49 protein-coding genes (1 of these 49 running past the window's edge) are annotated in these 57,671 nt (G+C 59.6%); 15 read left to right on the forward strand and 34 right to left on the reverse strand.

What is annotated here, in order from left to right; all coding sequences use genetic code 11:
• Nucleotides 1-100 precede the first annotated feature (100 nt).
• Together KGB25_RS06410 and sugE are read left to right on the forward strand one after the other, a co-directional pair.
• Nucleotides 101-1,066: a bile acid:sodium symporter family protein gene (locus tag KGB25_RS06410; protein ID WP_008035661.1), complete on the forward strand. Its 966-nt coding sequence runs from the start codon at nt 101-103 to the stop codon at nt 1,064-1,066.
• Nucleotides 1,067-1,185: 119 nt separating this feature from the next.
• A complete protein-coding gene (sugE, locus tag KGB25_RS06415) occupies nt 1,186-1,500 on the forward strand; it encodes a quaternary ammonium compound efflux SMR transporter SugE (RefSeq protein WP_008035664.1) in 315 nt (104 codons plus the stop codon).
• Between the two features lie 78 nt (nt 1,501-1,578).
• On the opposite strand, the gene KGB25_RS06420 is transcribed toward sugE, so the two are convergent.
• Together KGB25_RS06420 and KGB25_RS06425 are read right to left on the reverse strand one after the other, a co-directional pair.
• Nucleotides 1,579-2,340, reverse strand: a complete 762-nt coding sequence (locus KGB25_RS06420; RefSeq protein ID WP_008040915.1) for a TenA family transcriptional regulator — start codon at nt 2,338-2,340, stop codon at nt 1,579-1,581.
• Between the two features lie 78 nt (nt 2,341-2,418).
• A complete protein-coding gene (locus KGB25_RS06425; protein ID WP_008040916.1) occupies nt 2,419-4,878 on the reverse strand; it encodes an EAL domain-containing protein in 2,460 nt (819 codons plus the stop codon).
• 290 nt (nt 4,879-5,168) lie between these two features.
• On the opposite strand from KGB25_RS06425, the gene KGB25_RS06430 reads away from it, so the two are divergent.
• Nucleotides 5,169-9,830: a deaminase domain-containing protein gene (locus KGB25_RS06430; protein ID WP_223434630.1), complete on the forward strand. Its 4,662-nt coding sequence runs from the start codon at nt 5,169-5,171 to the stop codon at nt 9,828-9,830.
• Between the two features lie 14 nt (nt 9,831-9,844).
• Here KGB25_RS06430 and KGB25_RS06435 read toward each other — a convergent pair whose 3' ends face one another.
• From KGB25_RS06435 to KGB25_RS06455, 5 genes are all read right to left on the reverse strand, one after another.
• Nucleotides 9,845-11,662, reverse strand: coding sequence for an ABC transporter ATP-binding protein (locus KGB25_RS06435; protein ID WP_008040921.1), 1,818 nt, complete (start codon nt 11,660-11,662; stop codon nt 9,845-9,847).
• Complete coding sequence (locus KGB25_RS06440) at nt 11,655-12,293, reverse strand: DsbA family protein (RefSeq protein WP_008035678.1); 639 nt, start codon at nt 12,291-12,293, stop codon at nt 11,655-11,657. The genes KGB25_RS06435 and KGB25_RS06440 overlap by 8 nt, the downstream gene beginning before the upstream one ends.
• A gap of 3 nt (nt 12,294-12,296) precedes the next feature.
• Nucleotides 12,297-13,238, reverse strand: a complete 942-nt coding sequence (locus KGB25_RS06445; protein WP_008035679.1) for a rhodanese-related sulfurtransferase — start codon at nt 13,236-13,238, stop codon at nt 12,297-12,299.
• Nucleotides 13,239-13,422: 184 nt separating this feature from the next.
• Nucleotides 13,423-13,719: a BolA family protein gene (locus tag KGB25_RS06450; protein ID WP_008035680.1), complete on the reverse strand. Its 297-nt coding sequence runs from the start codon at nt 13,717-13,719 to the stop codon at nt 13,423-13,425.
• A 12-nt stretch (nt 13,720-13,731) separates the two neighbouring features.
• Nucleotides 13,732-14,262: a DUF2059 domain-containing protein gene (locus KGB25_RS06455; RefSeq protein ID WP_008035681.1), complete on the reverse strand. Its 531-nt coding sequence runs from the start codon at nt 14,260-14,262 to the stop codon at nt 13,732-13,734.
• A 192-nt stretch (nt 14,263-14,454) separates the two neighbouring features.
• Between KGB25_RS06455 and KGB25_RS06460 the strand changes: the two genes are divergently transcribed.
• Nucleotides 14,455-15,849 (forward strand): class II fumarate hydratase, encoded by a 1,395-nt coding sequence (locus KGB25_RS06460; RefSeq protein ID WP_032829261.1) that lies wholly within the window; start codon nt 14,455-14,457, stop codon nt 15,847-15,849.
• 144 nt (nt 15,850-15,993) lie between these two features.
• On the opposite strand, the gene KGB25_RS06465 is transcribed toward KGB25_RS06460, so the two are convergent.
• On the reverse strand, nt 15,994-16,953 hold the full coding sequence (locus KGB25_RS06465; protein WP_008035685.1) for a DMT family transporter: 960 nt from the start codon (nt 16,951-16,953) through the stop codon (nt 15,994-15,996).
• Nucleotides 16,954-17,163: 210 nt separating this feature from the next.
• Here KGB25_RS06465 and KGB25_RS06470 point away from each other — a divergent pair, with 210 nt between their 5' ends.
• Nucleotides 17,164-17,358 carry a DUF6316 family protein gene (locus KGB25_RS06470; RefSeq protein WP_192227883.1) on the forward strand — a complete coding sequence of 65 codons (195 nt, stop codon included), beginning with the start codon at nt 17,164-17,166 and terminating at the stop codon, nt 17,356-17,358.
• Nucleotides 17,359-17,496: 138 nt separating this feature from the next.
• Here KGB25_RS06470 and KGB25_RS06475 read toward each other — a convergent pair whose 3' ends face one another.
• The gene (locus KGB25_RS06475) at nt 17,497-18,681 is read right to left on the reverse strand and encodes a thiolase family protein (protein WP_192419308.1); all 1,185 of its coding nucleotides are present in this window, start codon (nt 18,679-18,681) and stop codon (nt 17,497-17,499) included.
• A gap of 101 nt (nt 18,682-18,782) precedes the next feature.
• Nucleotides 18,783-20,306: a polyphosphate:AMP phosphotransferase gene (gene pap / locus KGB25_RS06480; protein WP_008035689.1), complete on the reverse strand. Its 1,524-nt coding sequence runs from the start codon at nt 20,304-20,306 to the stop codon at nt 18,783-18,785.
• 160 nt (nt 20,307-20,466) lie between these two features.
• Here pap and mnmC point away from each other — a divergent pair, with 160 nt between their 5' ends.
• The 5 genes from mnmC to KGB25_RS06505 all read left to right on the forward strand — a co-directional run bounded on the left by mnmC (nt 20,467) and on the right by KGB25_RS06505 (nt 27,960).
• The gene (gene mnmC, locus KGB25_RS06485; protein ID WP_223434631.1) at nt 20,467-22,446 is read left to right on the forward strand and encodes a bifunctional tRNA (5-methylaminomethyl-2-thiouridine)(34)-methyltransferase MnmD/FAD-dependent 5-carboxymethylaminomethyl-2-thiouridine(34) oxidoreductase MnmC; all 1,980 of its coding nucleotides are present in this window, start codon (nt 20,467-20,469) and stop codon (nt 22,444-22,446) included.
• Nucleotides 22,447-22,622: 176 nt separating this feature from the next.
• Entirely contained in the window at nt 22,623-24,395 is a 1,773-nt protein-coding gene (locus KGB25_RS06490) for an N-acetylglutaminylglutamine amidotransferase (RefSeq protein ID WP_223434632.1), read from the forward strand.
• Between the two features lie 3 nt (nt 24,396-24,398).
• Nucleotides 24,399-26,147, forward strand: coding sequence for an N-acetylglutaminylglutamine synthetase (gene ngg, locus KGB25_RS06495; protein WP_223434633.1), 1,749 nt, complete (start codon nt 24,399-24,401; stop codon nt 26,145-26,147).
• Between the two features lie 185 nt (nt 26,148-26,332).
• The gene (locus tag KGB25_RS06500) at nt 26,333-27,523 is read left to right on the forward strand and encodes an osmoprotectant NAGGN system M42 family peptidase (RefSeq protein WP_192227889.1); all 1,191 of its coding nucleotides are present in this window, start codon (nt 26,333-26,335) and stop codon (nt 27,521-27,523) included.
• A 209-nt stretch (nt 27,524-27,732) separates the two neighbouring features.
• Nucleotides 27,733-27,960 (forward strand): YheU family protein, encoded by a 228-nt coding sequence (locus KGB25_RS06505; protein ID WP_003199186.1) that lies wholly within the window; start codon nt 27,733-27,735, stop codon nt 27,958-27,960.
• A gap of 5 nt (nt 27,961-27,965) precedes the next feature.
• On the opposite strand, the gene csrA is transcribed toward KGB25_RS06505, so the two are convergent.
• The 3 genes from csrA to KGB25_RS06520 form a co-directional block, all read right to left on the reverse strand.
• Nucleotides 27,966-28,151 carry a carbon storage regulator CsrA gene (gene csrA / locus KGB25_RS06510; protein ID WP_207285734.1) on the reverse strand — a complete coding sequence of 62 codons (186 nt, stop codon included), beginning with the start codon at nt 28,149-28,151 and terminating at the stop codon, nt 27,966-27,968.
• A gap of 142 nt (nt 28,152-28,293) precedes the next feature.
• Nucleotides 28,294-28,626, reverse strand: coding sequence for a YnfA family protein (locus KGB25_RS06515; protein ID WP_008034549.1), 333 nt, complete (start codon nt 28,624-28,626; stop codon nt 28,294-28,296).
• 64 nt (nt 28,627-28,690) lie between these two features.
• Nucleotides 28,691-29,506 carry an SDR family oxidoreductase gene (locus tag KGB25_RS06520; protein ID WP_008034550.1) on the reverse strand — a complete coding sequence of 272 codons (816 nt, stop codon included), beginning with the start codon at nt 29,504-29,506 and terminating at the stop codon, nt 28,691-28,693.
• A gap of 278 nt (nt 29,507-29,784) precedes the next feature.
• Between KGB25_RS06520 and KGB25_RS06525 the strand changes: the two genes are divergently transcribed.
• Complete coding sequence (locus KGB25_RS06525) at nt 29,785-29,943, forward strand: DUF3309 family protein (RefSeq protein WP_174602692.1); 159 nt, start codon at nt 29,785-29,787, stop codon at nt 29,941-29,943.
• A 59-nt stretch (nt 29,944-30,002) separates the two neighbouring features.
• On the opposite strand, the gene KGB25_RS06530 is transcribed toward KGB25_RS06525, so the two are convergent.
• From KGB25_RS06530 to KGB25_RS06575, 10 genes are all read right to left on the reverse strand, one after another.
• Nucleotides 30,003-32,096 carry an LTA synthase family protein gene (locus KGB25_RS06530; RefSeq protein ID WP_223434634.1) on the reverse strand — a complete coding sequence of 698 codons (2,094 nt, stop codon included), beginning with the start codon at nt 32,094-32,096 and terminating at the stop codon, nt 30,003-30,005.
• A gap of 1,887 nt (nt 32,097-33,983) precedes the next feature.
• A complete protein-coding gene (locus tag KGB25_RS06535) occupies nt 33,984-34,589 on the reverse strand; it encodes an START domain-containing protein (RefSeq protein ID WP_223434635.1) in 606 nt (201 codons plus the stop codon).
• A gap of 40 nt (nt 34,590-34,629) precedes the next feature.
• Nucleotides 34,630-34,884 carry a YkgJ family cysteine cluster protein gene (locus KGB25_RS06540; RefSeq protein WP_008032889.1) on the reverse strand — a complete coding sequence of 85 codons (255 nt, stop codon included), beginning with the start codon at nt 34,882-34,884 and terminating at the stop codon, nt 34,630-34,632.
• Nucleotides 34,885-35,049: 165 nt separating this feature from the next.
• Nucleotides 35,050-35,523, reverse strand: a complete 474-nt coding sequence (locus tag KGB25_RS06545; protein ID WP_207286297.1) for a translation initiation factor 2 — start codon at nt 35,521-35,523, stop codon at nt 35,050-35,052.
• A 95-nt stretch (nt 35,524-35,618) separates the two neighbouring features.
• Nucleotides 35,619-37,058, reverse strand: a complete 1,440-nt coding sequence (locus KGB25_RS06550) for a PLP-dependent aminotransferase family protein (protein ID WP_207286296.1) — start codon at nt 37,056-37,058, stop codon at nt 35,619-35,621.
• Nucleotides 37,059-37,372: 314 nt separating this feature from the next.
• On the reverse strand, nt 37,373-38,185 hold the full coding sequence (locus KGB25_RS06555; RefSeq protein ID WP_008040863.1) for an OmpA family protein: 813 nt from the start codon (nt 38,183-38,185) through the stop codon (nt 37,373-37,375).
• Entirely contained in the window at nt 38,182-38,538 is a 357-nt protein-coding gene (locus tag KGB25_RS06560; protein WP_008040864.1) for a DUF4398 domain-containing protein, read from the reverse strand. Before KGB25_RS06560 ends, KGB25_RS06555 begins: the two co-directional genes overlap by 4 nt.
• 9 nt (nt 38,539-38,547) lie before the next feature.
• Nucleotides 38,548-39,384: a substrate-binding periplasmic protein gene (locus KGB25_RS06565; RefSeq protein WP_008040865.1), complete on the reverse strand. Its 837-nt coding sequence runs from the start codon at nt 39,382-39,384 to the stop codon at nt 38,548-38,550.
• 185 nt (nt 39,385-39,569) lie between these two features.
• Nucleotides 39,570-40,499 carry an electron transfer flavoprotein subunit alpha/FixB family protein gene (locus KGB25_RS06570; RefSeq protein ID WP_008040866.1) on the reverse strand — a complete coding sequence of 310 codons (930 nt, stop codon included), beginning with the start codon at nt 40,497-40,499 and terminating at the stop codon, nt 39,570-39,572.
• Nucleotides 40,500-41,249, reverse strand: coding sequence for an electron transfer flavoprotein subunit beta/FixA family protein (locus KGB25_RS06575; protein ID WP_007942046.1), 750 nt, complete (start codon nt 41,247-41,249; stop codon nt 40,500-40,502).
• A gap of 547 nt (nt 41,250-41,796) precedes the next feature.
• On the opposite strand from KGB25_RS06575, the gene KGB25_RS06580 reads away from it, so the two are divergent.
• Nucleotides 41,797-43,461 carry an electron transfer flavoprotein-ubiquinone oxidoreductase gene (locus KGB25_RS06580; RefSeq protein ID WP_032829072.1) on the forward strand — a complete coding sequence of 555 codons (1,665 nt, stop codon included), beginning with the start codon at nt 41,797-41,799 and terminating at the stop codon, nt 43,459-43,461.
• A gap of 180 nt (nt 43,462-43,641) precedes the next feature.
• Here the strand turns inward: KGB25_RS06580 and KGB25_RS06585 are convergent, their stop codons facing one another.
• Complete coding sequence (locus tag KGB25_RS06585; RefSeq protein WP_207286294.1) at nt 43,642-44,532, reverse strand: AraC family transcriptional regulator; 891 nt, start codon at nt 44,530-44,532, stop codon at nt 43,642-43,644.
• A gap of 190 nt (nt 44,533-44,722) precedes the next feature.
• Here KGB25_RS06585 and KGB25_RS06590 point away from each other — a divergent pair, with 190 nt between their 5' ends.
• Nucleotides 44,723-45,775 (forward strand): NAD(P)-dependent alcohol dehydrogenase, encoded by a 1,053-nt coding sequence (locus KGB25_RS06590; RefSeq protein WP_008032874.1) that lies wholly within the window; start codon nt 44,723-44,725, stop codon nt 45,773-45,775.
• An 11-nt stretch (nt 45,776-45,786) separates the two neighbouring features.
• On the opposite strand, the gene KGB25_RS06595 is transcribed toward KGB25_RS06590, so the two are convergent.
• The 6 genes from KGB25_RS06595 to KGB25_RS06620 form a co-directional block, all read right to left on the reverse strand.
• Nucleotides 45,787-46,590 (reverse strand): IclR family transcriptional regulator, encoded by an 804-nt coding sequence (locus KGB25_RS06595; RefSeq protein ID WP_008032872.1) that lies wholly within the window; start codon nt 46,588-46,590, stop codon nt 45,787-45,789.
• A 60-nt stretch (nt 46,591-46,650) separates the two neighbouring features.
• Nucleotides 46,651-47,961, reverse strand: coding sequence for an MFS transporter (locus KGB25_RS06600; protein ID WP_008032871.1), 1,311 nt, complete (start codon nt 47,959-47,961; stop codon nt 46,651-46,653).
• A gap of 173 nt (nt 47,962-48,134) precedes the next feature.
• Nucleotides 48,135-49,283 (reverse strand): galactonate dehydratase, encoded by a 1,149-nt coding sequence (gene dgoD, locus KGB25_RS06605; protein ID WP_007903915.1) that lies wholly within the window; start codon nt 49,281-49,283, stop codon nt 48,135-48,137.
• Between the two features lie 47 nt (nt 49,284-49,330).
• The gene (locus KGB25_RS06610; RefSeq protein WP_008032870.1) at nt 49,331-49,951 is read right to left on the reverse strand and encodes a 2-dehydro-3-deoxy-6-phosphogalactonate aldolase; all 621 of its coding nucleotides are present in this window, start codon (nt 49,949-49,951) and stop codon (nt 49,331-49,333) included.
• Nucleotides 49,952-49,970: 19 nt separating this feature from the next.
• On the reverse strand, nt 49,971-50,963 hold the full coding sequence (locus tag KGB25_RS06615; RefSeq protein WP_223434636.1) for a 2-dehydro-3-deoxygalactonokinase: 993 nt from the start codon (nt 50,961-50,963) through the stop codon (nt 49,971-49,973).
• Between the two features lie 173 nt (nt 50,964-51,136).
• Nucleotides 51,137-51,619 carry a GNAT family N-acetyltransferase gene (locus KGB25_RS06620; RefSeq protein WP_008034765.1) on the reverse strand — a complete coding sequence of 161 codons (483 nt, stop codon included), beginning with the start codon at nt 51,617-51,619 and terminating at the stop codon, nt 51,137-51,139.
• A 133-nt stretch (nt 51,620-51,752) separates the two neighbouring features.
• Between KGB25_RS06620 and KGB25_RS06625 the strand changes: the two genes are divergently transcribed.
• Nucleotides 51,753-52,406, forward strand: a complete 654-nt coding sequence (locus KGB25_RS06625) for an HD domain-containing protein (protein WP_008040870.1) — start codon at nt 51,753-51,755, stop codon at nt 52,404-52,406.
• A gap of 112 nt (nt 52,407-52,518) precedes the next feature.
• The gene (locus KGB25_RS06630; protein ID WP_223434637.1) at nt 52,519-53,721 is read left to right on the forward strand and encodes an MFS transporter; all 1,203 of its coding nucleotides are present in this window, start codon (nt 52,519-52,521) and stop codon (nt 53,719-53,721) included.
• 201 nt (nt 53,722-53,922) lie between these two features.
• On the opposite strand, the gene KGB25_RS06635 is transcribed toward KGB25_RS06630, so the two are convergent.
• From KGB25_RS06635 to KGB25_RS06650, 4 genes are all read right to left on the reverse strand, one after another.
• Nucleotides 53,923-54,852: a PfkB family carbohydrate kinase gene (locus tag KGB25_RS06635; protein ID WP_223434638.1), complete on the reverse strand. Its 930-nt coding sequence runs from the start codon at nt 54,850-54,852 to the stop codon at nt 53,923-53,925.
• Complete coding sequence (locus tag KGB25_RS06640; RefSeq protein WP_223434639.1) at nt 54,845-56,311, reverse strand: purine-cytosine permease family protein; 1,467 nt, start codon at nt 56,309-56,311, stop codon at nt 54,845-54,847. Before KGB25_RS06640 ends, KGB25_RS06635 begins: the two co-directional genes overlap by 8 nt.
• Before the next feature lie 211 nt (nt 56,312-56,522).
• Entirely contained in the window at nt 56,523-57,521 is a 999-nt protein-coding gene (locus tag KGB25_RS06645) for an ADP-ribosylglycohydrolase family protein (protein ID WP_223434640.1), read from the reverse strand.
• A protein-coding gene (locus tag KGB25_RS06650) for a GntR family transcriptional regulator (protein WP_032828923.1) crosses the window boundary here: on the reverse strand, nt 57,518-57,671 show its final stretch. Its footprint extends 560 nt past the window's final position; the window shows 154 of its 714 coding nt (coding positions 561-714); the start codon falls outside the window, past its right edge; the stop codon is at nt 57,518-57,520. The genes KGB25_RS06645 and KGB25_RS06650 overlap by 4 nt, the downstream gene beginning before the upstream one ends.

The raw sequence follows: 57,671 nt of genomic DNA on the forward strand, positions 1-57,671 counted from the left end.
GCTTTTCCATAAAAAACATGTGTTGGTTGAAACACCGCTTTCGCGAGCAAGCCCGCTCCCACATTTGTTTTGCAGTGTTACTTAAAATAAGGATCAGGCCATGCGTGCACTGGCTGCATTGAGTCGCTTTGTCGGCAACACCTTCGCTTACTGGGTTCTGATTTTCGCCGTCGTGGCTTTCCTGCAACCGGCATGGTTCCTCGGCCTGAAAGGCGCGATCGTGCCGCTCCTGGGCCTGGTGATGTTCGGTATGGGCCTGACTCTCAAGCTCGAAGACTTCGCCGAAGTCGCTCGCCATCCGTGGCGCGTGGCGCTGGGCGTGGTTGCACATTTCGTGATCATGCCCGGTGTGGCGTGGTTGCTCTGCCAGGTGTTTCATCTGCCGCCGGAAATCGCCGTCGGAGTCATCCTGGTCGGTTGCTGCCCAAGCGGCACCTCATCAAACGTCATGACCTGGCTGGCCCGTGGCGACCTGGCGCTGTCGGTGGCCATCGCCGCCGTCACCACCCTCCTCGCTCCACTGCTGACGCCCGCGCTGATCTGGCTGCTCGCATCGGCCTGGTTGCCGGTGTCCTTCATGGAATTGTTCTGGTCGATCCTGCAAGTGGTGCTGCTGCCGATCGTGCTCGGCGTGGTCGCTCAGCGCGTGCTCGGGGATCGGGTTCGCCACGCAGTGGACGTATTGCCGCTGGTTTCCGTTGTCAGCATCGTGATCATCGTCACGGCTGTCGTCGCGGCCAGCCAGGCGAAGATCGCCGAATCCGGCCTGCTGATCATGGCCGTGGTGATGCTGCACAACAGCTTCGGCTATCTGCTGGGGTACTTCACCGGACGGCTGTTCAAGTTGCCACTGGCCCAGCGTAAATCCCTGGCGTTGGAGGTTGGCATGCAGAACTCCGGTTTGGGCGCCGCGCTGGCCAGTGCGCATTTCTCGCCGCTGGCGGCGGTGCCGAGCGCGTTGTTCAGTGTGTGGCACAACATTTCCGGGGCGCTGCTCTCGACGTATTTCCGCCGGATGAGCGAGAAAGAAGATCGGGAAACCGCGGCTCGGCAAGTGACCGAGTAAGCGGAAAACTTGATCCCCGGGTTAATGATGGGCACCATACTGCGCAACGCGAGGACGACCTCGCGGCTCGATCGAGTCATTAATCTGGGGACGACCCCGTCAATCGATGGAGGTCTCTCATGTCCTGGATCATTCTGTTTTTCGCCGGCCTGTTCGAAGTGGGCTGGGCTGTCGGCCTGAAATACACCGACGGTTTCAGCCGTCCTCTCCCTACTGCGTTGACGATTGCCGCGATGGCCATCAGCCTTGGCCTGCTTGGGCTGGCGATGAAGGAATTGCCCCTGGGCACTGCCTATGCGATCTGGACCGGCGTGGGTGCCGTCGGCACGGTCATCGCCGGGATCATCCTGTTCGGTGAATCGATGGCGCTGTTCAGGCTGGCCAGCGTAACCTTGATCATTGCCGGGCTGATCGGACTGAAAGTCAGCGCCTGACGGCTTGCGGCCAATACGACAAAGCCCGCCCCTCTATCGATAGAGGGCGCGGGCTTTTTCAATGGTGAGTCCGACCGATCAGCTTTCGGCCAACGCCATGCGCCCACGCGCGACCGGAGCCTTTTCCACATGCTCAAGCTGGATGCACCGTTCCAGGAACAGGTACATGTAGTCGTAGCTTTTGCACACGGCCTCGCGCAATTGGGCCTGCAATGACTTGCTCGGGTTCAGCCCCGCCAGCGTGCAGATGATTTCCAGCGCTTCCCACGGATGGGCGTCATCGTACTGGGCATGCATCTTCAGCCACTTCATGGCTCGCTTGCGATCCTCTTCGGGGAACGATGCCGCGTAGACGCCATTGGAACAGACCAGCGCCGACCACTCGCCGGTCGCGCCTTCAATGGCGTAGTTGGTGGCGGCAATGGCAACGATCAGCGAGTCCGCCGAACTGGTGTGCCAGCACCAATGACTCAAGGCGTGAAGTTCAGGGGCCACCTTTTGCGCCTGCAGTTCTTCCAGGCTGACACCGTGAGCACGGCTCCAGTGCACCCAGTAATCAGCATGGTTCAATTCCACACGAATGTTGCGCATCAACCATCGTCGCGCCATGTCCTCGCCGGGATGGCGGGCAAAGCGGGTCTTGGTGAGGTTCTGTGCCATATATAACGCGAATTGCTCAACCACGGGCCAACCACCAATAAGGTAGTTGCGCATGGTCTTTGCGCTGAGTTTGTTATCTCGCATGCGCCTGTACAATTCGTGTTCGACAACCCGGCGTTTACTCTCGCTGCAGTCCTGGATCAGTTGCTGAGCCCAGGCGGGATAACTTGCAGCTTCCATGAGGGGTCCGGTTCTGTTGAATGTATCGATCACTGTCGGGTTCCTTTTGATTGTGATTGTAAGGATCAGCAAGAGATTTCAACGGAACGTGCCAGGCGCCTTGAACAACAACGGCTGAGGCCTGGCAGGACGACTTTGTAAACTATCGCAGGTAAACAAATGCGGGCGCTCAATCACATACCCTTGAGCGTAATCCACCCCGATTTCCAGCAATGCCTGTTCAATCTGGGGTGTTTCAACAAACTCGGCAATCGTACGCTTACCCATTACATGGCCGATGTGATTGATCACTTCGACCATGGCGCGGTTAATCGGGTCGTCCAGCATATCCTTTACGAAACTCCCGTCGATCTTCAGGAAGTCTACAGGCAAATGTTTCAAGTAGGCGAATGAGGACATACCGGCGCAAAAGTCATCCAACGAAAAGTGGCAACCTAAGCCTTTGAGTTCATTAATAAATCTAATTGCACTTCCAAGATTGGAAATAGCACTGGTTTCAGTAATTTCAAAACAAATCATTTCAGGCGGTATGGAATAAGTAATGAACTGTTGACGCAGGAAGTCCAGGAACGCCTCATCTCCTATAGTTGTGCCTGACAGATTAATCGCACACATCGCCAACGGCCCTTTGTGTTTCTCCGATATACATTGGGCAATGATCTTGAAAACATTCTGTACAACCCAACGATCAAGCGAAGTCATCAGTCCATAACGTTCCGCCGCCGGAATAAAACTGTCGGGCAATATCATGCGTCCGGCTTCGTCATGCAGGCGCAACAGGATTTCGATATGCCCGCCGCCTGTTTCGACATGACCCAGGGCTGCGATTTCCTGGGCATACAGACAAAAGCGGTCCTCTTCCAGCGCCATGTGCAAGCGCTGCACCCAAGCCATTTCGCCAAAGCGCAGGGACAGTTCCGAGTCATCGGCGTGATAGACCTGAACCCGGTTGCGGCCCTTCTCCTTGGCCATGTAACAGGCCATATCGGCGGCGCGCAGCGACGTTTCGAGGGTGGTCGGGTGCTGATTGATGTGTACCAGGCCGATGCTCACGGTGGTCACGAACGGCCGGCCTTTCCAGACGAAGTGCAGGTTCTGCACGGTCTGGCGCAGGCCCTCGGCGATTTTCTCCGCGGCTTCCGGTGCGCAACTCTCCAGCAGGATGCCGAATTCGTCGCCGCCCAGGCGGGCCAGGGTATCGCCTTCGCGCAAGCCCGATTGCAGCAACGCGCAGATGTGCCGCAACAACTCGTCCCCCGCCGCGTGGCCGCACGTGTCGTTGACCAGCTTGAACTGGTCCAGATCGAGAAACATCAAGGCATGACGCCCCGGATGTCGCGTCAGGTTGTGCAGCACCTGTTCCAGGCGATATTCGAATTCGCGGCGATTGGCCAGCCCGGTCAGGGCGTCATGGGTCGCCTGCCAGGACAAATTGGCAATGTATTGCCGCTCCTGGGTCATGTCGTGCAACACCAGCACGGTGCCGCTGACCTTGCCGGCATTGCGGATCGGCGCACCGACCAGTGTGACCGAAACCGTGCTGCCATCCAGCCGTTGAATCAATTTGGAATGCTCGCTGCCACCACTGAGCTGACCGCTCAGGATGTGCTCGATCAACGTAAAGCCGTCGGCCTGGGCATTCTCGTCCAGCAGATTGAACAGCGCGGCCAGGGGCAAGCCTGTCGCCTGCTCGGCCTTCCAGTGCGTCAACGCCTCGGCGGCCGGGTTCATGTAGGCAATCGCGCCGTCGACATTGGTGGTGATCACAGCATCGCCAATCGATTGCAGGGTGATCTGCGCGCGCTCCTTCTCCAACTGCAAGGCGTCGGCGAACGCATGGCGCTGCTTGAGCAATTTGTGCGTGCGCATCAGGGCCAGGACAATCAAGCCCAGGGCGGTGGCGAGGTTCGTCAACAGCAGCAGGCGCAGAATCACCCGCGAGCCTTCACCCAGGGCATCGCTGAAGGCCTTCGCCGCCGGCGTCACTTCATCGTTGATCGCAAATATCTGATCTTTCCAGCGCTGGATATCGCCATTGGTGGCCTGACGGGAGGTGATGCGCTGATGCATTTCCCGAGCAACATTATCAAGGCGCAGCAGATACGCATCCCCTACCGTCCAGAGGTCGATGGCTTTCTCAAGGTAAGAGAAGTGGCGGAAATTGAGGTACAGCCAGATCAGGCTGGAGACGTCATCCGGATGGTTGCCCCCCTTGAGGATCGCCTGGCGTGCCGCTTCGATGTTCGGTGGTTGATTGTCCAGCGCCAAACGTAACTCGTGGCCCCCCTGAGGCACGGCGATGGCGTTCTGGTATTTGAGGAATATCGTCTCATCGCGACTGTCCGCGTAGAGATTCAGGTAATAGATGGCGTCTTTCTGGCCCTTGGACCAGAGGCTTTCGCCGGCAACATAGCCGCGCACCGCCGACAAAACATACAGGCTGAAACCGCCCAACAGCGCCTGAAATAGCACGACAGCGATAAATGGCCAGACAATGCCCAGCAACCGTGGCGTTCCGAGAGTCCGCGTTTGATTCATGAGGTCCCTTGTTTTAGCACTGCCAGATCATCATCCAACGTGATCGCTACAGCTAGACTAGGGTGCGTTCTCGATCCCGGCAAGCGAGAAGCCCTTTCTATGGGCAAGTGCCGGTAAATAACGGTTTTCAGTGAGAGGCGGACACACCTCGCGACACAGTTCCTGGAGAAAAGCCGCCATCACCTAACTATGTACCGCTCTCTCCTGTTTGTTTTCGCTTGAAATCGGCCAACGACGCCATCGCACCAGAGCGATGCGCAGATCAACCGATAATCAAGAGAAGCAATTACATGCAATCGAACACTTCAAACCCACCGTCACCCTCCGAGGCTGAGTTACATGCAGGCCAACTGGAGGATTACGAACTTCTGCTCGCGGCCTTGCGCGAAACACCGGTAAACATTCTATGGCCCGTCTTGCCACTAAAACCTTATTCACCACTCACCAAGGTGAGCGCAGATGGATTAAAAGCGTTGTGGCAAGTGCTGCGCGATCGGGATTACATCGATATGTGCACAAAACTTGAAATAAAGCACGGCGATCTGTCCGTTGCGTTCAAGGAGGGCAAGTATGTCTATCAGGCCTGGAAGAACACAGGACATAAAGTCACGCTGGAATTGACCGAACACGCCAAATGGCAGCCGCTGAAACTGCGGATTGAGCGGGCAGCAGCATTACTGGGCGGAGTGTTGAATTCAAACCGCACCATTGGCTTAGAAAGAATGTGCGTCTTTTACGGTATTGCATTGACGTCGAGAGACCCGCAAATAGTTCAGGTCACGATAAAGGTCGTTCAGGACAGGATCGCCAGCCATCGTTTGAGACTGGAGGACGAGTTTGAAGCCCTTGATCTGAAGTCCCCTCCCACAGAAAAGGACCTGGAAACGTTCGCGACTATCCAACAAGCATTTCCTGGCACTCCAGTCGATACGCAGTTACTCCATAGCGGCCAGGTCCGCGGCGAAATAGTCGATGCGGTTAATCAATTTCTGCCGGAGAGCGTTACTTCACCGCTGGCGTACCTTGCCAAGGACGTTCTTTCTACTGCAACGATTGAACAAGTGCGCGCGACGCCGAGTGTATACCTCGAAAAAATCCTGCAGAGCGCGGAGGCTCAAAAACTAGGAAACACCTTACTGACGACAATGGATTGGTACGGAGGAAAAACCGGTGAAGAGACTTCGCCTTACATCCGCACCAGACTGATAGCCAATGCGCTGCAGTATTGGCTTTGTGCACAGACCCTGGATTCCAGCGATTTGATCGCCGGGTACAACTGGCGAAGTCGTTCGAACTGGGGAAAGAGCTACCAGGCAATCCGCGAGGCATTTGAATCCCATTTACTCACGTCAAAACTGGCATCGTCGGAAAAAGAGGCAGTGGTCATTTCGCGATTGTTTTTGTCCCGGTTCCCATTTGAGTTTCGTGTCCGGGACATTCCGGCAGATCTTGCTTACCGGAGCACGGCTGTCTGGGTCAACTTCCTCAACGGAGTCAATTTCGTCAAATCCGTCTCCCCCGAATTGCTGGACAGACTGAGCTTCCAGCAGTTGGTCAACTTGCCCATGCACAGGGCCGAAGTGGCAACCACGGAAGAATTGAACCTCCTCAGTCTCACCAGGCTGCTTCCGACCCTGGATTGGGCTGTCACCCAGGGTTTCGTTTCGCAAAAAGACCTCAAGGATTACACGCAAGCCGACATCGAACGAGCCTGCTCCGAACTGGAAAAACACTCGAACGAGGTCAATCAAGCGGTTATCCGAATCAATGAAGAGCCACCCAAACGGCTGGCCATCGCCAAGGCTGAAATACAAACGCTGTTCGGAAGCGAAGCCTTCAATACCGATGGACGCAAACTGGCCAGGCATGACGAGTTGGCTTCGATCGGCTTTCGCGACCCGCCGCCACTCAGGGGTAAGGAATACAAGTACTACTCGTTCACCGATGTCTTGGCGTCCGGCATGTTCGACGATCAGAAAAAATGGTTTGTGACTGAGGCTGACGGCGAGACCTTGAGCAAACAATGGATCAGGATGGACAAGGATCGGTATGTCAAAACCGAAGCGCCATGGCCTGTTCCCGGCATCAACTGGGAAGGCCGCCTTCGGCCAGTCCTGTCACCGTTTACCAAAATCCCCGATGTCCCTGCGCTGTTTGACGCTGCGTTCAAGCGGCATTTGGAATCGATCACGACGGCCTACCAGACATTGATCAGAACGCTGTTAACCTCACTCCCCTATGCCGACCGCCTGGCGCTGGAGGTGGGTGAAGTCAAGATTTACAGCCTGCGCAAAGAAACCCGCAAAGTCGCCGCCAAAGACGAAACGCCCGAAATTACGTTGCCGCTCAGAGCGCGCAACGGCGTAATCCTGCAAGCGACTCAAACAAACGAGCCCATCGGGGACGAAGCCGCCGTTTCCGTCAGCACTTTTTACGAACTTCTCCCGAAAGCAGGGGTAATACGTCGCCTCGAAAATTTTGATGCGACGTTGTTGATTCCCCGGATCGGCGCGATGGCAACCACCTCCAATGGGGCCTATGTCGATGTCATCCGCGACAGGCATTTACCCTTCGACTGGGACGCGCATTCGAATGGCACCCTGCCCAAGGCAACGGCCTTCTGCGAGGCAATCATCGATCAGCTGCCGCCAGCGTTCAGCGCAAGTTCCGAGATCACAGAGCATCATCAACGCGCCCCATTGACCCTGTCGTCCAGCCGCTCACTGGCGATCAGCCGACACATTGCGACCGAACTCCTGTTTGTTGACCCGCAAGCGTTGCGCACCTTTGCGAAGGGTCAGACCAGGTTTGAACTCGAAGAAGCTCAACGTAGAAAGATATTCAAGATCGCCAAGTTGTTTGTACCGTTCTGGGGCCCTGTCGAAGACGTGATGTCAGGCGATAAGAATCGCATCGCCCTGGGAATAGTCGGCCTGTTTTTCGATGTAATTTCGTTCGTGATCCCCATTGGCAAATTCGCCACGGGTTCGATCAGACTGATCAGTAACGCGGGCCAACTGGCCACACGCGCAACGCTCCCTTCATTTTCAACGCTGACAAAAACACTGCTGGTATCGACACTGCGAGCGTTGAATCCGCTTGAGATTATTCCCGCGCTGCTCAAAGGCTTGGGCAAATCGGTGCGATACATTTATAAAACCGTCACGTTCGAATTTAACGAACTCGTGGGGAAAATCCGCTACTACGAGTACGTGCGCAGCTTGCCTCAGTTGAGTGATGCCGGACGCTGGAAGCCTGCAACGCTGGGAGATCAGCTAGCCAGCATCAAAGGCATAGATGATGTGCCAATTCACAACATCGGCACCTCTGGCAAGACCGACTTGCGCCTGATCGATCCATTGTCCTCCAAGCCCTATGGCCCGTCGTTGACCACCCGCGCCAGTGACTTCTCTCCCGGGCAATCGCACTACAGCACCCTGGAAAGCCGCAACCAGCAATCGGTTGTGGAGCTAGCCAAGACACGCCACGTACGAGAAGTGCTTGAAGTGGACGGCCGAACCACGCTGTTCATCGATGACGTGCCGTACCGGCTGGAGGGTGACACGCTACGCCGTGCAGACTTGATTGACGCGAGTGATTCGCTGAAGTCGATACCTTGCCGACCGAGACGCGCCCCGGGAGCAGATGTGTGCACGACTCGCTATGTGAAGCGAGACCCGGCCCCGACACCCGCGGTTGGCACCTTCGATGAAACCAAGGGATGGGCCACCTGGTTTGGCGACAGCATTTACACACCAGGCACTGCGGGCGCCCCCCTGACGAAGGTTTCGTTGGCCACTCACACAACACTCGACGCGACGATGGAATTCCGCAAAGGCATTTACGGGCGTGTCAAAGTCAACGTGACCGAAAAAGGTGTGACCGATACCTTCCACTCCGGAGCCGTCATCGTGGACTCCGTAGACGGTTCGAAACGGTATGTTTTCACACGTCTTGATGCGGGGGATTTTTACGTTGCCGAACTGGCAAAAGGGCAAAGCCTGCGTAACGCACTGACTTTCAAGCAAGCGTCAACCTTGCCCGCCGAACTGCGGCGCGAGTTGATGGTGGTGTACACCGGCTCGTTGAATGCCAACAACATGGCGAGGATTTACGGTGTGACTCTCGTTGAGCGCGCCATGAGGGCGATGGACAACATCGCCATACCTATCGGCGGCCATGCCAATCCGCCCGATACACTCAGGCTGATCAAGGTCGATACCAGCCCCGGCGAGGCCGTGCTGTTCGATCACTCGACCCGAATGATCGTCAGGCACTCCACCGATGGTGCAACGACCTGGTCAGCGTCCAGGAATGCTCCGGAAAGTGTCCGTGAAACGACAGCGCAAGTATTCAATACACTGTTTCAGAGAACCGTTATCACCCTGGAATCGTCGGTTCGGGGTGGGCCCAAGGCGTTGAAAATCGATGGCGTCATGTTGGAACTACAGCAACGCATCAGCGCCATTCATAACAGTGAATTGGGCAAACTGCGCAATGTTGCATTCGCTGAAATCAAGACAAGACAGGGCATTCGGGAGGTTTATGTCAGCGTTTCCGGCAGGCAGGGTGACACCGCTTACCTGCCATTGTTTGAGAGAAACAGAGGCTCGAAAGAGGTGATCGACGAAGGTACGAGTTACTTCAACATCGATCACGGTGCCAACTTCCCACAGACATCGCTGAACGTCTCCGCTTCTGGCAAGTTGCGAGCGATTCCGCACACGATCGACAACATCGAGACGTATACGCCCGCACTCACCCAACGCCCTACTTCACTGGACACCGAGAGCAAACTCATCAGCGTCATACGCCAGAAATATCCGAACTCTCAGGAGCTTGAGTCCATCACGATAGCCACGACCATGGCGCCTTGCGATTCGTGTTCAATCGTCATGAAGCAATTCGGTTATGACGGCAGTCCGGAGGCCTTGAACGTGATCTGGAAGTAGCCGCGCAACACTGATCAGTGCTGCTGCAAATGCCCGTACAGCTTGGCGTACAAACCACCCTCGGCAATCAGTTGCTGATGGTCGCCATCCTCGGCAATTTGCCCGCCGTCGAATACCAGAACCCGGTCGGCCTGTTTTACGGCGGACAATCGGTGCGCAATGATCAGCGTGGTGCGGTGGCTCAGGAACCGCGCCAGTGCCTGGTGCAGGTTGTATTCGGTGGCGGCATCCAGCGCTGAAGTGGCCTCGTCGAGGATCACCACTTTCGGTTCGGCCAACACCATCCGTGCAATCGCCAGGCGTTGGCGCTGACCGCCGGACAAGCGCACGCCGGAGCGTCCGACGATGCTGTCCAGGCCGTTGGGCAATTCCCGAACCGTGTTGTGCAGCTGCGCAATTTCCAGCGCCTGCCAGCAGGCTTCGTCACTGCGCTCACGGCCCATGGTCAGGTTGGCGCGGATGGTGTCGTTGAACAGCGCCGGGTGTTGCAGGACCACCGCAACGTTTTCACGCACCGTTTCCAGGCCGATGTCCTGCTGGGTCGAACCGCCGAAGCGAATGGTTCCGGCCAGGGGCGTGTAAAGGCCCAGCAGCAATTGCACCAACGTACTTTTGCCGCCGCCGCTGGCGCCGACAATCGCGACTTTTTCACCGGGAGCGATGGACAGGTTCATCTGGTTCAACACCAGTTCGTCACCGTAACCGAAACTCAATCCCTGGACTTCGATACCCACGGTTTCGCGACCGTTGAACGGATCGACCCCGCCCGGGTACTCAGGCTCATCGGCCCTTGCCAACAACTCATTGATTCGGGACAGCGCACCACCGGCGGCGTAGTAGGCGTATTGCAGATTCAGCAGCTGTTCCACCGGACCGATCATGAACCACAAGTAACTGAACACCGCGAGCATCTGGCCGATGGACAGGTCGGAAAACAACACGGTGAGCATCGCCGCGGCGCGGAAAATATCGATACCGAACTGGAACAGCAAACCGCTGGCCCGGTTCGAGGCATCGGTTTTCCACTGGGAGTTCACCGCGTAATCGCGCACTTCCCGCGCACGTTGGCCGAGGCGCCCGAGGAAAAAACCCTGACGGTTGCCGGCGCGCACTTCCTGAATGGCATCGAGGGTTTCGGTCAACGCTTGAGTGAATCGCGAGGTGCTGTCGTTCTCGAGTTTCTTCAGGTGCTTGACCCGCTTGCCCAGCAGCACCGTGGCATAGATAACCAGCGGGTTGAACAGCATGATCAGCAGCGCCAGCTTCCAGTGCATCCAGATCAGGATGCTCGCGGTGCCGATCAGGGTCAGCATGGCCACGAGGAAACGGCTGAGGGTTTCGCCGACGAATTTGTCCACCGTGTCCAGGTCAGTAACCAGGTGCGTGGTCACCGTGCCGCTGCCCAGGCTTTCGTATTCACCCAGCGAGATGCGCTTGAGGCGCTCGATCAGCCGCAGGCGGATGCGGTACACGATGTCTTTGGCCAGTGCCGCGAACAACTTGGCCTGCACCACGTTGAACAACAAGGCACCGCAGCGCAGCAACAAGGTCACCAGCAGCATCAGGCCGATGTACCCCGCCGCTTTCTGCCAGCCTTCGGGCAGTGCGTGGTTCATGACTTTCAGCGCGGCGTCGCCATGGCCCAGCAGCACTTCGTCCACCAGCAAGGGCAAGAGCAAGGGAATCGGCACGCTGCACAACGTCGCCAGCACGGCCACGCCGTTGGCGATCCACAGGGATTTCTTGTGATGCAGGGCCAGGCGGCGGATTTCCGCCCAGCTCAGACGGTCGACACGTGCAGCGGTTGGGGCGTCGTCAGGCAGATCATGCACAGGCAGCGCGCTCCAGCCAGCGGCCGAGCAGCGGTGACAATACGCTGAGAGGCTGATAGCCATTGGTCAACAACGCCAATTGACCATCACGTTCTGCCAGCAAGGTGGGGAAACCGGCGATGCCGAGGTCCTGCACCCAAGTGAAATCGGCCGCAGTCGCGGCATGTTGATCGGCGCGATCGAACGCGGCTGCGAACTCGATGCGCGGCAAACCGGCTTGCTCCGCCAGTTCCACCAGCACACTGGCGTGGGTGACATCGCGCCCTTCTGCGTAAAACGCATGCTGGATCAGACCAAGCAGTTTCCACGCGCAATCCGGCGCCAGGCTGCGCGCCGTCACCAACGCCCGACAGGCCGGCTCGGTGTCGTACACAAAGCCGTCGGGCAATGCACCTTCGATTTTGAACGGTTGACCGGTGGCCTCGGTGACCGCCTGCCAATGTTCAAGAATGTAGCGCCGGGTGGTCGGCTCCAGCGCCGAACCACTGCCGGTGCGCAAGCCGCCCACAATCAAATGCACGTCCACACCCGCCGCCTGCGCCTGCTCGACCAACGCATTGGCCACCGGCGCAAAGCCCCAGCACCAGGAACACATCGGGTCCATCACATAGAGCAGGCGGCGTGCAGACATGGTTCAAGCCTCGGAAGGGGTTTGCTTGTAGTTGTAGCCGATCGGGTGCGGCATGTTGCGAGCCTTGGCCAGTTCGATCTGCTTCTGCCGATCGATGGCACTGCGACGGGTCTTCTCGCTCAGCTTATCCCAGCAATGCGGGCAGCTGATGCCCGCCACATAGTGCTCGGACGCGCGGTCTTCAACACTAACCGGTGTACGACAGGCGTGACATTGATCGTAGTCACCTTCACTGAGGTCATGACGAACGGTCACGCGGTTATCGAACACGAAGCAGTCGCCCTGCCACTTGGTTTCTTCCTGCGGCACCTCTTCGAGGTACTTCAGGATGCCGCCCTTGAGGTGGTAGACCTCATCGAAACCCTGGCTGAGCATGTAGCTCGAAGCCTTTTCACAACGGATGCCGCCGGTGCAGAACATCGCGACTTTCTTGTGCACGGCCGGGTCGAAGTTGGCTTTGATGTAGTCGGGGAATTCGCGAAAACTGGTGGTTTTCGGATCGATGGCGCCTTCGAAGGTGCCGATCGAGACTTCGTAATCGTTGCGGGTGTCGATCAACAGTACTTCCGGATCGCTGATCAGCGCGTTCCAGTTCTCTGGATCAACGTAGGTGCCGACCTTTTTGTTCGGGTCCACGCCTTCGACGCCGAGGGTGACGATTTCTTTCTTGAGTTTGACTTTGGTGCGATAGAACGGCTGATCATCGCAGTACGACTCTTTGTGGTCGATGTCGTCCATGCGCGGGTCGTTCTTGAGCCAGGCCATCAGCCCGTCGATGCCTTCACGGCTGCCGGACACGGTGCCGTTGATGCCTTCTTCGGCGATCAGCAGCGTGCCTTTGATGCCGTTGTCGACCATGGCCTGCAGCAGCGGCTCGCGCAGGTCGACGTAGTTTTCCAGGGTGACGAACTTATACAGTGCCGCCACGACAATCTGTTGTGTCATGGGTGATTCTCCAGGTGGCTACCCTCGTAAGGGGTGAACCGGATGCGAAAAAAAACGCGCCGGGTAAGCGGCGCGTTGCGGATTCTAGCAAAAATAAACGCTCCTCTGTAGGAGCCGGCTTGCCGGCGATGGCAATCTCGAGGACGCCATCGCCGGCGAGCCGGCTCCTACAAGGGGCGGGACATCAATGCGAGCCGCCAGCACAGGTCGGCGAGGCCGGAGCCGTGTCGATCTGTGCCCATTCCTCAGGCGTGTAGGTATGCAGCGCCAACGCATGGAACTCGCCCATCAGCTCGCCGAGCGTGCCGTAGACTTTCTGGTGACGCTTGACGCGGTTGAGCCCTTCGAACTGCTGGCTGACCACCACGGCCTTGTAATGGGTCTGCAACCCACGACTGTGCATATGGCTTTCATCCAGCACTTGCAGGTGCTCGGGCTGTAACAGGCCCAGCGTCGATTCGATGCGTTGTTGCATGGTCATACCGAACTCCGCTTAAGGCTTTTTCTTGGCAGCAGGTGCAGCGGCGTTAGCCTTAGGGTCCAGCTCGTTGGTCATGTCAGCCAACAGCTTGTTGACCACTGGCACGGCGCTTTCGAGCTTGGCCTGGGTCATCTGGGCCGATTGCTGGGTCAGCTGCGGCATTTTTTCCAGGACTTTCTTGCCCAGTGGCGACTGGTAGAACGCGACCAGGTCTTTCAGCTCGGATTCGCTGAAGTTGGAGGTGTACAGCTTGACCATGTCCGGCTTCAGCTTGTTCCAGCCAATGGCTTGGTCCAGAGCGGCGTTGGCTTTGGCCTGGTAGGTTTCCAGCAAGGCTTTTTTCGATTCAGGGGCTTTGGTCTGTTCAAAGCGCTGAGCGAACATTTGCTGCACTTGCATGTACACCGGAGTGCCCAATTTGTCAGCGTGCGCCAGGGTCAGGAAAGCTTCGGCACTGGCGTTGTGGCTGGCGGTATCGGCAAAAACAGGGCCGCTGGCGCAAACCAGTGCAACCGCGGTACAGATGGCACGAAGACGAGTCATCGAGTTTCCTTTTCTAGCAGGCGAGGTAAAACCCCAAGGGCGTCCATTCTGCGCCTAAAAAAGTGTGTCGCTCAACCCCAAGCCTTGTCGTGCCTGAATTAGAGGGGTTGAATGGTCAAAATACTGACCGATGGAACCACGGCCGGCGATCACGGCCTAAACTGCGCTATCAGACTGACAGGAGTGTGCATGATGAGCCGTATCGAAACCGACAGCCTTGGCCAGGTGGAAGTGCCGGATGAGGCCTACTGGGGCGCTCAGACGCAACGCTCGCTGATTAACTTCGCCATCGGCAACGAGCGCATGCCGCTGGCGGTGCTGCATGGGCTGGCGCTGATCAAGAAAGCCGCGGCGCGGGTCAATGACCGCAACGGCGATCTGCCCGCCGACATCGCCCGGCTGATCGAACAGGCCGCCGACGAAGTGCTCGACGGCAAACACGACGACCAGTTCCCGCTGGTGGTCTGGCAGACCGGCAGCGGCACCCAGAGCAACATGAACGTCAACGAAGTGATCGCCGGGCGCGCCAACGAACTGGCCGGCAACCCGCGTGGCGGCAAGGTGCCGGTGCACCCCAACGATCACGTCAACCGCTCGCAGAGCTCCAACGACTGCTTCCCCACCGCGATGCACATCGCCGCCGCGCAGGCGGTGCAAAACCATTTGCTGCCGGCGATCAGCGAACTGTCGGGCGGTCTGGCCGAGCTGTCCGCGCGACACATGAAGCTGGTGAAGACCGGCCGCACCCACATGATGGATGCGACGCCGATCACCTTCGGCCAGGAACTCTCGGCTTACATCGCGCAACTGGATTACGCCGAACGGGCGATCCGCAGCGCCCTGCCCGATGTGTGTGAACTGGCCCAGGGCGGCACCGCCGTCGGCACCGGGCTGAATTCGCCGCACGGTTTTGGCGAAGCGATTGCCTCCGAGCTGGCTGCGCTCTCGGGCCTGCCGTTTGTCACCGCACCGAACAAATTCGCCGCATTGGCAGGGCATGAACCGCTGACCACGCTGTCCGGCGCACTGAAAACCCTCGCCGTGACCCTGATGAAAATCGCCAACGACCTGCGCTTGCTGGGTTCCGGGCCACGTGCCGGTTTCGCCGAAGTGAAATTGCCGGCCAACGAACCCGGCAGTTCGATCATGCCCGGCAAGGTCAACCCGACTCAGTGCGAAGCCCTGTCGATGCTCGCATGCCAGGTGTTGGGCAACGACGTGGCCATCGGCTTCGCCGCGAGTCAGGGGCATCTGCAACTGAACGTGTTCAAACCGGTGATCATCCACAACCTGCTGCAATCGATCCGATTGCTGGGCGATGGCTGCAGCAACTTCCAGCAGCATTGCATTGCCGGCCTGGAGCCGGATGCAGAGAAAATGGCCGAGCATCTGGAGCGTGGGCTGATGCTGGTGACGGCGCTGAACCCGCATATCGGTTACGACAAGTCGGCGGAAATTGCCAAGAAGGCCTATGCCGAAGGGCTGACGTTGCGGGAGGCGGCGTTGCAGTTGGGGTATCTGACCGATGAACAGTTTGATGCGTGGGTGCGGCCGGAGAATATGCTGGAGGCTGGGGCCAAGGGCTGAGTATGCGGTGACTGTTAGTCAGTCTTCGCGGGCAAGTCGGATCGCCGCCCGCTCGCTCCTACAAGGTTTGTGTCGATCACTATATCTGTGAACGACACAAAACCTGTAGGAGCGAGGCTTGCCCGCGAAGAACGATAACGCGGTCTAACTGGCCGCCATCCGAACCTTCCGCGCCTTGAGCCCCGCAATCAACGAAGGCCCCAACGCCACCAGCGCCGACCCCAGCACCACCAGCACCGCCCCGCCATACCCCAGGCCATTGATCGTTTCGGCATGCACATACTCCGGCCACAACCAGGCCGCCATGGCCACCGCCGCGAACGTCACCAACGGCGTGATCGCCAGCGTCGCACTCACCCGCGAGGCTTCCCAGTGCGCCAGCGCTTCGGCAAATGCGCCATACGCAATCAGGGTGTTCATGCAGCAGGCCAGCAACAGCCAGCCTTGCAGCGGATTCAGTTGCAGCGCTTCCAGCGGGTGCACCCACGGGGTCAGCAACAACCCGCAGAACAGGTAAATCACCATCATCACCTGCAACGAATTCCACACCGTCAGCAACTGCTTCTGCCCAAGCGCATAGAACGTCCAGACCGTGGACGCCAACAACACCAGCAGCACACCCGCCGTGTAGTCGCTCAGCGAGGTGAACAACTCAACCAGACGCTGGTTGAAAAACAGTCCGAAACCGATCAGCAACACCAGCAGGCCAATCCCCTGCCCCACGCTGAAGCGTTCCTTGAACACAAACAGGCTGGCGATCAGCAACATGATCGGGCCCATCTGCACCACCAATTGCGCCGTGCCAGGGCTGAGCAGATTCAAGCCCATCAAGTACAGGATGTAGTTGCCCACCAGACCGAGCACCGCCATCACCACCAGCCAGCCACCGCGCGGGCCGAGCACTTTGCGGCTCGGCAGGCGTCGGGTCGCTGCCAGATAAATGAACAGGCAGCCGCCGGACACCATCAGGCGAAACCAGGTCACCGTGACCGGGTCCATCACCAGCAGCACTTGCTTGAGTTTGATCGGCAGGATTCCCCACAAAAATGCAGTCAACAAGGCCAGGAACAAACCATAAACCCAGCGCCCCGATGAAATGTGCATGCGTACCTCAAAGCCAGATGGCAAGAGCCGTCATTCTAGGCTCAGCGGTGCCTGGTACACAGGGACAGTTGGCTGCCGGACGCAAATGAAACTGTGCGGGTCGCAGCAATAAATTGGCGATGTGCCGCTGATCGGCTGGCCAGGCGTTGCAAGTGGTTCATGCATAAGCTCATTGGATCCGCCAACAGCAGCCCCCTTCAGGAGACCGCGATGTACGGCATGCGCGCCCAGGACAACGCCCCCGCCGTGCACTTTCGCAGTGACCGGATGTGTCGGGTGAATGGAGAGTTGTATTTCAGTACCCGGGAAAACACCCTGGAGGGGCCGTTTGAAAACCCGGAGGCGGCTGCGCGGGAGATTGAGGCTTACATCGCGCGGATGCAGCTTTTGAGCGCCCGTCGATAGACCGAAGCGCTGCCTTCGCGGGCAAGCCCGCTCCCACAAGGTTTTGTGGCGATCACATAATTTGTGAATACCCCAGAACATTGTGGGAGCGGGCTTGCTCGCGAAGGCGATGTAACATTCGCCACAAACGTTATGCGCTTAACGCACCGCTTCAAACAACCCGGTCGCGCCCATCCCGCCACCCACGCACATGGTGACGATGCCGTAGCGCAATTTACGTCGCTGCAACTCACGCACAAGATGCCCGACCTGACGCGACCCGGTCATGCCGAACGGGTGACCGATGGAAATCGAGCCGCCATTGACGTTGTACTTCTCGTTATCGATCCCCAGCCGGTTGCGGCTGTACAGGCATTGCGAGGCGAACGCTTCGTTGAGTTCCCACAGGTCAATGTCGGCCACCTGCAAACCCTTGGCCTTGAGCAGCTTCGGCACCGAAAACACCGGGCCGATGCCCATTTCATCCGGTTCGCAGCCCGCCACGGTGAAACCACGGAAGAACGCCTTCGGCTTCAACCCCAGTTCCAGCGCTTTCTCCAGGCTCATCACCAGGGTCATGGACGCACCGTCGGACAGCTGCGACGAGTTGCCCGCCGTCACCGAACCGTCTTCGGCAAACACCGGCTTCAACCCCGCCAGACTTTCCAGGGTCGTGTCCGGACGGTTGCAGTCGTCGCGGTCAACGACGCCATCGAGGATCTGCACCTGCCCGGTGGCCTTGTCTTCAACCCGATATTTCACCGCCATTGGCACGATTTCGTCGTCGAACAACCCGGCGGCCTGCGCCTGAGCGGTGCGCTGCTGACTTTGCAGGGCGTACAGATCCTGTTCTTCGCGGCTGACGTTGTAACGACGCGCAACGATTTCGGCGGTCTGGCCCATGGGGAAGTAGATGCCCGGCACCTGCTCTTTCAGCAGCGGGTTGATCAGGTTGTCGGTGTTGACGCTTTTCATGGTCAGGCTGATGGATTCGACACCACCGGCGACGATGATGTCGCTGCAGCCCGAAGCGATCTGGTTGGCAGCGATGGCAATCGCCTGCAAGCCCGATGAGCAGAAACGGTTGAGGGTCATGCCGGCGGTGCCGGTGCCCAGGCGCGACAGCACCGCGACGTTGCGACCGATGTTGTAGCCCTGGGCGCCTTCGTTGGAGCCGGCGCCGACGATGCAATCCTCGACGCTGGCCGGGTCGATGCCCGAGCGCGCCAGCAGTGCATTGACGCAGTGGGCCGCCATGTCGTCCGGACGGGTCTGGTTGAACTTGCCGCGAAAGGACTTGGCCAGGCCGGTCCGCACGCTGTCGACGATCACCACTTCACGCATGGCATACCTCATTATTGTTGTCGGTTGAGAGTGGATCGAGCATAAGTCCAGCCGTGACCGGTCGCGACAATCATTCACCCCGCGTATGCGTCACCATCGGTTCAAGTCTTGGGCTTTTTCAGTTTCTTTTCATGCTTGTCGGACTTTTCGAACGCCGCTTCCAGCGCCTGGTTGAGCGTGCGCAAAACCTTGACCCGGGCCCAGCGCTTGTCGTTGGCTTCCACCAGCGTCCAGGGGGAAATTTCGGTGCTGGTACGGTCGACCATGTCGCCGACCGCGGCGCGATAGGCCTCCCACTTATCCCGATTGCGCCAGTCGTCTTCGGTGATTTTGAAGCGCTTGAAGGGGATCTGTTCGCGCTCTTCGAAGCGCTCCAGTTGCGTCTGTTTGTCGATGGCCAGCCAGAACTTGACCACGATCACTCCGGCATCGGCGATCTGCTCTTCGAAGTCGTTGATTTCACCGTAGGCGCGCAGCCAGTCGGCCGGGCTGCAAAAGCCTTCGATACGCTCCACCAGCACCCGGCCATACCATGAACGGTCGAAAACGGTGAATTTGGCCCGTGCCGGAATATGTCGCCAGAATCGCCACAGGTACGGATGCGCCCGCTCCTCTTCGGTGGGCGCAGCAATCGGCACGATGCTGTATTGCCGAGGATCGAGCGCGGCGGCCACCCGGCGGATCGCCCCGCCCTTGCCGGCCGCGTCGTTGCCTTCGAACACGGCGATCAAGGCGTGGCGGCGCATGCGTTTGTCACGCATCAAGCCGGAAAAACGCGCCTGCTCGGTGATCAGTTGCTCTTCGTAGTCTTCCTTTTCCAGGTGTTGGTTCAGGTCGAGGCTGTCGAGCAGGTTCACCAGATCGACACTGCTGGCCAATGGCGCGGCGCTGACTTTATCCGGGTGAATCTTCGGCCTTTTCAACGCGCCTTGCAGGCCTTCAAGCAGAATCTTGCCGACCGCCAGGCTCCGATAGCGCGGGTCCATCCCGGCGATCACATGCCACGGCGCATAGTCGCGGCTGGTGCGGCGCAGAATGCGCTCGCCATACTTGACGAACTTGTCGTAAGTCTCCGATTGCTGCCAGTCCAGCGGGCTGATGCGCCAGCTGTGCAGCGGGTCGTCGGCCAGGGCCTTGAGGCGGTCCTTCATTTGCTTCTTGGAAAGGTGGAACCAGAACTTGAAGATCAACGCGCCTTCGTCACACAACATCTTTTCCAGGCGTTCGGCACCGTTGATGCTCTGATCGAACCGGGGTTCCTTGATCACGCCATGAACCCGGGCCTGCAACATCTGGCTGTACCAGTTACCAAAGAAGATGCCCATGCGGCCCTTGGCCGGAAGCATCCGCCAGTAGCGCCAGGCCGGTGGTCGCGCCAGTTCTTCGTCGGTCTGCTGATCGAACGTGCGGACCTCGATCAGGCGCGGGTCCATCCACTCGTTGAGCAGCTTCACGGTCTCGCCCTTGCCGGCACCTTCGATGCCGTTGATCAAAATGATCACCGGAAAGCGTTTTTGCTGCTGAAGTTCGAACTGCGCCTCGAGCAACGCTTCACGCAGCGCCGGCACTTCGGCTTCATAGGTTTCTTTGTCGATGACGTGACCGATTTCAGCAGATTCGAACATGGGGCGGCTCCTTCCAGGATTGAACAAGACTAGCGGATTGACCTCCCCTGCGTGGGAGAAATCCCATTTTCACTGCCTGGCCAGATCCGGACGTTGCCATGGATCAAGCAGCGACTCGGCGATCGGCTAGAATGGTCGCCTTGCCGTTGCCGAGCCTGCCATGAAACCTGTACTGCCCCACGCCCAGCTCGACTGGGACGACCAAGGTCTCCCGCGCTCGCGGGTGTTCGATGATGTGTATTTTTCCAACCTGTCCGGGCTGGACGAAACCCGTTACGTCTTCCTCGAACAGAACGCGTTGCGTGAGCGTTTCGCGGCATTGCCGGTGGACGGAAAACTGGTGATTGGCGAGACCGGTTTTGGTACCGGGTTGAATTTCCTGTGCGCCTGGCAGTTGTTCGAGCAGCACGCGGTGGCCGGTGCGCGGTTACATTTTGTCAGTGTCGAAAAGTACCCGCTGAGCCTGCCCGACCTGCAGCGGGCGCTGGCCTTGTGGCCGGAACTCAAGCCGTTTGCCGATCAACTGTTGGCGCAATACGTGGCGATCCATCAAGGTTTCCAGCGCCTGATCCTGGACCACGGACGCATCACCCTGACGCTGCTGATCGGCGATGTGCTGGAACAGTTGCCACAGCTGGACGCGCAGATCGATGCCTGGTTTCTCGACGGTTTCGCCCCGGCGAAAAACCCCGACATGTGGACCGCCGAACTGTTTGTCGAGCTGGCCCGACTCGCGGCGCCCGGCTCGACGATCAGCACCTTCACCAGCACCGGTTGGGTACGTCGTCTGTTGAATGCCGCAGGCTTCAAGATGAAACGCACGCCCGGCATCGGCCACAAATGGGAAATCCTGCGCGGGGTGTTTCTCGGTTGGCCTGAGGAGGTCACGAAGCCCGTCATGGCAAAACCGTGGTTTGCGCGTCCGGCCCCCCTGACCGGCGAACGTCGGGCCCTGGTGATTGGCGCCGGCCTCGCCGGTTGCGCGACAGCCGCCAGCCTCGCGACGCGGGGTTGGCAAGTCAGTCTGCTGGAGCGTCACGGCGCACTGGCGCAGGAAGCCTCGGGCAATCCTCAAGGGGTTTTGTACCTCAAGCTTTCCGCCCATGGCACCGCATTATCGCAATTGATCGTCAGCGGCTTCGGCCACACCCGCCGCTTGCTTGAGCAGTTGCATCGAGGTCTCGACTGGGACGATTGCGGCGTGCTGCAACTGGCCTTCAATGCCAAGGAAGCGGAGCGTCAGGCGCAATTGGCCGCAGCGTTTCCCGAGGACTTGCTGCACACGCTCGATCAAGCGCAGGCCGAAATCCGCGCCGGCATCGCGCTGCAATCGGGTGGCCTGTTCTTCCCCGAAGGCGGCTGGGTGCACCCGCCCGCCCTGTGCCAATGGCAAGCGGCGCACCCGAACATACAGATCTTGCCCCATCACGATGTGCTGGAGTTGCGCCGAGCGCACGGACACTGGCAAGCCCTGGATGGCGAAACCGTGCTGGCCGATGCCCCGGTAGTGATACTGGCCGGCGCTGCCGAGATCAAGCGCTTCACTTACAGCAGCGAGCTGCCGCTCAAACGCATTCGTGGGCAAATCACTCGCCTGCCACAGACGACTGAAAGCCAGGCACTGGGCACCGTCGTCTGCGCCGAAGGTTATGTCGCGCCAGCTCGTTTGGGTGAACACACCCTGGGCGCCAGTTTTGATTTCAACTCCGATGACCTGACCCCGACCGCCGCCGAACATGCAGGCAATCTGCAAATGCTCGAAGAAATCTCGGTAGATCTGGTCGCTCGACTCGGCGCAAATGCATTGCAGCCTGATGCACTTGAAGGCCGTGCAGCGTTTCGCTGCACCAGCCCGGATTATTTGCCGATTGTCGGCCCACTGGCCGACGGCCAGGCGTTCGCCGATGCCTACAGCGCCTTGAGCAAGGATGCCCGGCAAACCCCGGACATCCCTTGCCCATGGCTGGACGGTTTGTATGTCAACAGCGGCCACGGTTCCCGAGGGTTGATCACCGCGCCGTTGTCAGGCGAATTGCTCGCCGCGTGGCTGGATAACGAACCGCTGCCATTACCAAGAGCCGTGGCCGAGGCGTGTCATCCGAACCGCTTCGCCTTGCGCCGATTGATTCGAGGCAAATGAGGCACCTGGTTGCCGGGCATACCAGGTTTTGTACTTAAAGCCTTGGCACGCACCCAGCACCTTTATTACTTATCGATCTAAAACTCCCACGATCCCACCGGGTCAGTTTCTGAGTACCTGCCTTTTAGGCGCGGTATCGATTGACCCTCCCCAACGGAAAAACCGGTAAGGACTTTATGTGCGGATTAGCTGGCGAGTTACGCTTTGATCATCAACCTGCAGACCTTGCAGCCATTGAACGAATCACTCATCACCTGGCGCCTCGCGGCCCCGACGCGTGGGGCTTTCACAGCCAGGGGCCGATTGCCCTTGGTCATCGTCGCCTGAAAATCATGGACCTGTCGGACGGCTCGGCGCAGCCGATGGTCGACCATCAACTGGGCCTGTCCCTGGCCTTCAACGGCGCGATCTACAACTTCCCCGAACTGCGTACCGAACTTGAATCCCTCGGTTACGCCTTCTATTCCGGCGGCGACACCGAAGTGCTGCTCAAGGGCTACCACGCCTGGGGCGAAGCGCTGTTGCCCAAGCTCAACGGCATGTTTGCCTTCGCCATCTGGGAGCGTGACGCCAAGCGCCTGTTCATCGCCCGTGACCGTCTCGGCGTGAAGCCGCTGTACCTGTCGCGCACCGGCCAGCGCCTGCGCTTTGCCTCGGCATTGCCCGCGTTGCTCAAGGGCGGCGATATCAACCCGATCCTCGATCCGGTGGCGCTCAATCATTATCTGAACTTCCACGCGGTGGTCCCGGCGCCGCGCACCTTGCTGGCCGGCATCGAAAAGCTGCCGCCCGCCACCTGGATGCGCATCGAAGCGGACGGCACCACCGAGCAGAAAACCTGGTGGACCCTGCCCTACGGCCCACACGAGGATGAGAAAAATCTGACCCTCGAAGACTGGCGCGACCGCGTACTCGACAGCACCCGCGATGCGGTGGCGATTCGTCAACGGGCAGCGGTGGACGTCGGCGTGTTGCTGTCGGGCGGTGTCGATTCCAGCATGCTCGTCGGTCTGTTGCGGGAGGTCGGCGTGGAAAACCTGTCGACCTTCTCCATCGGTTTCCAGGATGCCGGTGGCGAGCGCGGTGACGAGTTCCAGTATTCGGACCTGATCGCCAGGCATTACGGCACCCAACATCATCAACTGCGCATCGACGAACAAGAGATCATCGAGCAACTGCCCGCCGCCTTCCGCTCGATGAGCGAGCCGATGGTCAGCCATGACTGCATCGCGTTCTATCTGTTGTCCCGCGAAGTGGCCAAGCATTGCAAAGTGGTGCAAAGCGGCCAGGGGGCGGACGAATTGTTCGCCGGGTATCACTGGTATCCGCAGGTCGATGGTGCGGCCGATCCGTACGCGGCGTACCGCGATGCGTTTTTCGATCGCAGCTACGAGGATTACGCCGCCACCGTACAGCCGAAATGGCTGACCGCGAATGACGCCGCCGGCGACTTCGTGAAGGAACATTTCGCACAGCCTGGTGCCGATGCGGCGGTGGACAAAGCCTTGCGTCTGGACAGCACGGTGATGCTGGTGGACGACCCGGTCAAACGCGTCGACAACATGACCATGGCCTGGGGTCTGGAAGCGCGCACGCCGTTTCTCGACTATCGCCTGGTGGAATTGTCAGCCCGGGTGCCGGGCAAATTCAAACTGCCGGACGGCGGCAAGCAAGTGCTGAAAGAAGCAGCGCGACTGGTGATTCCGAGCGAAGTCATCGACCGTAAAAAGGGTTACTTCCCGGTGCCGGGTCTCAAGCATTTGCAGGGCGACACGCTGAACTGGGTGCGCGAATTGCTGCTGGACCCGAGCCAGGATCGTGGCCTGTTCAACCCGGCGATGCTCGACCGTTTGCTGACCGATCCACAAGGCCAGTTGACCCCGTTGCGCGGCTCGAAGCTGTGGCAATTGGCGGCGCTGAACCTGTGGCTCAGTGAACAAGGAATCTGATCGATGAAACCTCACGCCACGGCGTACAGCCAACGCTTGTTGCGCGGTCAGGCGCCCTCCTACGAACGCTTGCAGGCGCGTCTGGCTGAAGACGGCAGTGAACTCGGTACCGCGCCGATTGCCGTGCATTGCGGCTGGGGCCGGTTGTTGATCGGCCATACGTTCCCCGACCCGGCAAGCCTCGCCCAGGAGTTGCTCAATGAGCAACCGGGCGAACGGGACATCGCCCTCTATGTCGCCGCGCCCCAGCAAGTGCTGGGGCTGGAGCCGGCCCAGTTGTTTCTCGATCCGTCGGACACCTTGCGCTTGTGGTTCAGCGATTACCGACAGGCAACCCGCGTGTTTCGCGGCTTTCGCATTCGTCGTGCGCAAGGCGATGCCGACTGGCAGGCGATCAATCAGTTGTATCAGGCGCGTGGCATGTTGCCGATCGACGCCCGTCTGCTGACCCCGCGTCATCTGGGCGGCCCGGTGTACTGGCTGGCCGAAGACGAGGACAGCGGCGCGGTGATCGGCAGTGTCATGGGCCTCAATCATCACAAGGCGTTCAACGATCCGGAAAACGGCAGCAGCCTCTGGTGCCTGGCAGTCGATCCGCACTGTTCGCGGCCCGGCGTCGGTGAAGTGCTGGTACGGCATTTGATCGAACACTTCATGAGCCGTGGCCTGAGTTACCTGGACCTGTCCGTGCTGCACGACAATCGCCAGGCGAAAAGTCTTTACGCCAAGCTCGGTTTTCGCAACCTGTCGACCTTTGCGATCAAGCGCAAGAACGGCATTAACCAACCGTTGTTTCTCGGCCCCGGTCCTGAGGCCGAGTTCAACCCCTACGCGCGGATCATCGTCGAGGAAGCCCATCGTCGCGGCATTGATGTGCAGGTCGATGATGCCGAGGCCGGGATGTTTACCCTCAGCCACGGCGGACGGCGAGTACGTTGCCGCGAGTCGCTGAGTGACCTGACCAGCGCCATCAGCATGAGCCTGTGCCAGGACAAAAGCCTGACGCACAAAGTGTTGAAGGCGGCCGGTCTGAATCTGCCGAGCCAGCAACTGGCGGGCAACGCCGATGACAACCTGGCGTTTCTCGACGAACACGAGCGGGTGGTGGTCAAGCCGCTGGATGGCGAACAGGGTCAAGGGGTGGCGGTGGATCTGCGGACCATCGAAGACGTCCAGCAAGCCATCGAATCAGCCCGTCAGTTCGACAGCCGCGTGCTACTGGAAAGCTTTCACGAAGGCCTCGACCTGCGGATTCTGGTGATCGGGTTTGAGGTGGTGGCGGCGGCGATTCGCCGGCCGGCCGAAGTGGTGGGCGACGGGCAGCATTCCATCGGTGCGCTGATTGACGCCCAGAGTCGGCGTCGACAGGCGGCCACCAGCGGTGAAAGCAAAATCCCGCTGGACCACGAGACCGAACGCACGTTGCAGGCAGCGGGTTACGACTACAGCAGCATTCTGCCGGCGGGTGAACATTTGTTCGTACGGCGTACGGCGAATCTTCATACCGGCGGTGTGCTTGAAGATGTCACGGCGATCCTGCATCCCACGCTGGCGGAGGCCGCCGTGCGCGCGGCGCGGGCGCTGGATATTCCGATGGTCGGGCTCGACCTGATGGTGCCGGCGGCGGATCAGGCGCAATACGTGTTTATCGAAGCCAATGAACGCGCCGGCCTGGCCAACCATGAGCCGCAGCCGACGGCCGAGCGGTTTGTGGATCTGTTGTTTCCGCATAGTCAGCCGGCGGTCTCTTAGTGATGTGGTGCCTGGGTTGGCGCCTTCGCGGGCAAGCCTCGCTCCTACAGGTTTTGCGTCGTTTGGAATATCGCTCACGACGCTATTCCCTGTAGGAGCGAGGCTTGCCCGCGAAGACGGCCTCACAGACACCGCAAATTACCCTCATCGAAACCATCGATGCGCTCAACTCATCAGGAGTTTCCATGACCCATAAAATCCCGGAACCCGACCTCAACTACCTGCAAAAAGTCCTCCTGGAAATGCTCGCCATTCCGAGCCCGACCGGTTTCACCGACACCATCGTGCGTTACGTCGCCGAGCGGCTCGAAGAGCTGGGCATTCCTTTCGAGATGACTCGCCGCGGCACCATCCGCGCCACGCTTAAAGGCAAGAAAAACAGCCCCGACCGCGCCGTTTCCGCCCACCTCGACACCATCGGCGCCGCCGTTCGCGCAGTGAAAGACAACGGTCGCCTGACCCTGGCGCCAGTCGGCTGCTGGTCCAGCCGATTCGCCGAGGGCAGCCGCGTCAGCCTGTTTACCGACAACGGCGTGATCCGTGGCAGCGTGTTGCCGCTGATGGCGTCCGGGCATGCGTTCAACACGGCGGTGGACGAGATGCCGATCAGCTGGGATCACATAGAACTGCGCCTCGACGCGTACTGCGCGACCCGCGCCGATTGCGATTCCCTGGGGATCAGCGTCGGCGATTTCGTCGCGTTCGACCCGTTGCCGGAGTTCACCGAAAGCGGCCACATCAGCGCCCGTCACCTCGACGACAAGGCCGGCGTTGCCGCGCTGCTGGCGGCGCTTAAAGCGATCGTCGACAGTGGCGAAGAGCTGATGATCGACTGCCATCCGCTGTTCACCATCACCGAGGAAACCGGCAGCGGTGCAGCGGCGGCGTTACCGTGGGACGTCAGCGAATTCGTCGGCATCGACATCGCACCGGTCGCGCCCGGCCAGCACTCCAGCGAACATGCGGTCAGCGTGGCGATGCAGGATTCCGGCGGGCCTTATGACTATCACTTGTCGCGGCACTTGCTGCGACTGGCCAGCGACAACGAGTTGCCGGTGCGCCGCGACCTGTTTCGCTACTACTTCAGCGATGCGCATTCGGCGGTCACCGCCGGCCATGACATTCGCACCGCCCTGCTCGCTTTCGGATGCGACGCGACTCATGGCTACGAGCGCACCCACATCGACAGCCTCGCGGCGCTCAGTCGCCTGCTCGGCGCCTACATCCTCAGCCCGCCGGTGTTCGCCAGCGATGCGCAACCAGCCAAGGGTTCGCTGGACCGGTTCAGTCATCAGATCGAACATGACACGCAGATGGAAAGCGATACGCGGGTGCCTTCGGTGGATAGTCTGGTGGGGCAGCGGTCGGATAGCTGATCCGGAATTTTCATTGTCTGGGCTGACGTCTTCGCGGGCAAGCCTCGCTCCTACAGACTTTGCGTCGATCCGAAGTAATGTGATCAACGCGAAACCTGTAGGAGCGAGGCTTGCCCGCGAAGGCGTCAGCCCAGACAACACATCAGATCCAGACTAGCCGCCACCCATCATTCGCCGTAGCATCGCGCCATTGTTTAGCCGAGGTGCCTATGCTGATTCCCCACGACCAACTTGAAGTCGACACCCTGACCCGCCTGATCGAGGATTTCGTGACCCGTGACGGCACCGACAACGGCGATGACACGCCGCTGGAAACCCGCGTATTGCGTGTTCGCCAGGCCCTGACCAAAGGTCAAGCGCTGATTGTCTTCGACCCGGAAAGCGAGCAATGCCAGTTGATGCTCAAGCACGACGTGCCCAAGCATCTGTTCGACTGACGCCTTCATCGCCCTTTGGTTTTTGCCAGTTTGACCTGGATGCGCTTGTAGACTTCGGCACGGTGCACATTGACGTTTTGCGGCGCGTCGACGCCGAAGCGCACCGTGTTGCCGTTGACGGCGACAATACGCACCGAAATGTCGTCACCGATGGAAATCATTTCGCCCACAACGCGGCTGAGTACAAGCATGGCATTCGTCCTTCAGGGTTATCGAACCCTGAAGATGCCCGGCACGCGGCGGGCCTTCAATGCGACGAGGGCAAAACAGTCCCGCCCTACAGCGCAAGGCGAACACCTCCTAAGGAAACGTCTTACAAACCGAGGCTTTGCTTCAGGCAGCGGAAAAACGCGGGCCGAACAGGATGACGCTTGCGCCGATCACACACAGCGCCACACCGATCCAGTCAGAGCCGAGCGGGCGAATCCGTTCGACCACGGCCAGCCAGCCAATCGACGCAATGATGTAGATGCCACCGTAGGCGGCATAAGCCCGCCCCGCGTAGCTCGCCTCGACACGGGTCAGCAGCAGCGCGAACAAGGTCAGGCTGAGCAGCGCCGGCACCACCCACCAGACGCTTTTGCCTTGGCGCAACCACATCCAGAAGGCAAAGCAGCCGGCGATTTCGAACAGCGCGGCGAGAAAAAACCACAGGTAATTGAGCATGCGAACGTCTCGCGAGGATGACCGATGGCGGCCACCCTAACGGCGACGTTGTGCGCGGGCAAGTTCAGCCTGCCGTCTGTTTGGCCTTGGCGCGCATTTTATCGGCCATGAGGGTCATTTCGTCGTAGAGCAGTTGCGGGTTCTTCTGCTTCAGCGCCCAGGCCATACGGCCCTGTTCGTGGGGCAGGATCATGAATTCGCCGGCGGCGACGTGCTGATAGATGTAGTCGGCAATGTCGGCCGCACTAATCGGCGAACTTTCCAGCAACTTGCCAACCTGCGCTTTCATGGCGGGTGTCGGACCACGGAAAGAGTCCAGCAGGTTGGTCTGGAAGAACGACGGGCACACCACATGCACGCCAACTTCCTGGTGCGCCAGTTCGATCAGCAGGCTTTCGGACAACGCCACCACACCGGCCTTGGCCACGTTGTAGTTACTCATCGCCGGGCCTTGCATCAGGGCGGCCATCGACGCGATGTTGATGATCTTGCCTTTGCTTTTTTCCAGCAGCGGCAAGAACGCCTTGCAACCCTTGACCACGCCCATCAGGTTAATCGCGATCTGCCAGTCCCAGTCTTCCAGGGACAGCTCGCTGAAGAACCCGCCCGAGGCGACACCGGCGTTGTTGACGATGACATCGATGCCGCCGAGCTTGACTTCACAGGCTTGGGCGAACGCGGTCAGCTGACTGTAATCGCGCACGTCGCAACGCTGGATAAAGCCATCGCCGCCGGCTTCGCGAACCAGCTTCAGGGTTTCCTGCAGACCGGGTTCGCTGACATCCGACAAAGCCAGTTGCCAGCCTTCACGTGCCCAGCGCAGCGCGATTTCGCGACCCAGGCCCGAGCCCGCGCCAGTGATCATCATGCGATTTTGCATAGCAAACAGCCTTGTTGTTCCGGGGAAGATGCGTCGAGTGTAGCGAAGGACCTTGCCCGACCCACGCTCCATCAGATTGCTGAATGGCGCGAGCAAACCGTGAGCGCGCCTGTATCAACCAGGCCCCTGAAAACGAAATAAGCCTTTCTTCGAAAAACATTAAAAAAACTTGGAATTTTCTTTCAAGTGCACCAGTCGGAATTTACAAGCAGCTCGGGTTTATTGCAGTCCAGCTGACAATTAACACCAGGCAATTTCAGAACACTTCCGACAAGGAAATAGACATGGGCACAATACTAATCATTATTCTGATCCTCCTGCTGGTAGGTGGTCTGCCGGTCTTCCCTCATTCCAGAAGTTGGGGTTATGGCCCGTCGGGTATCATCGGCGTGGTGTTGGTGGTGCTGTTGATTTTGCTGTTACTCGGCAAGATATAAGGATCTGACAGGCAAAAAAAAGAGGCCCTTGAAGGGCCTCTTTTTTATTGCATCAACAGTCAGTCCGGCTTGCCGTCAACGACACCGGCGGTGTTGTCGATCAGGCTCTTGGTCGCCGTTTGCAGGAACGCTTCGAGCTTGAGTTTCAGCTCGGCAGTGCGAGGTGCATTCGGTACGATCTCGGCGTGAGGTGTCGCGCCCAGTTCGTACTGATACATCTTCGGCTCCATTTCCTTTTCTTTCGGCAAGACCAGAATCTGATCCGCCGTGACGATGGCCGTGGTCTGTTCGCTGCCCGACGGTTTGATCACGCCAAAACCGGTGTCGCCTTCCGGCAGGTCGAGCAGGTCACGCCCCCAGCACTGATGACGCACTTCGCCACCGATGCGACCCATGATGGTCGGTACGATGTCGATCTGCGTGCCTACCGTGTGGTCAAGTTTGCCGAATTTGTCCTGGATGCCCGGTGCAATCATCAGCATCGGCACGTTGAAGCGGCCCAGGTCCATTTCGGTGATCTGGCGCTCGTTGCCGAAACCGTGGTCACCGACGATGACAAACAGGGTTTCCTTGAAGTAAGGCTCCTTGCGGGCCTTTTCAAAGAACTGACCGAGCGCCCAGTCCGCGTAACGCATGGCGGTCAAATGCTCGTTCAGGCTGCCACGATCGGTCACGCGCTCGACCGGCAATGGCGTCGGCAAGGCGTATGGCGTGTGGTTTGACAGGGTCTGCAGCAAGGCATAGAACGGCTTGCCGTTTTCCCGTGCCTTGAGCTCGACCAGACCACGGTCGAACATGTCCTGGTCGGACACACCCCAGGTTGGATCGGAGAACACCGGGTTGACGAAGTCGTTACGACCAATGAAGTTGGTCATGCCCTGGCTGCTGAAGAAACCCGACTGGTTATCCCAGGCGAAGTCGCCGTTGTAGACGTACACGTCGTCATAGTCGCGGGCGCTGAGCAATTGCGGGAGGCCGGACAGTTTGTGGCTGCCTTCCGGGGTCTGCATCAGGTATTCGAAACCCGGCAGGTTCGGGAAGCAGGCCATGGTGGCGAACATACCCTGGTGGGTGTGGGTGCCGTTGGAGAAGAAGCGGTCAAACAGCAGGCCTTCCTTCGACAGCTTGTCGAGGTACGGCGTGATGTTACCCGGTGCACCGAGGGCGCCGACCGAGTGACCGGCCATGCTTTCCATCAGGATCACGACGACGTTCTTGATCGGCAGGGTCTTGTCGGCCGGCGGCGTGTAATCGCGACGCACCGCTGCGGTCTCGGCATCCACCAGTTTGTCGTTCGGCATCACCAGCATGTCACGCACGATTTGCTGAGCTTGCGGCTGTGGCAGCGTGGCTTTCCAGATGTTGTCGCGATCTTCGGACATCCGGCTCTTGGCTGCCGCGACCAGCGACAATGTGCCGTTGAGGCCCAGCTGGTTGGCGAAGTTGGAGTCGGTGGTGTAGACGTCACCCCAACGCAGTGGCGGGCCTTGGCGCAGAGTGCCGCGAGCCGCGACCACGCAAACCAGCAGGCACACCACGAACACGACACTGCGCGCGTACCACGGGGCGATCTGGCGCGTGCCGATGCTGCCGCCGCTGAATGGACCGCGAGGACGGGTCGCGCGGTCGGCGCCCTTGAACGCCAGGGTCAGGATCAACGTGCCCACGGCCCAGGCCAGCAGGTAGCGAACCACCGGGAATCCGTACCAGAGCATGCTCATTACGGTTTTCGGGTCTTCCTTCACGTACTGGAAAACCAGGCCGTTGAGGCGCTGGTGGAACTCGCGATAGAAGTCCATTTCCATCAGGCCGAGGAACAGCGCGATGCTCGAAGCGATGGTCAGCCAGAAACGGAAGAACCCGCGGGCCGCCATGGCCCGGGCGCTGAACAGCGCCAGCAACAGCGGAATGCTGAGGTAGACCACCAGGCGCAGGTCGAAGCGCAGGCCGTTGGCGAACGCTTCGAAGAAGGTCGAGGCCGGGGTGTCGAGGATCATCTCGCGGTTGTAGACCAGCAGCGCGACGCGCAGCAGGCTGAACATGACCATCATGACCAGGGCACACAGCAGCGTGTAGGCCAGATGCGATTTGACGGTCGGTTGCAGCAGGCGACTAGAAGCTCGCTGCTGACTCAGGGCGTCCGGGATTGCCATGTCGTTTTAGGACCCATTGGAAGTTGAAGTTTCAAAATTACAGCTGCGCCCTGCCCTCTGTTGGCCAGTTCTCGGCCCCGGGGTTTGCGCGGTGCGCAAATGTTGCACGATCAACCGCGGCATTGCTATTGATTACTGATCTGCACGGCTGGCGCGGGCGAATTGTCTTGGAGGCTTTGTGAAAATTTTGTGTAGTGCATATTCGGAAACACAATAAAGTCCCTCCAAGTCATCAAACGTCTGTGTTGATGGGGCTTTTGGGGGATTGGATATTTGATCGGGGGCTTATCCGTTGTTGCGGTCACGGCGGCTATTGGTTTCGCTCTTACAGCGAGTCACTTGGAGAAGCGCCAAGTAACCAAGCGCTTTTGCCCCTTTCGTTCGGTGCCTCGCTAAGGCTCGGCATGCCCTCGCTTCGGTCCTGCTCCGTGGGCCCGCCGCCATCGGCCATCCATGGCCGGGGGCGGCTAACCCGGCATCCATGCCGGGTTGCCCACTGCGCAGAACCTCCACTCGGCCTCTCGAGGGGGCGACTACCGCCACAGCCGCCGAGGCGGCCTGAAAGCCGACCTGGCTCCTCAGTCGTGTGCACTCTCCCGCACTGTGGTGGCTGCACTAGTCTTGGATGTTTGCACATTCCCTCTGTAGGAGCCGGCTTGCTGGCGATAGCGGTGGATCAGTCATCTGTTTATTGACTGGACAGACGCCATCGCCAGCAAGCTGGCTCCTACAGGGGAAATGCATAGGTGTCAGGATGAATACGATCAACTGTAGGAGCCGGCTTGCTGGCGATAGCGGTGGATCAGTCACCTGTTTATTGACTGGACGGACGCCATCGCCAGCAAGCTGGCTCCCACAGGGGAAATGCATAGGTGTCTGGATGAATACGATCAACTGTAGGAGCCGGCTTGCCGGCGATAGCGGTGGGTCAGTCACCTGTTTATTGACTGGACGGACGCCATCGCCAGCAAGCCGGCTCCTACAGGGGAAATGCATAGGTGTCTGGATGAATACGAGCAACTGTAGGAGCCGGCTTGGCGGCGATAGCGGTGGGTCAGTCACCTGTTTATTGATTGAACGGACGCCATCGCCAGCAAGCTGGCTCCTACAGGGGAAATGCATAGGTGTCTGGATGAATACGAGCAACTGTAGGAGCCGGCTTGCCGGCGATAGCGGTGGGTCAGTCACCTGTTTATTGACTGGACGGACGCCATCGCCAGCAAGCCGGCTCCTACAGGGGAAATGCATAGGTGTCTGGATGAATACGATCAACTGTAGGAGCCGGCTTGGCGGCGATAGCGGTGGGTCAGTCACCTGTTTATTGACTGGACGGACGCCATCGCCAGCAAGCTGGCTCCTACAGGGGAAATGCATAGGTGTCTGGATGAATACGATCAACTGTAGGAGCCGGCTTGGCGGCGATAGCGGTGGGTCAGTCAACCTGTTTATTGACTGGACGGACGCCATCGCCAGCAAGCCGGCTCCTACAGGGAATCGCGTACGCTTTTGATTTCCACCACTCATCAGGCCGAGCGTTAGCTCGCCTTCCGCTTTTGATCTGAGCGCCCCCTCGAGAGGCCGAGCGCAGGTTCTGCGCAGTGGGCAACCCGGCATGGATGCCGGGTTAGCCGCCCCCGGCCATGGATGGCCGATGGCGGCGGGCCCACGGAGCAGGACCGGAGCGAGGGCATGCCGAGCCACAGCGAGGCACCGAACGAAAGGGGCAAGAGCGCTTTGGTTACTTTCGCGCTTTTCGAAAGTGACTCGCTGTAAAAGCGAAACCATAAGCCGCCATGACCACAGCAACGGATATGCACACCAATCAAACAAACCCGCAAAAAAAAGCCCCGATCAAATCAGGGCTTTTTATAGAAAGAAACGAAGCGATTACTTCTCGGCACGCTCTTTCAGGGCCTTCAAGGTATTGAACGGCGCATCAACCACAAACTTGTTGGCAATCATCGAAGGCACGCTACCACCCGGCTCAGTGTGAACCTGATAGGTCACTTCAATCTGGTCACCCTTGGGCACGAACTTCCAGAACCCATCAACCTTGGCAACCCGCACAAAACCCTTTTCCTCAGGAATATACTTCGGCACACCCTCAAGCTTACGGGTCAGACTGCCATCGGCGCCTACAGTAGTCGTGATATGCAGCACCGAATCACGCGCAGTCACCGGCCATGGGGTATTGAACTGGGTGTAGGTCCAGCTCTGATCGCCTTCATGCTTGAGCAGCTTCTGCTGCTTGCATTCGTGAATCCACGAGCAGGCGCCCGCCACGTCTTCCTGAAGTGCGCGCAATTTGGCCATGGTGGTTTCCATCAGGGTAACGCCCTGATAAGCCTTGTAGTCAGAGCCGGCCACTTCACTCAAGGACACCTTGATGCCGTCTTCATTCTTGGCCACCTTCCAGTCTTCGGCCTGTGCGGTGGCATTCGCCAGCAAAACCGTCAAACCACACAGCACAGCCATACGATGCAGCGAACCCATAATCTTATTCCTTATTGTTGAAGTTCCGTTCGTTGACACATCACGCCGCCGTCATCTGCTCCCACCAGCCCAGCAATCTGATCGCTTCGTCACTGCTGTTTCCGCAGACTTCGACGTCGGCTTCAAACGCCGAACACACGGCCGGACGTTCCGGTTGGCCGAAAATACTGCACAGGTTTTCGGCAGAGAGTTGAACGCAACGTTCTCCGGCGGCTTTGCCATTGGGCATACCGGGAATCGGAGAACTGATGGAAGGGGCAATGCAACAGGCGCCACAGCCTTCACGGCATTTCATGACGACGAGCTCCTCGCGACGGGTGATGTGTTAAAGGACGGGGCACAGAGTAACCGCTAAAACAGTTGTTTTAAATTACCTGTCGCCGGGTTTTTACGCTCAAACCAGCGTGACTGACCAGTCTCCGACAAAGCGTCTGGCCTGCGGGTCACGCCGAGGAAGGATTTACTGCTTGAACTCCAATTCCAGCGCCGCGCCCTCGACTTCCCGACGCTCTTCGTTACGCAGTTGCAACTTCATTTCGTTGCTGATCAGTCGCCCGTTGAGCTGGAACGGAGAGCTGCCAGCCTTCTCACCGAACATTTGCGGCAACACGGCGTCGTGCCGGGGCAACGGAACTGTACCGACCGGCTTAAACTCTTCGGCCATTTCCTCAGGCAAGCTCAAATCCAGGTCAGCCGAAGGCAGTTTGGTTTTCACCACTTCACTGGCCGGTTTCGATTTGGAGGCAATGGGTGAACGTTTTTTCTGCGTAGCCGCTTTCTTTTTGACCGGCGTGGCTTTTTTTGCCGGTGCCGGTTTTTTCGATGTCGCGCTGGCGGCCGGTTTTTCCTGAACGGGAGCCGCCAGGACGCCTTCCGAATTGAAGGTTATCAACAGGCAGATCGACAACCAGGCGGCAGGAAAAATCGGTTTCATGGATCCAACGGAGAACGGCGCTATCGGCAGAGGGCCATATGCTCGCTCGTTGGACGCGACATGACAAGCTCGGGCAGGAATTACCCGCCCGCCCGTCATATTCCGCCGGCCATCTCCTGGCAAAGCTGGGTAGCCAGCATGCCCAGAGTCATCAACGCACGCTCGGCTTCGCGATTCCAGGGAATGCCGCAGTTGAGCCGAATGCAGTGATTGAACTGCTCGGTGTTACTGAAAATCAGCCCCGGTGCGATGCTGATGCCTTGCTGCAACGCGCGCACATGAAGTTCTTGTGTATTGACCCGCCCCGGCAGACTCACCCACAGAATGAAGCCGCCGGTCGGCCGGGTCATCTGCGTGCCTTCCGGGAAATACTGCTGTACCGCGAGCTGGAAAGCGCTGAGATTTTTGCGGTACTCCTGACGGATGTAGCGCAAATGCCGGTCGTAACCGCCATTTTCCAGATACGCCGCGATCCCCATCTGCGTAACGCTGCAAGCCGAATGCGTGCTGAAGGTCTGCAAGCGCTGGATTTCCTGCTGGTACTTGCCGGCAATCATCCAGCCAATCCGCACACCCGGAGACAGGGTCTTGGAGAAGCTTGAGCAGTAGATCACCCGATCCAGCCGGTCGTAGGCCTTGAGTGCCTTGGTACGGCCCTGCTCGAACATCAGCTCGCCGTAGATATCGTCTTCGACCACCTGAATATCGAAATCCGAGGCCAGGCGCAGCAGTTGTTTCTGCCGCTCTTCGGGCATGGTGCCGCCCAGCGGATTGCTCAGACGCGTGGTCAGCACCAGCGCTTTGATCGACCATTGATTCGCTGCCAGTTGCAAGGCTTCCAGGCTCATGCCGGTGGCCGGATCGCTGGGGATCTCGATGACTTTCAGGCCCAGCAGATCGGCCAGTTGCAGCAACCCGTAGTAGGTTGGCGACTCGGCGGCGATCAAGTCACCCGGCCGGGTCAGCACGCGCAGGGACATCTGCAAGGCATCGACGCAGCCGTGGGTGATGACCACTTCCGACGGATCGACCACCACGCCGGCATCGCGCATGCGAATCGCCACTTGCCGTCGCAACGGTTCAAAACCGGGGCTGAACATGTAACTGAATGCCCGTGGGCTATGGAATCGGGTGACTTTGGCCAACTGCTGATGCAGCGCCCGCACTGGCAGGTAATCGACGCTCGGCACCGCCGCGCCCAAGGGAAACACGCCCTCACGACGGGATTCGACCAACACTTGTTGAATGATGCTGCTGCGGGTGACTAGGCCGGGACGTTCGACCCGGGCGATGTCCGGCGTCGGCGCAGTCAGGGCCGGCGTCTGGTGCACGTAGTAACCCGACTGCGGCCGGGCACGGATCAGCCCCTGATCTTCGAGATTGGCATACGCCTGCAACACCGTCGCATGGCTGACGTTGAGCTGCGAACTCATCTTGCGCACCGAAGGCACGCGCTCCCCCGGCTGATAGACCCCACGACGGATGTCTTCGGCCAGTTGTTGAGCAATACGTTGGTAGAGCAAGAGATTGGTCATGACGCAGCACTCGATTTCACGGGCATTTTATTCTTGTGTGAAACAATACCGGAACAGTTTAGAAGTGTACGGGGACAGTTGCCACAATAGTCGACGGTACAGTGCAGTGTCAGCAAAATCTGTACTGCTTTGCGAGGCAATTCGCAGACACAAAAAAACCCGGCGCTGTCTGGCAGCCCGGGTTTGTAGGAGCCGGCTCGCAGGCGATGGCATCACTTCGGTTCGTCTGAAACACCGCGGTGATGCCATCGTCGGAACGCCGCCCGCAGCAAGCCGGCTCCTACAGAGTATGTGGTTTCAATCGGAATCCGCTATTACCGGGCAGCGCCGAGCAGGCCTTTTTCGTCGGAGAACACAATTTCCACCCGACGGTTCTGCGCCCGGCCCCGTTCCGAGGCGTTCGCGTCTACCGGGTATTCGTCGCCATAACCTTCGACCTTAATGCGTTTTTCGTCGATGCCCAGGTCCGTCAACACGTCCGCCACCGATTGCGCACGGTCACGGGACAGTTTGAGGTTTTCCTGCTTGCCGCCGGTGCTGTCGGCGTAACCTTCGATGCGCACGACGCGCTTGGGATTGAGCTGCAGGAATTGCACGATCTTCAACACCACGCGGTTCGCCGAGTTTTTCAACTCCGCTTCGCCGGTGTCGAACAGCACGTCGCCGAGGGTCATCACCAGGCCACGGTCAGTCTGGGTCGTGGCCAGCGCAACAATCTGCTCTTCAAGCCACTTGCCCTGCTGCTGCACGCTCAGCAATTTGGATTCGCGCAGGGCCAGTTGCAGGCGCTGACGCTCCAGTTCGAGCTTCGCCGCGCGCTCTTCGTTGAGTACCTGATTGGTGTGCTCCCGAGCGATTTCGCTGTAGCGCCGGCTCAGGTAGGCGTAATGCAGTACGTCGGACCCGCTGCCCCAGTAGCTGGACAGTCGATCGGCACGGGCCAGGGATTCACCGGCACGGATCACGTCTTTCGGCGCGATTCGCAGCACGTTGGAATCTTCTTTCACCTTCTGAAAGTCGGCACCCGCTTCTTGCAACGCGGCTTCACTGTGCTGACCGGCGCAGCCATAGAGACTCGCACAACCAACAAGGATCAAGCCGCCGATAGCTTTGGACGTGAGGTTCATTGGGCATCCCCCACTTGCTTGCGCAATCGAGTGATGCGGGTGTTGAGAAGATCCAGCTTCTCTTCACTTTTGAGCGTCAGTACCTTGGCTTCGGCCAGGCGCGCGTCAAGTTCGGCCTGTTCGGCGCGCATGCGTGCATGTTTGTAAGACTGATCGGCCATATCACCTTGGGCACGGGCGAATTTATCTTCGGCCAGTTTCATTTCAGGCACGTCGTCCGCGGTGGCCCCTACGGCTTTGGCTTGCACGAGCACCTGTTCGGTCAGGCGTATCTGTTCATTCGGCGCCGGATCGGCTGCACAACCCGCCAGAGCCAGAACGGCCAGGGCAGCGAAAAGAGGTCGAATACTCACTAAAAATCCCTACTGTTTTGGGGTACTGGCGGGTGGTTGCTGTGGCTGCTGTTGCTGCGCTTTCCAGCGCTCGATATTGCGTTGCAGCACGGCTTCCGTCAGTCCGGACGCGGGCAATTCTGTCATCTTTTTGGCCAGCTGTCCGCGCAACCACGGATCGTTGCAGGCAGAGTTATGGGAAACCGCGAGGAACAGGCCGGGTTTGTCGACCGGCTGCGGGCGCGCGACGAGGTCATTGGCCATGCTCAGGGCCTGTGCGGCTGCCATGCCCGAATAGCGTCCGGCGAGGACAAATTCCACTTCCCCCAACAGCAATTTCTGAAGGGCCTGGGTCAGGTTTGGAGTGCGTACGAGGGTCAATTGCTGCTCGGCGAACGTAGCGAATTCCGAGGTCATTCGAGACTTTTCCGACAACGCGCCGGGATGACCGTGAAGGTCCTGCGCCTGGTTGTAGACCAGTGGCGAGTCTTTTCGGGTCCAGACCAGGTAATCGTTTTCCAGCAACGGCGGATGGATGTAATCCAGGGTTTCCAGCTCACTGACCGTCAACGGCGCGTCGGCCAGCATGTCCATGCGCCCACTGCGCACTTCCTCGAGCGCCTGGGCGCGTTTGCCGGCATAGAGCATCTCGACCTTGATGCCCAACTGCCCTGCTACTTGTTGCAACAGGTCGGCACTGGCACCGATCAGGTGCTTGGGGTTTTGCGGGTCCTGCCACAGATACGGCGGCGCATCCGGGCTGCCGGTGACCACCAGTCGCTCACACTTGCCCGCTGCGATGGACAGCGTCGGCAACAGCGTCAGACCCAGCAGCAATGACCAACCGAACACTCGATGCAGATCCATACTCAAACCCCGTTATATCCCCTGTAGGAGCGAGACCGGCTTGCCGGCGATGGACGTTAACGATGACGCGCCCGCTCCGGGTAACCGCGGTGCCTCCAAGTCCATCGCGAGCAGGCTCGCTCCTACAGAAGAGCAAAAAAAAGCCCGACCAAAAGGTCGGGCTCTTTATAGGTCAAGCGGCTGGATTAGACCAGCTTCTCGAACTCAGGGATGGCTTCGAACAGGTCAGCCACCAGGCCGTAATCGGCCACCTGGAAGATCGGCGCTTCTTCGTCCTTGTTGATCGCGACGATCACTTTGGAGTCTTTCATGCCGGCCAGGTGCTGGATCGCGCCAGAGATACCGACCGCGATGTACAGCTGTGGAGCAACGATCTTGCCGGTCTGACCGACCTGCATGTCGTTGGGTACGAAACCTGCGTCGACCGCGGCGCGGGAAGCACCGACGGCAGCGCCCAGCTTGTCGGCCAGGGCGTACAGGTGTTTGAAGTTGTCGCCGTTCTGCATGCCGCGACCGCCGGAAACGACGATTTTGGCAGCGGTCAGTTCCGGACGATCGGACTTGGCCAGTTCTTCACCAACGAAGCTCGAAGTGCCGGCGTTGTGCGCAGCAGCAACTGCTTCAACGGCAGCCGAACCGCCTTCAGCGGCAACCGGGTCGAAACCGGTGGCACGCACGGTGATCACCTTGACCGCAGCGTTCGACTGAACGGTAGCGATGGCGTTACCGGCGTAGATCGGGCGCTTGAAGGTGTCAGCGCTTTCAACCGAGATGATCTCGGAGATCTGGTCAACGTCCAGCTGAGCGGCAACGCGCGGCAGGATGTTTTTGCCGTTGGAAGTGGCGGCAGCCAGGATGTGGCTGTAGCCCTTGCCCAGCTCGGCAACCAGTGGTGCGACGTTTTCCGGCAGTTGGTGCGCGTAGGCGGCGTTATCGGCCACCAGCACTTTAGCCACGCCAGCCACTTTCGCAGCGGCTTCAGCCACGGCGCCAGCGCCTTGACCTGCAACCAGCACGTGGATGTCGCCGCCGATTTTGGCAGCAGCGGCCACGGTGTTCAGCGTGGCCGGGGCCAGCACTTTGTTGTCGTGTTCAGCAATAACCAAGATAGTCATTTAGATTACCTTCGCTTCGTTTTTCAGTTTCTCGACCAGTTCAGCCACCGACTTGACCTTGATACCCGCGCTGCGTGCAGCAGGCGCTTCGACTTTCACGGTCTTGTTGGTGGAGGCGGTGGAAACGCCCAAAGCGTCCGGAGTCAGCACTTCGAGAGGCTTCTTCTTGGCTTTCATGATGTTTGGCAGGGACGCGTAGCGCGGCTCGTTCAAACGCAGGTCGGTGGTGACGATGGCCGGCAGTTTCAGGGAAACTGTTTGCGCGCCGCCGTCGATTTCGCGGGTCACGGCAACGCTGTCGCCGGACACTTCGACTTTGGACGCGAAGGTGCCCTGACCGTAGCCGCTCAATGCAGCGAGCATCTGGCCAGTCTGGTTGTTGTCGCTGTCGATGGCCTGTTTGCCGAGGATCACCAGCTGAGGCTGTTCCTTGTCGACAACGGCTTTGAGCAGCTTGGCAACGGCCAGGGAAGTCAGATCTTCAGCGGATTCGACGAGGATGGCGCGGTCGGCACCCAGAGCCAGCGCGGTGCGCAGTTGCTCTTGAGCGGTGGACGGGCCGATGGAGACGACGACGATTTCAGTCGCAACGCCTTTCTCTTTCAGGCGTACGGCTTCTTCCACTGCGATTTCGCAGAACGGGTTCATCGACATCTTCACGTTGGCGAGGTCGACGCCGGAATTGTCCGCCTTGACGCGAACCTTGACGTTGTAATCCACAACGCGTTTGACAGCTACAAGAACCTTCATGGATTCCTCGTTACTCTCCGGTGAAAAGAAAGTCGCCTAGGCGAACCTGGCGGTTGATGCTCATCGGGCGCAAGGGCACCTCTAAAAACGCCGGCATACGTGTCAAGTGACCATCGCTCATGACGTTGATGACCGTTCGTCAGTGGTGACCAACAAGTCATTAAATATCGTGGCGTGTAAACTGCGCGCCAACACTGCGCTGCGCATCACCTTGTACTGCCATCGCCCTGTCTTTAGAGGTGCTCTTGAAACCAACAGTCAGCCTACGGCGAGCGCAAAACCGACCGTATCTTGACCGGAACGCCTATTCCGGTCAATACGGCAAAATGGCCAGTCATAAGCCGCGTGACTTTGATTTCTCTGGCTTTGAGCCGATTCAAACAAACGTTTGTATTGGACGCTAAGAGTGGTGTAGATATAATGCGCCACCCAAAGAGAAAGGTGGTTCATCGATTGTCCTCTTCCTGCCTCGTGCAGGAATTCATGGATGCGACACCAAACCTCCAATTAGAAAAAAAACTGTTGAGCCTTGAGTAGGAGATAACCTGTGGAACGCGAATACATGGAATTCGACGTGGTCATCGTCGGTGCCGGCCCCGCTGGTCTTTCCGCCGCCTGCCGCTTGAAGCAGAAGGCTGCTGAAGCCGGTAAGGAAATCAGCGTCTGCGTGGTCGAAAAAGGCTCCGAAGTGGGTGCTCACATCCTGTCCGGTGCCGTGTTCGAACCACGCGCCCTGAACGAACTGTTCCCGGACTGGAAAGAACTTGGCGCGCCGCTGAACACGCCGGTCACCCGCGACGACATCTTCGTTCTCAAGAACGCCGACAGCGCGCAGAAGATTCCCGACCTCTTTGTGCCCAAGACCATGCACAACGAAGGCAACTACATCATCTCCCTGGGTAACCTGTGCCGCTGGCTGGCTCAGCAGGCCGAAAACCTGGGCGTGGAAATCTACCCGGGCTTCGCCGCGCAGGAAGCACTGTTCGACGAGAACGGCGTGGTGCGCGGGATCATCACCGGTGATCTGGGCGTTGACCGCGAAGGCAACCCGAAAGAAGGCCTGTACACCCCCGGTATGGAATTGCGCGGCAAGTACACGCTGTTCGCCGAAGGCTGCCGTGGCCACATCGGCAAGCAGTTGATCAAGCGCTTCAACCTCGACAGCGAAGCCGATGCCCAGCACTACGGCATCGGCCTGAAAGAAATCTGGGAAATCGACCCGGCCAAACATCAGCCAGGCCTGGTGGTGCACACCGCCGGCTGGCCGCTGGACATCATGGGCACCGAGAACACCGGCGGCTCGTTCCTCTATCACCTGGAAAACAACCAGGTGGTGGTCGGCCTGATCGTTGATCTGTCCTACAGCAACACCTACCTGTCGCCGTTCGACGAGTTCCAGCGCCTCAAGCATCACCCGGTGCTCAAGCAGTACCTGGAAGGCGGCAAGCGCATCAGCTACGGCGCGCGCGCCATCTGCAAGGGCGGCCTGAACTCGCTGCCGAAAATGGTCTTCAAGGGCGGCGCGCTGATCGGTTGCGACCTCGGCACCCTGAACTTCGCCAAGATCAAAGGCAGCCACACTGCGATGAAGTCCGGCATGCTCGCCGCTGAATCCGTGGCCGAGGCGCTGTTCGCTGAAAAGGACGGCACCGAAGAACTGACCACTTACGTCGACGCGTTCAAGAAGAGCTGGCTCTACGACGAGCTGTTCGCCAGCCGCAACTTCGGCCCGGCGATCCACAAGTTCGGCGCCATCGTCGGCGGTGGCTTCAACTGGCTGGACCAGAACATCTTCGGCGGCAAACTGCCGTTCACCCTGCACGACACCAAGCCGGATTACGCTTGCCTGAAACTCGCGGCCGACTGCAAGAAGATTGACTACCCGAAACCGGATGGCAAAATCAGTTTCGACAAACTCAGCTCGGTGTTTATCTCCGGTACCAACCACGAAGAAGAACAGCCTTGCCACCTGAAGCTGGCCGACCTGAGCATCCCGATCGCCAAGAACCTGCCGATGTACGATGAACCTGCCCAGCGTTACTGCCCGGCCGGCGTGTACGAAGTGGTGACCAAGGAAGACGGCGAGAAGCGCTTCCAGATCAACGCCCAGAACTGCGTTCACTGCAAGACCTGCGACATCAAGGACCCTGCACAGAACATCACCTGGGTGGCGCCGGAAGGTGCTGGCGGCCCGACTTACCCGAATATGTAAGTTGAATCGCTGAACATCAAGGCTCCCTAAATGGGGGCCTTTTTGTTGCCCGCAATTCATACCCCAACACTGTCCTGTAGGAGCCGGCTTGCCGGCGATGGCGGTGTGTCATTCGGCATTATCGGTGTCTGGCACGCCGCTATCGCCGGCAAGCCGGCTCCTACAGGGGTTCGCAACGGTTCAGGCAGCGCGTTCATCACCCGGATTACGCTCAAAGTAGCGCTTGTACTCCCGACTGAACTGCGACGTGCTCTGGTACCCGACCCGATGCGCCACCTGCGCCACGCCCAAGCCCTCCGCCACCAGCAACGTCTGCGCCTTGAGCAAGCGCAATCGCTTCAAATACTGCACCGGCGACAACAACGTGCTGCGCTTGAAATGCTCATGAAAAGTCGACGCACTCATGTTCGCGCAACTGGCCAGGGTCTCGACGTTCAAGGGTTCGGCGTAGTGCGCATGCAAATGGCTGATCGACGCCGCGACACGGGCGAACTGCCCCTGCTGTTCCACCAGCGCGCGCAACACATCCGCCTGCGGCCCGCGCAACGCGACGAACAACAACTCGCGCAGGTGTGACGGCCCCATGATCCGCGCCTCCAGAGGATCGTGCAGACAACGCAACAGCCGTTCCACACAGCCGCGCATGCCGTCGTCGAGCACCACCGAGGTCATCGACTCCGGCGTCTGCGCCGCAATGTGCCGCCCCGGCGCCAGTCCCATCGCCAGCACCAATTCACCCAGCAGCACCCGGTCAATCGCCACGGAAACCCCGAGCAGCGGCGCATTCGGCAAGGCAAAGGTTTCGCACTCGAACGGCACCGGCAACGCTTGAATCAAGTAATGCCCGGCGCCGTACTCCAGGGTTCGCGGCCCCAAATACGCCAGTTTGCTGCCCTGGGCGATGATCATCAGGCTCGGTTCATAAATATGCGGGCCACGGGCGACGTCACAACTCGCGCGCAGAACTTGCACACCGGGCAACCCGGTCTGGGTGAAACCGTCGCGGGTCGCCAGTGGCTCAATCAGCGAAACCAGCGTGGCATTGGCATCGAGATGACGGGTCAACAACATGGGAGCTCTTCACAAAATAATCACGGAAAAAGGGATGAAAGCATCATCGCAGGTCTGATTGCCCATTGGACCCAACGAACGCAGATGCCGGAGGAATAGGCATGACACCCGGAGGAATCGCCATGGCCGCGTAATGGTACGGCGCCCAGAATGCGCCGCCTCACCTGTCATGCTTTTTGCGAGGTCCACCATGTACACCGCCATCGGATACGCCGCCCAGTCGGCCACCACTCCCCTTGCCCCCGTGAAATTCGAACGCCGCAGCCCGCGTGCCGACGACGTGGCGATCGAGATTCTCTACTGCGGCGTCTGCCATTCCGACATCCATCAGGCGCGCAATGAGTGGGGCATTGCCGTTTACCCGCTGATGCCCGGCCACGAGATCGTAGGCAAAGTGACCGCCATCGGTGCGAATGTCACCCAACATAAAGTCGGCGATCTGGTCGGCGTCGGCTGCATGGTCGATTCGTGCCGCAGCTGCGAAGCCTGCCAGGCCAACCTCGAACAATATTGCCTCGAAGGTCCGACCATGACCTACGCCACACCCGACCGGGTCGATGGCAGCAACACCATGGGCGGTTACTCCGACAGCATCGTGGTCAGCGAGCACTTCGTGGTGCGCATCCCGGAAAAACTTGACCTGGCCAGCGCCGCGCCGATCCTCTGCGCCGGCATCACCACCTACTCGCCGCTCAAACACTACGGCGTGAAAGCGGGCGACAAGGTCGGGATTCTCGGCATGGGCGGCCTCGGTCACATGGGCATCAAGTTCGCCAAGGCAATGGGCGCGGAAGTCACGCTGTTCACCCGTTCGGCAAGCAAGGCTGAAGAAGGTCGTCGTCAGGGCGCGGACCATGTGATCGTGTCCACCGATGCCGAGCAGATGAAAGCTGCGGCCGGCCATTTCGACTTCCTGCTGGACACCATTCCGGTGCAGCACGACCTCAATCCCTACCTCGACACGCTGCGTTTCGACGGCGTGCACATTCTGGTGGGGTTGATTGAACCGATTGATCCACCGGTCCACGCGGCCAAATTGGTGCTGGGTCGCCGCGTACTGGCGGGCTCGCTGATCGGCGGCATCGCCGAAACCCAAGAAGTGCTGGATTTCTGCGCTGAGCACAACATCACCTGCGACATCGAAATGCTCGACATCCGCCAGATCAACGAGGCTTACGCCCGCATGATCGCCGGTGACGTGAAGTACCGCTTCGTCATCGACATGGCAACGCTGAAGGTCTAAGCCTTAGCGGTTTATACCTTCAAGCCAAGTTCCGCCGAGAGCCGGGCCGTGACCCCTTTGATCAGGGGAATCAGCTCGGCCATTTTTTCCAGCGGCATGTACGGCACGGTGCTGGCGATGCTGATGCCGGCGACGATGCGCTTGCTGGCATCACGGATCGGCGCCGCCACGCAGCGGATCGACGGTTCGTTGTCTTCCAGGTCGAAGGCGTAACCGCCCGCCACGTACTCAATCATGCGCTGCTGGAACTGCTCCCAGGATTGCTCCGGGTGCTGCGGCCAGAACTGATTTTTCCCACCCGCCGGCAGGCTGACTTCGTACAGCCGTTGCCATTCTTCCTGCGTGTCATCGAGCATCAGCGCCTTGCCGATCCCGGTGCGCGCCAACGGCATGCGGTGGCCAACCCGCGAACGCATTTCCGGACCATTGCGCCCCGGATTCTTGTGCAGGTACAGCACTTCGTCGCCTTCGCGAATCGCCAGGTGAATGGTGTCGCCGGTCAACGCCGACAACTCATCCAGATACGGACCGGCCAACGTGACCAGCGGCAATTCCTCACGCGCCTGAAAGCCCAGTTCGATCAGCTTCGGCCCCAGCAAATAACCGACTTGCGGCACCACGCGCAGATAACGCTCGTCCACCAGGCAACTGGCCAGACGATGGGTGGTGCTGCGCGTCGTGCCGATCAACCGGGCGATTTCCTTGAGATCGCGGGCGCCACTGGCCACGGCCTGAACCACACCCAGACCGCGAAGCAGGGTCTGAGTGCCGGTCGGCGCGGCGTCCTTGGCGATTTTTGGGGCGTCTTCCTGCATATCCAGCCTTTACCGTTGAGCGAGTGAACGGGCGGCATTATGGTCGCCCGACGGCTACGACTACAACTTGATACGCTCGACCTTCCCGACCAGCAGAATGTAGGAAAGCGCCCCCAACAACGCCAGAACCGAGATGTAGGTGATCGCTGGAGCGAACGAATCACCGCTGGCGAGGAAACCGATGACAATCGGCGTGGCAATCGCCGACAGGTTGCCGATGAAGTTAAACACGCCGCCGGTCAGCCCCAACAAGCGTGCCGGTGCCAGCGTTGAAACCAGTGACCAGGTGATCGAAGCCAGACCGTTGCCGAAGAACGCCAAGGCGAGGAAGGCAATCACCAGCGGCGTCGACTCGACGAAATTGGCGCCGATGATCGAGGTGGAAATCAGCAAGCCGCCAATGATCGGCAACTTGCGGGCGAAACCCACCGTGTAGCCGCGACGGATCAGGAAGTCGGAGAAGAACCCGGAACAGAGTACACCGACGAAAGCGGCGAGAAACGGCAACGATGCCAGCAGGCCGGACTTGATGAAATCCATGCCGCGGTACTTCACCAGGTAGGTCGGGAACCACGTCAGGAAAAACCACAACGTCGAGTTGAGGCAGAACTGGCCAAGGTAAATACCCCACAACTTGCGCTTGGTCAGGACGATGCCGAGGTCGGTCCAGCTGAATTTCGCCTTGACCTTCGCTTGCTCGGCCTGAATATCCACCAGCCCGCCGCCTTCGCGGATCAGGTCGATTTCAGCGTCATTGGCGCCTTTGAAATCCCGCGGTTCGCGATACACCGCGTACCAGATCACCGCCCAGAGAATGCCCACCGCACCGGTGCTGACGAACACCATGTGCCAGCCAAATTCATGCTGCAACCAGGCGAGTACCGGCGTCAGGAACGCCAGGCCGACGAACTGGCCGGAGGTGTAGAAACCAATGGCCGTGGCGCGCTCACGCTCCGGGAACCAGGTGGTAACCACGCGGCTGTTGATCGGATACGCCGGGGCCTCCAGCGCACCGACCGCCATGCGCAAGACGAACAGCGCAATGAAGCTGGCGGCGAAACCGAGCATCACCGTGGCGATCGACCACAGCAGCAAGGCGAGGCTATAAAGGATGCGCGGCGGAACACGATCCACCAGCCAGCCGCCGGGGATCTGCATGGCGGCGTAGGTCCAGCCGAACGCGGAGAAGATCAGTCCGACGTGGATCGGGTCGATGCCCAGGTCACTGGTCAGCGCCGGGGCGGCGATGGACAGGTTGCTGCGGTCCAGATAGTTGATCACCACGGTGATGAACAGCAGGACCATGATGAAAAAACGCTTGCGGCTGGGCGCCACCAACGACGCCTGCCCGGTGAGGGTTTGCGGTTGCATGGGGAATGCCTCTTCTTATGTTTATTGAGGTCGGTCTAAAGACTTGCACTGAACCCTGTAGGAGCCGGCTTGCTGGCGATGGGGGGGTGTCAGGCACCATCAATGTTGAATGATGTGCCGCTATCGCCAGCAAGCCGGCTCCTACAGGGGATTTGCGGTGGGTCAGCGATCACTCACCACTCGGCAAAACTGCCATCGGCATGGCGCCAGATCGGGTTGCGCCAGCGATGCCCGACCGCCGCGCGTTCGATCACGTATTCCTCGTTGATCTCGATCCCCAGGCCCGGGCCGTTCGGAATCTTCACGAAGCCTTTGTCGTAATCGAACACCCGTGGATCCTTGACGTAATCCAGCAGGTCGTTGCTCTCGTTGTAGTGGATACCCAGGCTCTGTTCCTGGATGAACGCGTTGTAGCAAACCGCATCCAGTTGCAGACACGCCGCCAGTGCAATCGGCCCCAACGGGCAATGCAGCGCCAGCGCTACGTCGTAGGCTTCGGCCATGTTGGCGATCTTGCGAGTCTCGGTGATACCACCGGCGTGCGAAGCATCCGGCTGGATGATGTCGACGTAACCTTCGCTGAGCACGCGCTTGAAATCCCAACGCGAGAACAGACGCTCACCGAGGGCAATCGGTGTGCTGGTCAGCGGTGCCAGCTCCTTCAGCGCTTCGTAGTTTTCGCTGAGCACCGGCTCTTCGATGAACATCAGTTTGTACGGATCGAGTTCCTTCATCAGCACCTTGGCCATGGGCTTGTGCACCCGGCCATGGAAGTCCACACCGATACCGACGTTCGGGCCGACCGCATCACGCACGGCGGCGACGTTGGCCAGGGCCAGGTCGACTTTCTCGAAGGAATCGAGGAATTGCAGCTCTTCGGTGCCGTTCATTTTCACGGCGGTGAAACCACGGCTGACCGCTTCTTTCGCGGCGCGCGCAGTGTCTGCCGGACGGTCACCGCCAATCCACGAATAGACACGAATCTTGTCGCGCACCTGACCACCGAGCAGGTCGCTGACCGACACACCCAAGGCCTTGCCCTTGATGTCCCACAACGCCTGGTCGATACCGGCCAGCGCACTCATGTGGATCGCACCGCCCCGGTAGAAGCCGCCGCGATACAGCACGGTCCAGATGTCTTCGATGTTGCGTGGGTCTTTGCCGATCAGGTAGTCGGACAATTCTTCAACGGCAGCCGCCACCGTGTGGGCACGGCCTTCGACCACGGGTTCGCCCCAACCGGTCACGCCCTCGTCGGTTTCCACTTTCAGGAAGCACCAGCGCGGCGGAACGATGAAGGTGGTCAGTTTGGTGATTTTCATCTCTTCTCTCTCTTATTAGATGCAGCGCGCTCGGCGCCAAAAAAGACTTAACGCAGAGCGTTCCATGCAGCGACGTAGGCCTTGGCGTTGGACGCCACTTGCGCCGCAGTCATGCCCGGCTTGAACAACCCGGACCCGAGGCCGAAGCCCTTCACGCCCGCATCGATAAACACCTGCATGTTCTCCGGGGTGATCCCGCCCACCGGCGCCAGAATCGTCCCGGCGGGCAACACCGCCAGCCAGGCTTTTACAACCGCCGGGCCCATTTGCTCGGCGGGGAACATCTTCAGCACGTCCGCGCCTTCAGCCAATGCAGCGAACGCTTCGGTCGGCGTCGCCACGCCAGGCGACAGGAACAACCCGGCGGCCTTCGCGGCGCGCAGCACTTTGGGATCGCTGTGGGGCATGACGATGACCTGCCCGCCGGCGGCTTTCACTTGCTCGACCTGCTCCGGAGTCAGCACCGTGCCCGCGCCGATCAGGCAATCGGCAGGCAAGGTACTGCGCAGGATGCGGATACTTTCGTACGGCTCGGGGGAATTGAGCGGCACTTCGATGACGCGAAATCCGGCTGCATAAAGGACTTCTCCGATAGCCGCCGCTTCCTGCGGGCGCAGGCCACGCAGGATTGCGATCAGACCGTTTTGCGCCAATGCTTGTTTGAGCATGTCAGACCTCCAGTCAGGTTTAACGGGATGGGTTTGGAGTGATCAGCCCGGCGGCAAGCGCCAGTTGCCACAACCCGCGTTCGGTGGCCTGTTCGGCCAGCGTCACTCGGGCAAAACCGCAGGCGTCGAGCGCCCGGCTGTAACGGGCACAGAGTTGGGAATTGCCGATGAGAATGATCGACGGCAGATGAACGCTGTTGCGCCGACGCCGCTGAACCGTGGCCAGCGCCGACAGCTCATGACCGATCAACAGGCCGGACAAATAATCCGGTTGCGCACTGCCGCTCAGTTCGCCGGTCAGCCCGAGGCTGCGCGCACTGAACAGCGTCGACAGCGGGCCGATTTCGCCGTCCGCCGACAGGGCCACTTGCACGCCACGGTCAAACGCGTCGCCATCGAAAGACCCGCCGCGTTGCTGGGTGCGCCCCAGAATGCTGTGTTCGCTGAGCACCGCGAAGACTTCGCCGGTCATGAAGGTGTCGAAATGCACGATGCAGCCGTCGGCCACTTCCACCCATTTCGAATGGCTGCCCGGCAGGCCGATCAACAGATCGCTGCCCGCCCCGCCCGCCAGGTTTTGCAGCACGCCGAGGACCTGGGTTTCTTCACCGCGCATCACGTTCGGCAGACGCGAACGCTGAATCACACCCGGCACGATGTGCACATCGACACCGCGAAGACTGCGAATGGTTTGTAGGGAGGTTCCGAGATTGGCAACGTTTGCCGGCGTGTCACGGTAGGCCGCTTCGCACCAGCCTTGCGCGCTGCCGACCATGCCGCAGGCAATCACCGGCAAACCGGGTTGCTCATCGAGCCAGTCACCGCAGGCCTCGTCAAAGGCCAGTTCAAAACCGTCGGTGCATGCCAGACCGTTAATGATTCGCGGCGTCCGGGGCAGCTGCATGATTCCCGATGACAGCGAACGCTGTTCGAGCACCTGGCCACCTGCGGCGAGTTTGTAAGCACGTAATGAGGTTGTCCCCCAATCGAGCGCGATCAATTGCGCCAGCATCGCTTCACCTGTTTTGTTTATTGGCAGTGAGTGAGCTGGACTATAAACCCTGACACGATAAAATCTCAATATATAAATATACATCCCATATTTTGGGATTAAGCCAAAAAAAGATCGCAGCCCTCGGCAGCTCCCCTATTAGGAGCCACCGAGGGTTGCGATCCTTTAAACGATCAATTGCCCGCAGCAAAATCCCTTAGCACCGCGCCATCCATCCGATACCGCACCCACTCCTCCTGAGGCTGCGCCCCCAAGGATTTATAGAACTCGATAGCCGGCTTGTTCCAGTCCAGCACGCTCCACTCAAAACGCCCGCAATCATTGGCGCAGGCGATTTTCGCCAAGTGACGCAGCAAGGTTTTACCGGCACCGCCACCGCGCTGTTCGGGAGTGATGTAGAGGTCTTCGAGGTACAGGCAGTTGCTGCCCAGCCAGGTTGAATAGCTGAAGAAGAACACCGCAAAGCCGATCGGCAAACCGTCGCGCAGGCAGATTAGCCCGTGGGCGGTGGCGCCTTCGCTGAACAGGCTGCGCTCGATGTCGGCGACGCTGGCGATGACTTCGTGGCGGGCACGTTCGTAATCGGCCAGTTCAGTGATGAACGCGAGGATTTGCGGAGCATCGCTGGGGGTCGCCGGGCGGATTTCGATCGTCATGGACGTGCCTTCGTCAAAAGTGGAAAACGCCATACTAAGTCGGCGCGCAACGCTCGTCACACTGGAAATTCAAAGCTGATCTATGGAGGATGTGGAGCCGCTGCCCCAACCGTTTTCACTTAACAGGACGTTTATGACGACTGATGCTTTCGCGCCGCTGCCAATCCTCGCCGCCAGGTTGCTGCCCCACGCACTGGAACCCTCGGAAGACGGCGCCCACGATCTGTCGCACTTGCAGCGGGTCTGGCACAACGTGCGCACTCTTCATGCTGAGGAAGGTGGCGATATTGAAGTGCTGCTGGCAGCGGTGCTTTTGCATGATTGCGTGTCGGTGGAGAAGAACTCGCCGTTGCGTTCGCAAGCATCGCGACTGGCCGCCGAGAAGGCCTCTGCAGTGTTGACCGACATGCACTGGCCCAGCGCAAAAATCAGCGCCGTTGTACACGCCATCGAGGCCCACAGCTTTTCTGCCAACATCACCCCAAGTTCCCTCGAAGCGAAAATCATGCAGGACGCCGACCGTCTCGATTCCCTTGGCATGCTCGGCGTTGCGCGCACCTTTTACATCGCCGGTCGCATGGGCAGCGCGCTGTATGACCCACAAGACCCGGAAGCGAATGCGCGGGAATACGATGACAAGCGCTTTTGTCTCGATCATTTCCAGACCAAGCTGCTGCACTTGGCAGACGGTTTCCAGACCCTCACCGGTCAACGCCTGGCCCGCATCCGGCATGAACGTTTGAAAAATTTCATGGAGCTGTTCAAGGAAGAAATCGGCATCGGCTGAGTGCATTACTCCGCCCACCACTAACCCTGGAATCGATAACCTCAGACCTAACATCGGCGCCTTGCATGATAGATAGATGACACTCTCCGTTATCGGGTCAAGGAAGCGCGTCATGTCTACTGCTCCACCTCAGGTCTCCAGCAAACTGTTCGGCCTGTTTTGCCTCGCCAGTTATTTGCTGTCGCTGTCCTATGGCTCGACGTTTTTGCTGTCGCTGTTGATCGGCTCGCGCGGCGGTAATGAACACGATGCCGGCAGTGTGATTTCGGCGGCGATGCTCAGTACGTTTGCGGCGGTGATCGTTTCCGGGCACTTGTCCGACTGGCTTGGCGCGGCGCGTTCGATTGCGTTGTTCGGCGTGCTGCTGGTGGCGGCCAGCCTGGGTTTTGCACTGACGCCGGGCTTCGGCAATCTGCTGCTGTTTTTCGGCTTGCTGCTGGGTTTGGGCTGGGGCGTTTTCTATACGCTCGGGCCGATCATCGTCGCGAGCCTTGTGACGCCTGCCCAGCGGGCCAGATATTTCGCGCTGCTGTCGGGCAGCATGATGACCGGGATCGGCAGCGGTCCGTTGCTGGGCCGCGCGGCCAGTGCGCTGGGCTATCCCGTAACGGCGGCGTTTTACCTCGCGGCGCTGGCCAGCCTGATCGGCGTTTTACTGTTCTGGCGCCTGGATGCGCAGCTGAAAAAAGCACCCTCGCCTACCGCTGCGGTCGCACGCATTTCCTGGCGTGCAACCCGGCAGATTTTATCGTCCCGCGCAGTGTTCCCGATCCTCATGGTCGGCCTCGGCGGCTGTGTGTTCGGTGGTCTGTCGAGCTTCCAAACCAGCTACGCGGCGTCTCGTTCGCTGGATTACTCGCTGTTCTTTTTCGGCTTCATGGGCGCGGCGATCAGCAGCCGGATGGTGATTGCCGGATTCGTGGTCAAGCGCGATCCGTTCCGCGCGTCTTGCCTGTTGTCGGGACTGATGATGGTTTCGATTGTGATGTTCGGTTTCGTGGTCGACAGCGGCTTGAGCTACGTGCTCGCGGCGATGATGCTCGGGGTCGGTTACGGGCTGACGTATTCGGTGATCAATGGCCTGGCGGCGAATGAAGCGCCGCACGGCACCACCGCGCAAGCGTTGCTGCTGTTCAGCCTGTCGTACTTCATTGGTGTGTTCGGCTTTCCGTTGCTGGCCGGGAAGATCATCGTCGAACACGGGATGGCGACACTGTTGCTCACCGTTCTCGCCGTGGCGCTGTTGAACTGGCTGATCACCGTGGGCCGCCTGATCTGGCGGCGCTACACGGTCAAAGCGTTGCAAGAGGCCTGAACCGTTCGTCGTTCATCAGTATCCATGAATGTCGATGAAAACCGATCAAGCTTGGTGCGGCTGGGGTTGAGGTGGCGCGCAAGCTGGACGTGTAAACGTTTGAGGGCCCCCTTCGCGGGCAAGCCTCGCTCCTACAAGGATCGCGTGATTCCTGTAGGAGCGAGCGATGCGGCGACCCGACTTGCCCGCGAAGACGTCAAATCAGGCGCCGAAACACTTCCTGATCAACGCATCCACCTCATCCGCCCCAGGCGAAGTCGCCGGCCCCCACCGAGTCACCGCCAGCGCCGCTGCCGCATTCGCCCGCCGCGCCGCCTCACCCGCCGACAACCCTCGCGCCAACCCGGCCACAAACACCCCGGCATGGGCATCCCCGGCGCCGTTGCTGTCCACCGCCTCAACCTTGAAACCCGGCACGTGCTGACGCTCGCCATGCTGATGAATCCAGCACCCTTGCGGACCGTCGCGGACCACCATCAACACCTTCGACGGCAGATGATCGGCCAATCGATCCAGCGCCTCGGCAATGTCCGACGCCCCGGTAAACCGCAGCGCCTCGACGCTGTTGCTGGTCCACACATCGATGCGCGGCAACAACGTCTGTATCAACGGCGCATCGGGTGATTCCACCAGCGGGCCCGGGTCGAACACCACGTTGATCGCACTCGGCAAATCCAACACCCAATCCACCAGCGCCTGAGCCTTGCCGACATGCAGCAGGCTGTAGCCGCTGACGTAGACATAGTCGCCCGCCTGCGCCGCTACGCTGTTCAAATCCTCTGCGGACACTTCACCTTCGGCGCCGATGTAGGAAACGAAGCTACGTTCAGCCGAGGCGTCCGTGATCGCCACGCACAACCCCGTGTCTCGTTCAGCACTGTGAGCAATGCCGATGCGAATGCCTTCAGCCTTCATCGCCTCACGCGCCAGGTCGCCGAAACGACCAGTGCCATGACGGCCCAGGTAAACCACCGGCAAGCCATTACGCTGAGCGGCGGCCATCACATTGAACCCGCCGCCGGCTTCGAAACTGGCGGATTGCGCCAGTACGTCGCCGCCGGCTTGAGGCAGTTTATCCACGGCCATGACCAGGTCGATGATGACCTGGCCGGTGTGCAACATTTTAGGCATGAGCATTCTCGAGCGACGCGGCGCGGCGATCCCTGGCCCCGCCGAGTACAAAATAAATCCCGCCGGCGACCAGGAACGTCACGATCCAGCCAAGGCCGTTATGCCCCAGCCACGAGTCGGAAAGGAACCCACGGAACCAGACGGTTTGTTCGGTGGTGCCAATGGTGGTGAAGCTGAAACCCAGCACGATCGCCAGGGCCCACGCACCGAAAGCACGCCACTCGACGCCGCCGCGATACCAGTAGGCGCTGCTCGGGCTGACGTCCAGCAGGTCTTTGGGGCTGTAGTAATGACGATGAATCAGGTCAACGACGAAGATCCCGACCCACGCCGTGATCGGCACGGCCAGCAGCGAAATGAAGGTGATGAACGGGCCGTAGAAACTGTCGGCGATCAGCATGAAGTAAATCGAACCGGCGAAAATCGCCACGATGTCGACCACCACGGCGTAGACACGCTTGACCTTCAGGCCGAGGGTCAGCGTGGTCAAGCCGGCGGAATACACCGACAGGTTGTTCGACAGCAGCAAGCCGCCGAACGCGGTGATCAGGTACGGCACGGCCATCCAGGTCGGCAGCATGTCGCGGATCGCGATGATCGGGTCAGTGGCCGACGCCAGGTCGTTGTTGCCCACCGACAGCAGGCCGCCGAGGGTGATCAGCAACACCAGCGGGATCCCGGCACCAAACGCGGCGGAAGCCACCAGACGTGCCGCCTTGACGCTGCGATGCTGATAGCGCGACATGTCCGCACCGGCGTTGGCCCAACCGATCCCGGTGCCGGCGGCCATGGTGCCGACGCCGATGATCATTGCGCTAAGCGGTGCAGGCGTGGCGTTGAACACGGCGCTCCAGTCGATGGTGGCGCAGAGGAAACTTCCGACCAGAATGTTCAGCGCGCCGAACACATAAGTCGCCCACTTCTGAATCACCAGCAACGTCGCGTGACCGAGGCCGGACACCGACAAGGTCAGCAGCACGAAAATCGCGATGAAGATCAGGGTCAGCACCGGCGCGCTTTTGGCTTCCACCGGCGAGCCAAACAGGATCGAGCACAGCGACAGCAACACGAACGCGGCGGTGGTGGTGTTGACGGTTTCCCAACCCAGCCGCGACATCAGCGAAACCAGGGTCGGGCCGATGTTGCCGCGTACGCCGAAGATTGCCCGCGACAGCGTCAGGCTCGGTGCGCGGCCACGGCGACCGGCGATGGAAATGATCCCGACCACCGCAAAAGAACCGGCAGCGCCAAGGATCGCGACGATGATCGCCTGCCAGATCGCCAACCCGCGAAACGCCACCAGCGTAGCGCCGAGCGGCAGACCGAGGATGGAAATGTTAGCGGCGAACCAGACCCAGAACAGCTGCAGCGGATGCCCGTTGCATTCGGCTTCCGGCACCGGCTCGATGCCACGGGTTTCCAGTTGCCCGGCGCTTTGCCCGGCGTTCGATGAACTCATGTGAAATGCTCCTGTTGCCTTTGTTGTGGTTATGGGCAATTGCGGAAGTCGACATAACATCCCGGCGATCCTGGCCGTAGTTGTGCGATCCATTGCGGGTTATCAAATTAAATCGGCGGCGCGCCCATCGCGAGCAGGCTCGCTCCCACAGGTATTGGGAACACCGCAGATCACTGTGGGAGCGAGCCTGCTCGCGATGGCGTCAGCCCAGTCAACGCAAAGCCAAAAGCCCCTGCACCAACGGTTCCAGCTCCAACGCATTAACAGCTTTGACCTTGTCGATCATCGCCACCGGCCAACTCTCAAGCCCCAGACAAGCCCCGAGCATGGTCCCCAGAATCGCCGCGATGGTGTCGGTGTCGCCCCCCAGACCTGCGGCCATGCACAGCGCGTCGAAGGCATTTATTTCACCGATGGCCACTTGCTGCGCCAAGGCAAACGAAACCACCACCGACTCCTGCGAAGCCACCGACGTGCCGATCACGTCGTACATCAAGTCCGCCAGCATCGCCTTGTCGCTATCGACGCTGATCGTCCGCGCCCAACTGATGCGCGAGGCAATGCGTCCGCCCGCGACCCAATGGCCGTGGCTTTCCGCTTGCTGGGCGATTTGCTGGCCGAGGTTCAATGCCTCGCCGAGGTCCATGCCGTTGATGCCGGCCGAGACCACCGCCGCCACCGCCGCCGCGCTGGAAATGCCCAGCGTGGTGTTGTGGGTGACCTGGCAGGCCTGCACCACGGCGTTGATGAAACGCTCGGGATCGCGGACATCCGCCGAAATGCCGACCGGCGTGATGCGCATCGCCGCGCCGTTGGTGGTGCCGTAGCGCCCCGCTTCTTCCGGCGAATGACCGGCGAGGATCATCTCGATCGCCCGTTTGGTCGACGGCCCGAGCAAATCCTGCGAGCCCTTGGCCTGCATCGCGGCTTCCCATTCGATCAGCCGTTGCGCCAGTACCGACGGTTCGATCCTGCCCTTGCCGTCGATCAACAACTGACCGACCAGAATAGCCTGTTCGGTGTCGTCGGTGATCGAGCCTTTAGGCATGTTGGCCGCAATCGGTTGATTGGGGCCGGCGTCTTGCAGATCGGTGATTTCACCGAAACGCGCCTTGATAACGGCGCGGCTCAGCGATTGCGTCGGCATGCCCAGCGCATCGCCCAGGGCCAGTCCGTAAAACGCGCCAAGTGCACGATTGAGCGCGGTCATTGTGGGTTTCCAAATTGCAGGTGCAGGCGAAAGTGCACGGGATCGAGCAGGCTTTCGACCTGCTCCATGAAGCGGTTCTGCCGGTCGTAGGTGGTGCGCAAGGCTTTGAGGAACACCGTGCCGACCGGACGACCGAGCAGCTCGGCGTCT

This window comes from Pseudomonas sp. BF-RE-21, assembly GCF_019947305.1.
Taxonomy (GTDB): Bacteria; Pseudomonadota; Gammaproteobacteria; order Pseudomonadales; family Pseudomonadaceae; genus Aquipseudomonas; species Aquipseudomonas migulae.

Coding starts and splice junctions, on each gene's coding strand:
- KGB25_RS06410 (WP_008035661.1), top strand. CDS start 101: ATGCGTGCACTGGCTGCATTGAGTCGCTTTGTCGGCAACACCTTCGCT.
- sugE (WP_008035664.1), top strand. CDS start 1,186: ATGTCCTGGATCATTCTGTTTTTCGCCGGCCTGTTCGAAGTGGGCTGG.
- KGB25_RS06420 (WP_008040915.1), bottom strand. CDS start 2,340: ATGGAAGCTGCAAGTTATCCCGCCTGGGCTCAGCAACTGATCCAGGAC.
- KGB25_RS06425 (WP_008040916.1), bottom strand. CDS start 4,878: ATGAATCAAACGCGGACTCTCGGAACGCCACGGTTGCTGGGCATTGTC.
- KGB25_RS06430 (WP_223434630.1), top strand. CDS start 5,169: ATGCAATCGAACACTTCAAACCCACCGTCACCCTCCGAGGCTGAGTTA.
- KGB25_RS06440 (WP_008035678.1), bottom strand. CDS start 12,293: ATGTCTGCACGCCGCCTGCTCTATGTGATGGACCCGATGTGTTCCTGG.
- KGB25_RS06445 (WP_008035679.1), bottom strand. CDS start 13,238: ATGACACAACAGATTGTCGTGGCGGCACTGTATAAGTTCGTCACCCTG.
- KGB25_RS06450 (WP_008035680.1), bottom strand. CDS start 13,719: ATGACCATGCAACAACGCATCGAATCGACGCTGGGCCTGTTACAGCCC.
- KGB25_RS06455 (WP_008035681.1), bottom strand. CDS start 14,262: ATGACTCGTCTTCGTGCCATCTGTACCGCGGTTGCACTGGTTTGCGCC.
- KGB25_RS06460 (WP_032829261.1), top strand. CDS start 14,455: ATGAGCCGTATCGAAACCGACAGCCTTGGCCAGGTGGAAGTGCCGGAT.
- KGB25_RS06465 (WP_008035685.1), bottom strand. CDS start 16,953: ATGCACATTTCATCGGGGCGCTGGGTTTATGGTTTGTTCCTGGCCTTG.
- KGB25_RS06470 (WP_192227883.1), top strand. CDS start 17,164: ATGTACGGCATGCGCGCCCAGGACAACGCCCCCGCCGTGCACTTTCGC.
- KGB25_RS06475 (WP_192419308.1), bottom strand. CDS start 18,681: ATGCGTGAAGTGGTGATCGTCGACAGCGTGCGGACCGGCCTGGCCAAG.
- pap (WP_008035689.1), bottom strand. CDS start 20,306: ATGTTCGAATCTGCTGAAATCGGTCACGTCATCGACAAAGAAACCTAT.
- mnmC (WP_223434631.1), top strand. CDS start 20,467: ATGAAACCTGTACTGCCCCACGCCCAGCTCGACTGGGACGACCAAGGT.
- KGB25_RS06490 (WP_223434632.1), top strand. CDS start 22,623: ATGTGCGGATTAGCTGGCGAGTTACGCTTTGATCATCAACCTGCAGAC.
- ngg (WP_223434633.1), top strand. CDS start 24,399: ATGAAACCTCACGCCACGGCGTACAGCCAACGCTTGTTGCGCGGTCAG.
- KGB25_RS06500 (WP_192227889.1), top strand. CDS start 26,333: ATGACCCATAAAATCCCGGAACCCGACCTCAACTACCTGCAAAAAGTC.
- KGB25_RS06505 (WP_003199186.1), top strand. CDS start 27,733: ATGCTGATTCCCCACGACCAACTTGAAGTCGACACCCTGACCCGCCTG.
- csrA (WP_207285734.1), bottom strand. CDS start 28,151: ATGCTTGTACTCAGCCGCGTTGTGGGCGAAATGATTTCCATCGGTGAC.
- KGB25_RS06515 (WP_008034549.1), bottom strand. CDS start 28,626: ATGCTCAATTACCTGTGGTTTTTTCTCGCCGCGCTGTTCGAAATCGCC.
- KGB25_RS06520 (WP_008034550.1), bottom strand. CDS start 29,506: ATGCAAAATCGCATGATGATCACTGGCGCGGGCTCGGGCCTGGGTCGC.
- KGB25_RS06530 (WP_223434634.1), bottom strand. CDS start 32,096: ATGGCAATCCCGGACGCCCTGAGTCAGCAGCGAGCTTCTAGTCGCCTG.
- KGB25_RS06535 (WP_223434635.1), bottom strand. CDS start 34,589: ATGGGTTCGCTGCATCGTATGGCTGTGCTGTGTGGTTTGACGGTTTTG.
- KGB25_RS06540 (WP_008032889.1), bottom strand. CDS start 34,884: ATGAAATGCCGTGAAGGCTGTGGCGCCTGTTGCATTGCCCCTTCCATC.
- KGB25_RS06545 (WP_207286297.1), bottom strand. CDS start 35,523: ATGAAACCGATTTTTCCTGCCGCCTGGTTGTCGATCTGCCTGTTGATA.
- KGB25_RS06550 (WP_207286296.1), bottom strand. CDS start 37,058: ATGACCAATCTCTTGCTCTACCAACGTATTGCTCAACAACTGGCCGAA.
- KGB25_RS06555 (WP_008040863.1), bottom strand. CDS start 38,185: ATGAACCTCACGTCCAAAGCTATCGGCGGCTTGATCCTTGTTGGTTGT.
- KGB25_RS06565 (WP_008040865.1), bottom strand. CDS start 39,384: ATGGATCTGCATCGAGTGTTCGGTTGGTCATTGCTGCTGGGTCTGACG.
- KGB25_RS06570 (WP_008040866.1), bottom strand. CDS start 40,499: ATGACTATCTTGGTTATTGCTGAACACGACAACAAAGTGCTGGCCCCG.
- KGB25_RS06575 (WP_007942046.1), bottom strand. CDS start 41,249: ATGAAGGTTCTTGTAGCTGTCAAACGCGTTGTGGATTACAACGTCAAG.
- KGB25_RS06585 (WP_207286294.1), bottom strand. CDS start 44,532: ATGTTGTTGACCCGTCATCTCGATGCCAATGCCACGCTGGTTTCGCTG.
- KGB25_RS06590 (WP_008032874.1), top strand. CDS start 44,723: ATGTACACCGCCATCGGATACGCCGCCCAGTCGGCCACCACTCCCCTT.
- KGB25_RS06595 (WP_008032872.1), bottom strand. CDS start 46,590: ATGCAGGAAGACGCCCCAAAAATCGCCAAGGACGCCGCGCCGACCGGC.
- KGB25_RS06600 (WP_008032871.1), bottom strand. CDS start 47,961: ATGCAACCGCAAACCCTCACCGGGCAGGCGTCGTTGGTGGCGCCCAGC.
- dgoD (WP_007903915.1), bottom strand. CDS start 49,283: ATGAAAATCACCAAACTGACCACCTTCATCGTTCCGCCGCGCTGGTGC.
- KGB25_RS06610 (WP_008032870.1), bottom strand. CDS start 49,951: ATGCTCAAACAAGCATTGGCGCAAAACGGTCTGATCGCAATCCTGCGT.
- KGB25_RS06615 (WP_223434636.1), bottom strand. CDS start 50,963: ATGCTGGCGCAATTGATCGCGCTCGATTGGGGGACAACCTCATTACGT.
- KGB25_RS06620 (WP_008034765.1), bottom strand. CDS start 51,619: ATGACGATCGAAATCCGCCCGGCGACCCCCAGCGATGCTCCGCAAATC.
- KGB25_RS06625 (WP_008040870.1), top strand. CDS start 51,753: ATGACGACTGATGCTTTCGCGCCGCTGCCAATCCTCGCCGCCAGGTTG.
- KGB25_RS06630 (WP_223434637.1), top strand. CDS start 52,519: ATGTCTACTGCTCCACCTCAGGTCTCCAGCAAACTGTTCGGCCTGTTT.
- KGB25_RS06635 (WP_223434638.1), bottom strand. CDS start 54,852: ATGCCTAAAATGTTGCACACCGGCCAGGTCATCATCGACCTGGTCATG.
- KGB25_RS06640 (WP_223434639.1), bottom strand. CDS start 56,311: ATGAGTTCATCGAACGCCGGGCAAAGCGCCGGGCAACTGGAAACCCGT.
- KGB25_RS06645 (WP_223434640.1), bottom strand. CDS start 57,521: ATGACCGCGCTCAATCGTGCACTTGGCGCGTTTTACGGACTGGCCCTG.